The sequence below is a fragment of the Bacillus sp. NPDC094077 genome, from assembly GCF_050279465.1.
Classification (GTDB): domain Bacteria; phylum Bacillota; class Bacilli; order Bacillales; family Bacillaceae_G; genus Bacillus_A.
Genome location: NZ_JBNNUF010000005.1, coordinates 1 through 57,671, shown reverse-complemented (window position 1 = coordinate 57,671; position 57,671 = coordinate 1). Strand labels below are relative to the sequence as shown.

53 protein-coding genes, 15 tRNA genes and 7 pseudogenes (1 of these 75 running past the window's edge) are annotated in these 57,671 nt (G+C 36.2%); 20 read left to right on the top strand and 55 right to left on the bottom strand.

Features of this window, described 5'->3' with window-relative positions; all coding sequences use genetic code 11:
• From ACQKNR_RS14385 to ACQKNR_RS14360, 6 genes are all read right to left on the bottom strand, one after another.
• A protein-coding gene (locus ACQKNR_RS14385; RefSeq protein ID WP_427318488.1) for a sensor histidine kinase crosses the window boundary here: on the bottom strand, window positions 1–841 show its start. Its footprint begins 1,013 nt before the window's first position; the window shows 841 of its 1,854 coding nt (coding positions 1–841); it begins with the start codon at window positions 839–841; its stop codon lies off the left edge, out of view.
• Complete coding sequence (locus ACQKNR_RS14380; protein ID WP_427318487.1) at window positions 838–1,527, bottom strand: response regulator transcription factor; 690 nt, start codon at window positions 1,525–1,527, stop codon at window positions 838–840. Before ACQKNR_RS14380 ends, ACQKNR_RS14385 begins: the two co-directional genes overlap by 4 nt.
• Window positions 1,528–1,717: 190 nt before the next feature.
• The gene (locus ACQKNR_RS14375) at window positions 1,718–2,338 is read right to left on the bottom strand and encodes a class D sortase (protein WP_427318486.1); all 621 of its coding nucleotides are present in this window, start codon (window positions 2,336–2,338) and stop codon (window positions 1,718–1,720) included.
• A gap of 89 nt (window positions 2,339–2,427) precedes the next feature.
• Window positions 2,428–2,919 (bottom strand): LPXTG cell wall anchor domain-containing protein, encoded by a 492-nt coding sequence (locus ACQKNR_RS14370; protein ID WP_427318485.1) that lies wholly within the window; start codon window positions 2,917–2,919, stop codon window positions 2,428–2,430.
• Window positions 2,920–3,095: 176 nt separating this feature from the next.
• A complete protein-coding gene (locus ACQKNR_RS14365) occupies window positions 3,096–3,428 on the bottom strand; it encodes a hypothetical protein (RefSeq protein WP_427318484.1) in 333 nt (110 codons plus the stop codon).
• 184 nt (window positions 3,429–3,612) lie between these two features.
• Entirely contained in the window at window positions 3,613–3,828 is a 216-nt protein-coding gene (locus tag ACQKNR_RS14360; RefSeq protein ID WP_427318483.1) for a hypothetical protein, read from the bottom strand.
• 161 nt (window positions 3,829–3,989) lie between these two features.
• On the opposite strand from ACQKNR_RS14360, the gene hpt reads away from it, so the two are divergent.
• Both hpt and ACQKNR_RS14350 read left to right on the top strand, forming a co-directional pair.
• Window positions 3,990–4,517: a hypoxanthine phosphoribosyltransferase gene (gene hpt, locus ACQKNR_RS14355; protein WP_427318482.1), complete on the top strand. Its 528-nt coding sequence runs from the start codon at window positions 3,990–3,992 to the stop codon at window positions 4,515–4,517.
• An 82-nt stretch (window positions 4,518–4,599) separates the two neighbouring features.
• On the top strand, window positions 4,600–5,502 hold the full coding sequence (locus tag ACQKNR_RS14350) for a diacylglycerol/lipid kinase family protein (protein WP_427318481.1): 903 nt from the start codon (window positions 4,600–4,602) through the stop codon (window positions 5,500–5,502).
• Window positions 5,503–5,543: 41 nt separating this feature from the next.
• On the opposite strand, the pseudogene ACQKNR_RS14345 reads toward ACQKNR_RS14350, so the two are convergent.
• The 7 genes and pseudogenes from ACQKNR_RS14345 to ACQKNR_RS14315 all read right to left on the bottom strand — a co-directional run bounded on the left by ACQKNR_RS14345 (window position 5,544) and on the right by ACQKNR_RS14315 (window position 11,120).
• Window positions 5,544–6,054, bottom strand: a pseudogene (locus ACQKNR_RS14345) (DUF2199 domain-containing protein).
• Window positions 6,055–6,117: 63 nt separating this feature from the next.
• Window positions 6,118–6,336: pseudogene (locus ACQKNR_RS14340) on the bottom strand (DUF4262 domain-containing protein); the annotation flags it as partial.
• A 225-nt stretch (window positions 6,337–6,561) separates the two neighbouring features.
• On the bottom strand, window positions 6,562–6,909 hold the full coding sequence (locus ACQKNR_RS14335) for a YxeA family protein (protein WP_427318480.1): 348 nt from the start codon (window positions 6,907–6,909) through the stop codon (window positions 6,562–6,564).
• 185 nt (window positions 6,910–7,094) lie between these two features.
• Window positions 7,095–7,694: a DedA family protein gene (locus ACQKNR_RS14330; RefSeq protein WP_427318479.1), complete on the bottom strand. Its 600-nt coding sequence runs from the start codon at window positions 7,692–7,694 to the stop codon at window positions 7,095–7,097.
• Complete coding sequence (locus ACQKNR_RS14325; RefSeq protein ID WP_427318478.1) at window positions 7,694–8,272, bottom strand: class I SAM-dependent methyltransferase; 579 nt, start codon at window positions 8,270–8,272, stop codon at window positions 7,694–7,696. The genes ACQKNR_RS14330 and ACQKNR_RS14325 overlap by 1 nt, the downstream gene beginning before the upstream one ends.
• Before the next feature lie 141 nt (window positions 8,273–8,413).
• Entirely contained in the window at window positions 8,414–10,363 is a 1,950-nt protein-coding gene (locus ACQKNR_RS14320; protein ID WP_427318477.1) for an ABC transporter permease, read from the bottom strand.
• Window positions 10,350–11,120: an ABC transporter ATP-binding protein gene (locus ACQKNR_RS14315; protein WP_000859663.1), complete on the bottom strand. Its 771-nt coding sequence runs from the start codon at window positions 11,118–11,120 to the stop codon at window positions 10,350–10,352. Before ACQKNR_RS14315 ends, ACQKNR_RS14320 begins: the two co-directional genes overlap by 14 nt.
• A gap of 306 nt (window positions 11,121–11,426) precedes the next feature.
• On the opposite strand from ACQKNR_RS14315, the gene ACQKNR_RS14310 reads away from it, so the two are divergent.
• Window positions 11,427–12,299 carry an AraC family transcriptional regulator gene (locus ACQKNR_RS14310; protein ID WP_427318476.1) on the top strand — a complete coding sequence of 291 codons (873 nt, stop codon included), beginning with the start codon at window positions 11,427–11,429 and terminating at the stop codon, window positions 12,297–12,299.
• Between the two features lie 44 nt (window positions 12,300–12,343).
• Here ACQKNR_RS14310 and ACQKNR_RS14305 read toward each other — a convergent pair.
• From ACQKNR_RS14305 to ACQKNR_RS14295, 3 genes and pseudogenes are all read right to left on the bottom strand, one after another.
• Window positions 12,344–12,977, bottom strand: a pseudogene (locus ACQKNR_RS14305) (SdpI family protein).
• Window positions 12,978–13,001: 24 nt separating this feature from the next.
• Window positions 13,002–13,637: an SdpI family protein gene (locus ACQKNR_RS14300; protein WP_427318475.1), complete on the bottom strand. Its 636-nt coding sequence runs from the start codon at window positions 13,635–13,637 to the stop codon at window positions 13,002–13,004.
• Window positions 13,634–13,906: an autorepressor SdpR family transcription factor gene (locus ACQKNR_RS14295; RefSeq protein WP_001070526.1), complete on the bottom strand. Its 273-nt coding sequence runs from the start codon at window positions 13,904–13,906 to the stop codon at window positions 13,634–13,636. Before ACQKNR_RS14295 ends, ACQKNR_RS14300 begins: the two co-directional genes overlap by 4 nt.
• A 209-nt stretch (window positions 13,907–14,115) precedes the next feature.
• On the opposite strand from ACQKNR_RS14295, the gene ACQKNR_RS14290 reads away from it, so the two are divergent.
• The 6 genes from ACQKNR_RS14290 (at window position 14,116) to ACQKNR_RS14265 (ending at window position 22,680) form a co-directional block, all read left to right on the top strand.
• On the top strand, window positions 14,116–14,811 hold the full coding sequence (locus ACQKNR_RS14290) for a response regulator transcription factor (protein ID WP_427318474.1): 696 nt from the start codon (window positions 14,116–14,118) through the stop codon (window positions 14,809–14,811).
• 2 nt (window positions 14,812–14,813) lie between these two features.
• Entirely contained in the window at window positions 14,814–15,836 is a 1,023-nt protein-coding gene (locus ACQKNR_RS14285; RefSeq protein ID WP_427318473.1) for a sensor histidine kinase, read from the top strand.
• A gap of 94 nt (window positions 15,837–15,930) precedes the next feature.
• A complete protein-coding gene (locus ACQKNR_RS14280; RefSeq protein WP_427318472.1) occupies window positions 15,931–17,901 on the top strand; it encodes an FtsX-like permease family protein in 1,971 nt (656 codons plus the stop codon).
• 77 nt (window positions 17,902–17,978) lie between these two features.
• Window positions 17,979–19,934, top strand: coding sequence for an FtsX-like permease family protein (locus ACQKNR_RS14275; RefSeq protein ID WP_427318471.1), 1,956 nt, complete (start codon window positions 17,979–17,981; stop codon window positions 19,932–19,934).
• 20 nt (window positions 19,935–19,954) lie between these two features.
• Entirely contained in the window at window positions 19,955–20,707 is a 753-nt protein-coding gene (locus ACQKNR_RS14270) for an ABC transporter ATP-binding protein (RefSeq protein ID WP_427318470.1), read from the top strand.
• On the top strand, window positions 20,704–22,680 hold the full coding sequence (locus ACQKNR_RS14265; RefSeq protein ID WP_427318469.1) for an FtsX-like permease family protein: 1,977 nt from the start codon (window positions 20,704–20,706) through the stop codon (window positions 22,678–22,680). The genes ACQKNR_RS14270 and ACQKNR_RS14265 overlap by 4 nt, the downstream gene beginning before the upstream one ends.
• A 54-nt stretch (window positions 22,681–22,734) precedes the next feature.
• Here ACQKNR_RS14265 and ACQKNR_RS14260 read toward each other — a convergent pair whose 3' ends face one another.
• The 5 genes and pseudogenes from ACQKNR_RS14260 to ACQKNR_RS14240 form a co-directional block, all read right to left on the bottom strand.
• Window positions 22,735–22,929 carry a YjcZ family sporulation protein gene (locus ACQKNR_RS14260; protein ID WP_427318468.1) on the bottom strand — a complete coding sequence of 65 codons (195 nt, stop codon included), beginning with the start codon at window positions 22,927–22,929 and terminating at the stop codon, window positions 22,735–22,737.
• Between the two features lie 205 nt (window positions 22,930–23,134).
• Window positions 23,135–23,224, bottom strand: a pseudogene (locus tag ACQKNR_RS14255) (GntR family transcriptional regulator); the annotation flags it as partial.
• A gap of 37 nt (window positions 23,225–23,261) precedes the next feature.
• Window positions 23,262–24,122 carry a M15 family metallopeptidase gene (locus ACQKNR_RS14250; RefSeq protein ID WP_427318467.1) on the bottom strand — a complete coding sequence of 287 codons (861 nt, stop codon included), beginning with the start codon at window positions 24,120–24,122 and terminating at the stop codon, window positions 23,262–23,264.
• A gap of 82 nt (window positions 24,123–24,204) precedes the next feature.
• Window positions 24,205–25,311 carry a sensor histidine kinase gene (locus tag ACQKNR_RS14245; RefSeq protein WP_427318466.1) on the bottom strand — a complete coding sequence of 369 codons (1,107 nt, stop codon included), beginning with the start codon at window positions 25,309–25,311 and terminating at the stop codon, window positions 24,205–24,207.
• Entirely contained in the window at window positions 25,304–26,002 is a 699-nt protein-coding gene (locus ACQKNR_RS14240; protein ID WP_427318465.1) for a response regulator transcription factor, read from the bottom strand. The genes ACQKNR_RS14245 and ACQKNR_RS14240 overlap by 8 nt, the downstream gene beginning before the upstream one ends.
• Before the next feature lie 468 nt (window positions 26,003–26,470).
• Between ACQKNR_RS14240 and ACQKNR_RS14235 the strand changes: the two genes are divergently transcribed.
• Complete coding sequence (locus ACQKNR_RS14235) at window positions 26,471–27,799, top strand: condensation domain-containing protein (protein ID WP_427318464.1); 1,329 nt, start codon at window positions 26,471–26,473, stop codon at window positions 27,797–27,799.
• A 75-nt stretch (window positions 27,800–27,874) separates the two neighbouring features.
• Here ACQKNR_RS14235 and ACQKNR_RS14230 read toward each other — a convergent pair.
• Window positions 27,875–27,976 (bottom strand): annotated as a pseudogene (locus ACQKNR_RS14230) (MarR family winged helix-turn-helix transcriptional regulator); the annotation flags it as partial.
• Window positions 27,977–28,712: 736 nt separating this feature from the next.
• Between ACQKNR_RS14230 and ACQKNR_RS14225 the strand changes: the two are divergent.
• The 3 genes from ACQKNR_RS14225 to ACQKNR_RS14215 all read left to right on the top strand — a co-directional run bounded on the left by ACQKNR_RS14225 (window position 28,713) and on the right by ACQKNR_RS14215 (window position 29,833).
• Window positions 28,713–29,117: an alpha-ketoglutarate permease gene (locus ACQKNR_RS14225; RefSeq protein WP_427318463.1), complete on the top strand. Its 405-nt coding sequence runs from the start codon at window positions 28,713–28,715 to the stop codon at window positions 29,115–29,117.
• Window positions 29,118–29,365: 248 nt separating this feature from the next.
• Window positions 29,366–29,527 carry a hypothetical protein gene (locus ACQKNR_RS14220; protein ID WP_427318462.1) on the top strand — a complete coding sequence of 54 codons (162 nt, stop codon included), beginning with the start codon at window positions 29,366–29,368 and terminating at the stop codon, window positions 29,525–29,527.
• Between the two features lie 147 nt (window positions 29,528–29,674).
• A complete protein-coding gene (locus ACQKNR_RS14215) occupies window positions 29,675–29,833 on the top strand; it encodes a hypothetical protein (protein WP_427318461.1) in 159 nt (52 codons plus the stop codon).
• A gap of 298 nt (window positions 29,834–30,131) precedes the next feature.
• Here ACQKNR_RS14215 and menC read toward each other — a convergent pair whose 3' ends face one another.
• From menC to ACQKNR_RS14185, 6 genes are all read right to left on the bottom strand, one after another.
• The gene (gene menC, locus ACQKNR_RS14210; protein WP_427318460.1) at window positions 30,132–31,238 is read right to left on the bottom strand and encodes an o-succinylbenzoate synthase; all 1,107 of its coding nucleotides are present in this window, start codon (window positions 31,236–31,238) and stop codon (window positions 30,132–30,134) included.
• Window positions 31,239–32,684: an o-succinylbenzoate--CoA ligase gene (locus ACQKNR_RS14205; protein ID WP_427318459.1), complete on the bottom strand. Its 1,446-nt coding sequence runs from the start codon at window positions 32,682–32,684 to the stop codon at window positions 31,239–31,241.
• A 248-nt stretch (window positions 32,685–32,932) separates the two neighbouring features.
• Window positions 32,933–33,751, bottom strand: a complete 819-nt coding sequence (menB, locus tag ACQKNR_RS14200) for a 1,4-dihydroxy-2-naphthoyl-CoA synthase (protein ID WP_000963873.1) — start codon at window positions 33,749–33,751, stop codon at window positions 32,933–32,935.
• A 68-nt stretch (window positions 33,752–33,819) separates the two neighbouring features.
• Complete coding sequence (gene menH / locus ACQKNR_RS14195; RefSeq protein ID WP_427318458.1) at window positions 33,820–34,632, bottom strand: 2-succinyl-6-hydroxy-2,4-cyclohexadiene-1-carboxylate synthase; 813 nt, start codon at window positions 34,630–34,632, stop codon at window positions 33,820–33,822.
• Complete coding sequence (menD, locus tag ACQKNR_RS14190) at window positions 34,629–36,383, bottom strand: 2-succinyl-5-enolpyruvyl-6-hydroxy-3-cyclohexene-1-carboxylic-acid synthase (protein WP_427318457.1); 1,755 nt, start codon at window positions 36,381–36,383, stop codon at window positions 34,629–34,631. Before menD ends, menH begins: the two co-directional genes overlap by 4 nt.
• Window positions 36,380–37,774: an isochorismate synthase gene (locus ACQKNR_RS14185; protein WP_427318456.1), complete on the bottom strand. Its 1,395-nt coding sequence runs from the start codon at window positions 37,772–37,774 to the stop codon at window positions 36,380–36,382. Before ACQKNR_RS14185 ends, menD begins: the two co-directional genes overlap by 4 nt.
• Before the next feature lie 194 nt (window positions 37,775–37,968).
• Between ACQKNR_RS14185 and ACQKNR_RS14180 the strand changes: the two genes are divergently transcribed.
• A complete protein-coding gene (locus ACQKNR_RS14180; RefSeq protein ID WP_427318455.1) occupies window positions 37,969–38,922 on the top strand; it encodes a 1,4-dihydroxy-2-naphthoate polyprenyltransferase in 954 nt (317 codons plus the stop codon).
• A 271-nt stretch (window positions 38,923–39,193) separates the two neighbouring features.
• Window positions 39,194–39,925 carry a yteA family sporulation protein gene (locus tag ACQKNR_RS14175; protein ID WP_427318454.1) on the top strand — a complete coding sequence of 244 codons (732 nt, stop codon included), beginning with the start codon at window positions 39,194–39,196 and terminating at the stop codon, window positions 39,923–39,925.
• A 43-nt stretch (window positions 39,926–39,968) separates the two neighbouring features.
• Here ACQKNR_RS14175 and cspD read toward each other — a convergent pair whose 3' ends face one another.
• Window positions 39,969–40,169 carry a cold-shock protein CspD gene (cspD, locus tag ACQKNR_RS14170; protein WP_001193054.1) on the bottom strand — a complete coding sequence of 67 codons (201 nt, stop codon included), beginning with the start codon at window positions 40,167–40,169 and terminating at the stop codon, window positions 39,969–39,971.
• Window positions 40,170–40,496: 327 nt separating this feature from the next.
• Here cspD and ACQKNR_RS14165 point away from each other — a divergent pair, with 327 nt between their 5' ends.
• Window positions 40,497–41,279 carry a TIGR00266 family protein gene (locus tag ACQKNR_RS14165; RefSeq protein WP_000643604.1) on the top strand — a complete coding sequence of 261 codons (783 nt, stop codon included), beginning with the start codon at window positions 40,497–40,499 and terminating at the stop codon, window positions 41,277–41,279.
• Between the two features lie 520 nt (window positions 41,280–41,799).
• Here ACQKNR_RS14165 and ACQKNR_RS14160 read toward each other — a convergent pair.
• Window positions 41,800–42,279, bottom strand: a pseudogene (locus tag ACQKNR_RS14160) (Branched-chain amino acid permease); the annotation flags it as partial.
• Between the two features lie 71 nt (window positions 42,280–42,350).
• Here ACQKNR_RS14160 and ACQKNR_RS14155 point away from each other — a divergent pair.
• Both ACQKNR_RS14155 and ACQKNR_RS14150 read left to right on the top strand, forming a co-directional pair.
• The gene (locus ACQKNR_RS14155; protein WP_427318453.1) at window positions 42,351–42,701 is read left to right on the top strand and encodes a hypothetical protein; all 351 of its coding nucleotides are present in this window, start codon (window positions 42,351–42,353) and stop codon (window positions 42,699–42,701) included.
• A gap of 301 nt (window positions 42,702–43,002) precedes the next feature.
• Window positions 43,003–43,152 (top strand): hypothetical protein, encoded by a 150-nt coding sequence (locus ACQKNR_RS14150; RefSeq protein WP_000521653.1) that lies wholly within the window; start codon window positions 43,003–43,005, stop codon window positions 43,150–43,152.
• Between the two features lie 61 nt (window positions 43,153–43,213).
• Here the strand turns inward: ACQKNR_RS14150 and ACQKNR_RS14145 are convergent, their stop codons facing one another.
• The gene (locus ACQKNR_RS14145) at window positions 43,214–43,372 is read right to left on the bottom strand and encodes a hypothetical protein (protein ID WP_427318452.1); all 159 of its coding nucleotides are present in this window, start codon (window positions 43,370–43,372) and stop codon (window positions 43,214–43,216) included.
• A gap of 81 nt (window positions 43,373–43,453) precedes the next feature.
• Between ACQKNR_RS14145 and ACQKNR_RS14140 the strand changes: the two genes are divergently transcribed.
• Both ACQKNR_RS14140 and ACQKNR_RS14135 read left to right on the top strand, forming a co-directional pair.
• Window positions 43,454–44,176, top strand: a complete 723-nt coding sequence (locus ACQKNR_RS14140) for a lipase family protein (RefSeq protein ID WP_427318451.1) — start codon at window positions 43,454–43,456, stop codon at window positions 44,174–44,176.
• A gap of 76 nt (window positions 44,177–44,252) precedes the next feature.
• Window positions 44,253–44,387, top strand: coding sequence for a hypothetical protein (locus tag ACQKNR_RS14135; protein WP_427318450.1), 135 nt, complete (start codon window positions 44,253–44,255; stop codon window positions 44,385–44,387).
• Window positions 44,388–44,561: 174 nt separating this feature from the next.
• Here the strand turns inward: ACQKNR_RS14135 and glgP are convergent, their stop codons facing one another.
• From glgP to ACQKNR_RS14015, 24 genes and pseudogenes are all read right to left on the bottom strand, one after another.
• Window positions 44,562–46,970, bottom strand: coding sequence for a glycogen phosphorylase (gene glgP / locus ACQKNR_RS14130; protein WP_427318449.1), 2,409 nt, complete (start codon window positions 46,968–46,970; stop codon window positions 44,562–44,564).
• Between the two features lie 18 nt (window positions 46,971–46,988).
• Window positions 46,989–48,419 carry a glycogen synthase GlgA gene (gene glgA, locus ACQKNR_RS14125; RefSeq protein ID WP_427318745.1) on the bottom strand — a complete coding sequence of 477 codons (1,431 nt, stop codon included), beginning with the start codon at window positions 48,417–48,419 and terminating at the stop codon, window positions 46,989–46,991.
• 111 nt (window positions 48,420–48,530) lie between these two features.
• Window positions 48,531–49,565, bottom strand: coding sequence for a glucose-1-phosphate adenylyltransferase subunit GlgD (gene glgD, locus ACQKNR_RS14120; RefSeq protein WP_427318448.1), 1,035 nt, complete (start codon window positions 49,563–49,565; stop codon window positions 48,531–48,533).
• Window positions 49,566–49,583: 18 nt separating this feature from the next.
• On the bottom strand, window positions 49,584–50,714 hold the full coding sequence (gene glgC / locus ACQKNR_RS14115) for a glucose-1-phosphate adenylyltransferase (protein WP_427318447.1): 1,131 nt from the start codon (window positions 50,712–50,714) through the stop codon (window positions 49,584–49,586).
• Window positions 50,662–52,599 (bottom strand): 1,4-alpha-glucan branching protein GlgB, encoded by a 1,938-nt coding sequence (gene glgB / locus ACQKNR_RS14110; RefSeq protein ID WP_427318446.1) that lies wholly within the window; start codon window positions 52,597–52,599, stop codon window positions 50,662–50,664. The genes glgC and glgB overlap by 53 nt, the downstream gene beginning before the upstream one ends.
• A gap of 390 nt (window positions 52,600–52,989) precedes the next feature.
• Window positions 52,990–53,192: pseudogene (locus tag ACQKNR_RS14105) on the bottom strand (helix-turn-helix domain-containing protein); the annotation flags it as partial.
• A gap of 475 nt (window positions 53,193–53,667) precedes the next feature.
• On the bottom strand, window positions 53,668–54,612 hold the full coding sequence (locus ACQKNR_RS14100; RefSeq protein ID WP_193410786.1) for an L-lactate dehydrogenase: 945 nt from the start codon (window positions 54,610–54,612) through the stop codon (window positions 53,668–53,670).
• 309 nt (window positions 54,613–54,921) lie between these two features.
• Complete coding sequence (locus ACQKNR_RS14095) at window positions 54,922–55,071, bottom strand: hypothetical protein (RefSeq protein WP_169513042.1); 150 nt, start codon at window positions 55,069–55,071, stop codon at window positions 54,922–54,924.
• Complete coding sequence (locus ACQKNR_RS14090) at window positions 55,071–56,048, bottom strand: tetratricopeptide repeat protein (RefSeq protein ID WP_427318744.1); 978 nt, start codon at window positions 56,046–56,048, stop codon at window positions 55,071–55,073. Before ACQKNR_RS14090 ends, ACQKNR_RS14095 begins: the two co-directional genes overlap by 1 nt.
• 279 nt (window positions 56,049–56,327) lie before the next feature.
• A tRNA-Glu gene (locus ACQKNR_RS14085) sits at window positions 56,328–56,399 on the bottom strand.
• Window positions 56,400–56,405: 6 nt separating this feature from the next.
• Window positions 56,406–56,496 (bottom strand) — tRNA-Ser (locus tag ACQKNR_RS14080).
• A gap of 6 nt (window positions 56,497–56,502) precedes the next feature.
• Window positions 56,503–56,577: transfer RNA gene (locus ACQKNR_RS14075), tRNA-Asn, on the bottom strand.
• 7 nt (window positions 56,578–56,584) lie between these two features.
• Window positions 56,585–56,661 (bottom strand) — tRNA-Ile (locus tag ACQKNR_RS14070).
• Window positions 56,662–56,671: 10 nt separating this feature from the next.
• Window positions 56,672–56,742 (bottom strand) — tRNA-Gly (locus ACQKNR_RS14065).
• Window positions 56,743–56,755: 13 nt separating this feature from the next.
• A tRNA-Lys gene (locus ACQKNR_RS14060) sits at window positions 56,756–56,831 on the bottom strand.
• A 10-nt stretch (window positions 56,832–56,841) separates the two neighbouring features.
• Window positions 56,842–56,917: transfer RNA gene (locus ACQKNR_RS14055), tRNA-Thr, on the bottom strand.
• Between the two features lie 14 nt (window positions 56,918–56,931).
• Window positions 56,932–57,007, bottom strand: a tRNA-Phe gene (locus tag ACQKNR_RS14050).
• Window positions 57,008–57,019: 12 nt separating this feature from the next.
• Window positions 57,020–57,095 (bottom strand) — tRNA-Asp (locus ACQKNR_RS14045).
• A 2-nt stretch (window positions 57,096–57,097) separates the two neighbouring features.
• Window positions 57,098–57,174, bottom strand: a tRNA-Met gene (locus tag ACQKNR_RS14040).
• Window positions 57,175–57,201: 27 nt separating this feature from the next.
• Window positions 57,202–57,294 (bottom strand) — tRNA-Ser (locus ACQKNR_RS14035).
• A gap of 17 nt (window positions 57,295–57,311) precedes the next feature.
• Window positions 57,312–57,388, bottom strand: a tRNA-Ile gene (locus ACQKNR_RS14030).
• 4 nt (window positions 57,389–57,392) lie between these two features.
• A tRNA-Met gene (locus tag ACQKNR_RS14025) sits at window positions 57,393–57,469 on the bottom strand.
• 20 nt (window positions 57,470–57,489) lie between these two features.
• Window positions 57,490–57,562 (bottom strand) — tRNA-Ala (locus tag ACQKNR_RS14020).
• A gap of 15 nt (window positions 57,563–57,577) precedes the next feature.
• Window positions 57,578–57,651: transfer RNA gene (locus tag ACQKNR_RS14015), tRNA-Pro, on the bottom strand.
• Window positions 57,652–57,671 lie beyond the last annotated feature (20 nt).

The following is a 57,671-nucleotide window of genomic DNA, read 5'->3' as shown; positions in this document are numbered from 1 at the left end:
TTATTGGTTTAATTAATAATTTATATTTTATATCATTCTTTTCATAGTCCATTGTCTTGGTTGAATATTCTATTTGATTACTCTCTTTTAGTAATACATCCGTTTGAAATTCTTTTATACTATCCAAAAATAAAGTGTTTTTATAAATTGGATTTACGGGGCCTTTTACATCAGGAAACTGTACTTTCGTAACATACCCTCCTATGTAAATATCTGATTCTTGGGCAGCTTGTTCCTGAACGGCCGGCTTCTTTTCCTTTACAAGTGATTCTTGGGCTGCTTTCTTTTTCTCCTCATCTAATTTACTCTTTTTCTCATTAAATGCTTTTTCTAACGGTTTATTAGATCCGCTTAAGTTTTGCTTAGATAACGTGAAAGAGAATGGAATAAAACTATCTTCTTTTTTCACCCCAGAAAAATAAATGTTTTGGCCTAAAAACTGATCTGATGATTTATTATCAATCTCCTCTATATTGACGAGATTGTATAAGGGCATTTTGAATATTTGTTGTCCAAAGCTCTTTTGTTGCCTACGATCTATCGTTACCTCAAAATAAAAATCATCTGCATGTTTTAAATTCCCATTCTGATCTAATGTCGTGACCCACGTATTATTTTCTCTTAAAAAGTCTTGCTCCAGTTTCTGAATTCCTTCTGTACTTCCTACATAATTTAAATAATTCTTTTCAAAGGAATTTAAATTTACTTTAATATCTTCCACTTTTCGATTTGCATAATATTGTTTAAAAAATATCGTTTGTCCAATAAATATCGTCGCTAAAATTAGCATGCATAATGCTGTTGTAAGAGTAAATAATTTTAGTACAATCCCTTTCCTCATACATTTCCCTCAAACTTATAACCAGTTCGCACTACAGTAGTAATGTACTTTGCTTTCTCCCCTAATTTATTTCGCAAATTACGAATATGGCTATTAACTGTTCGATCATCGCCAGCAAATTCATATCCCCAAATTTTTGAAATTAATTGTTCTCTTGTTAGTACAATTCCTTGGTTTTTCATGAAATACACTAATATTTCAAACTCTGTATGTGTTAAACTAACGTCTGCCCCATCAACAGTAACAGTACGTGACGGAAAATGGACGTGAATGCCATGAATTGATAACGTATCGTCTTCATTCTCTAAAAGCTGCTCTGTCACTTTTCTGCTTTCTAACAATCTTTTCGCTCTGGCTAATAAAATTGGCGGGCTATACGGCTTCGTCACATAGTCATCTGCCCCAAGTTCAAATCCAAGTAACGTATCATCCTCATCTACACGCGCTGTCAACATAATAATAGGTACTTGGGACGTCTTACGAATTCTCCGGCAGACAGACCATCCATCTAGTTCTGGTAACATAATATCGAGTATAACTAAATCAACCTCTTCTTCTTCAAATAAAACTAAAGCTTCTTTCCCATCCCTCGCTTCAAACACTATATACTGTTCACTCAAAAAATAATCTTTTAATATTTCACGCAAAATCTCTTCATCTTCAACAATTAAAATGTTTTTTTGCATAACTTACGTATCCCCCTCTCACTTTTAGAAACTACAATTTTATCCCGCTATTTGCGGTCAGTAAGACCCTCACCTCAAAATTCGGCACATGCGAGGAAATTAGGTGGAAGATTAACTGCCCGGAAAAGCCCGATTGGTGCGGGCTAATAATCAAAAGGGATGGATCCCCTCCTCAGATTAAAGTTTCACTTTATTTTGCATAACTAGCAGTTAATTTCGCCTCAATAATATATCTATCTGGTGCATCCCCTATATAATCAAATGGATAGCAAGTCGTCAGGGTTAAAGTCGGTTCTTCTTTTTTCACAATAACAGTACGATCATCCGCATGAGTAATCCATGTCTTTTGAATTTCATATGTGTACGTTTTATTATCATACTCTAAAATAAGAGTATCCTTTTCTTTTAACTCTCCTAAATCTGTAAATACAGTATCTCGATGCCCACTCAGTACAGTATGTCCCCCTCCAGATGGCGTTGTCGTTAAATCACTAACAAACATACCAACTCCTTTTTTCAAAGTTGCATCATTCGCCTCCCAATAAACAGAAAACTTCTTCTTTATTTTCGGTATACTTAACATCGCTACCTGTTCTCCTTCTTTATGTTGTGTTTGAGAAGAAGGCACTTGAGAAGTTACAGGCGTTTCATGAGAAAGTTGATTATCTTGTATATTTGTAAGGCTCTTTATTTCTTCTTTTGTTAATTCTTGAGCGGAGCTTTTTCCTTTATACCATTCCACCGCATAATATGATCCCATAAATAGCCCTATAGCCATTAATATCATACCGATATAATTGAGTAGCTTCATGTTTCATCCCCCCATGCAAAAAATGGTAGGAGTAACCTACCATTTTTAATATATGAAATTATCCCATTCTTTATAGGCTAATATTTTATTTACGCTTTAACCTTATTGCGACGATTCAATCCAAATAATGTACCTAATCCGACAAGACAGGCGCTTAATGCCATCATTGCTACATTATTTGATGCTGTGTTTGGTAATTTTTCACCTTGTACAACTGGCTTCGCTACTTCTTTTTTTGCTACATCATTTTTTTGCCCGGCTTTTATCGCTTCTTCTTTTTTGGCCATATCACTTTTTAACTGTTCTTGTGCTATTCTCTTTTTCTCTTCTTCACTCTTTTTCTCGGCTTTTATTGCTTCCTCTTTTTTGGCCATATCACTTTTTTCTTGTACTTGCGCCGCTTGCTTTTTCTCTGCATCATTTTTTTGCTGTGCCTGAATTGCTTCTTCCTTTTTAGCTACATCTGACTGCACTTGCGCCGCTTCTTCCTTTGTTAATGTTCCAGTAGAAGCACTCGCTACTGAAGAATAACCTACTGTTAAAAGTGCCATTGCACAAATTGGTAATAATCTCTTTTTCATTTTATTTCTCTCCTCTTATAGGTTTTACATCACTTCGCATCGGATGTATCACTAGAATAAACAACATATGTAAATATAAGATGCAGATGAAATATATTTCATTTAAAGATTTCATTGTAGAAAATAAAAAAACACCGTAATATATACGATGTTTTTTCGGGTGTGTGTCTCAATATTTACATGTTACTTTCGCGTGATTTAGAAGTAGAAAGAGCCGGAGCGATAACTAATTGTCTCGGCTCAGTTTTCTTGAAGTGATTTTTGACGTTACACTTACGGCGTTGAACAACCCATGCTTTAATAGGGTTTGTTAAAATAATTTTTTGCTCTTCGTTAGGGGCCTCTTCTTCCAATCTACAACTTTCGCTCCATTTACACCATTTCATTGTAAATTTAGAAGAAGAATGATCGTCTTCTCGATCAAACAAGTGCAAAAAATCCATTTCTCCAGCTAGCATTACGGTGTTACTAGTCGCTAAAAAAGAAAAGGTTGTCCAACGTTTCTCCATGCCCTCCTACTCCTTCTTCACATATAGAGTGCCTAAAACTTCATTTACCTAAAATATGCTTACCTTTTACCTTACACCTATAGTTTATCCAAAATGCTATGATGCAACTATCGATTTGCCTTACAACTACCTTACATTTTTGTAAGAAAAGAAAAAACCTTCATTGTATATACATGAAGGTTTCTCAATCTTTATCTATATGATCTTTCATATTATCAACTCCAGCTTCTTGCAGCTGCGACATCATGCCATGGGAAATTGCGCCTAATACTAAAGTCATTCCAATTAGTGAAATGCGAATTGCAGGTACATCAATTATGTAAGCCAAACTCCCAAGAACAATTGTTAAAAGTAATGCTTTTATAAATGTTGCACTTGTGTACTGTTTCTTCTTCATCATAATCACCCTTTATGGAAGCGTTTTCTCAATATAATTAGTATATCATATCATCAGATGATTTTGTCGTTGTTTTTGTAAAAAATTACTATCCTCTTTGACTTTTTCTATTCTATCCTTTACAGTCGAAATGTTCACTAGTTTTACACTGTAGGAGGATTACAATGAATATTGAAATAAAAGACACTTTAATTTCTGAAGAACAATTACAAGCAAAAGTAAAAGAATTAGCACTTCAAATCGAGCATGACTTTGAAGGAGAAGAAATCGTAGTGATTGCTGTACTAAAAGGATCTTTCGTATTCGCTGCTGATTTAATTCGTCACATTAAAAACGAGGTAACAATTGACTTTATCTCTGCATCTAGCTACGGAAACCAAACAGAAACAACTGGAAAAGTGAAACTATTAAAAGATATCGACGTAAACATTACTGGAAAAAACGTAATTGTCGTAGAAGACATCATCGATTCTGGTTTAACGCTTCATTTCTTAAAAGACCACTTCTTTATGCATAAACCAAAGGCACTCAAGTTCTGTACGTTACTTGATAAGCCAGAACGCCGTAAAGTGGACTTAACAGCTGAATATGTAGGCTTCCAAATTCCAGACGAATTTATCGTCGGCTACGGTATCGACTGTGCCGAAAAATATCGTAACTTACCATTTATCGCTTCAGTTGTAACGGAATAATATAACAAGATAAACTTTCATCAAATACTGATGAAAGTTTATTTTCTATCACGATTCGTAAAAGACAAAGGGAGAGAATAAAATGACAAAAGTAAAATTTGAGAAAGTACTCCTCATCGTAAATCCGAAAGCCGGTCAAGGCGACTTACATACAAATTTAGCGAAAATCGTACCACCTCTTGCGGCAGCTTTTCCTGACTTACACATCCTTCACACGAAAAAGCAAGGTGATGCAACAAAATATTGTCAGGAGTTTGCTAGTAAAGTAGATTTAATTATCGTCTTTGGCGGTGACGGAACTGTATTTGAATGCACAAATGGCTTAGCCCCTCTTGAAACTAGACCTACACTTGCAATCATTCCAGGCGGAACTTGCAACGACTTCTCTCGTACGCTAGGCGTTCCGCAAAACATCGCAGAAGCAGCAAAGCTTATCACAAAAGGGCATGCAAAACCAGTTGACGTCGCAAAAGCAAACGGGCAACATTTCTTAAACTTCTGGGGCATCGGGCTCGTATCTGAAGTATCAAACAATATTGATGCAGAAGAAAAAGCAAAGCTTGGTAAAATCGGTTACTATTTAAGCACCATTCGAACTGTCAAAAATGCTGAAACATTCCCAGTCAAAATTACTTACGACGGACAAGTATATGAAGACGAGGCTGTCCTTGTTATGGTTGGAAACGGTGAATATCTTGGTGGTATTCCTTCCTTTATTCCGAACGTAAAATGTGATGACGGTACACTCGATATTTTCGTAGTCAAATCAACGGGCATTCAAGCATTTAAAGATTATATCGGAAAGAAATTATTTGAAGATACAAATGAAAATGACATCTTCCACGTAAAAGCGAAATCTATTCATATTGAAACAGAAAAAGAAAAAGAAGTAGATACGGATGGAGAAAGCTCGCTTCATACACCGTGTCATATTGAACTATTACAAGGACACTTTACGATGATTTATAATCCTGCGGTTGTGTAATGAAAAAAACGAGTGATATCACTCGTTTTTTCTCTTCTAATCTAGTTATGTTGTTGGATCATTTCTTGTATTTCTTTAACTCTCTCCAAAGTAATTCCATTTTTTTTGTTCTATCGCTAAAGGATGTTCAGTTGGCTCTAATTCAACATACGGCGCCACTCCAACTTCTCTTATATGTACATTCGTCTTTAAATTTAATGTTTCTGGATAAACTGGTATTTCTACAGATAACCAGCCAAAATAAGGATCACTATTTTCTCGTCCTCTTTCATCCCACTCTTCTAGTACTTTATCATAGCTTTCTTTACTAAGTGATATCCACACAGTCCATATGAAATTTTCGTAGTAATCAATGATAGGAAGCTCTAAACATCCCCTAATAAAGTAATGTTCATCGTCCATTACACAAAAATCTGACGTTAAATGGAAGCGTTCCTCTCTTTCATGAGGCTCTACCTCGTAATCATAATATGGTGCTTCACTTCCGTAACATAAAGGGAGTGTAAAGCGGTTTATTTGTACTTTTTCTCCGGATTTCCTTCTTCTTTTCATCTCGTTCCCCTATCCATGTCATACATATAATTCATCCTAATTTCCCAGTGTTTATTAAAATACTTAATCTTCAATATCATCTAATTGAGTCTTATAATATTCATCACACTCTAATGCAGTCGGAAGAATCCCTCTTTTATCTGGTAATAAAACTCTTAAAACCTCCCGATCTAGCTCTATGAAAGACTTCATACTGACAGGATAACCTTCAATAATATTTGTGTACTCTATTCCTTGTTCAAACTTTTTCCCACTCTTTATTTCTTCTATTATGGAACAAAAAAACATAAGATTTTAAAGAAAAACACCTATTCCGACTCTTTATCGACACTTTTCCATTTTCTATTTCATAATCAATCAAAATAAATTACAATATATTCATACAAAAACACATTTTAAATCAGGTGTAATATATACCTAATTTATTATTATTGAATAATGGATTCACAAGAAAATTAAACAAAAAATCCCGTGTCCAAAACTCAACACGGGATTTTTTTCATTTACTCACAATCCTAGCTTCACCTTCGCGCCTTCAGGAATTGTATCTATCTCTATTTGTACCTTATCGTGTAAAAACTTTCCTTTCGTAATTACTTGCCAGTATGAACCTTTCGGTAAGGTATCTATTCCATTAATTGTTATCTCTTTTTCGTTTCCATCCTTATCATAAGTTTTCATCGTATATTCATGTCTTTTATTTCCATCTAAATTATTTCCATCTTTATCAATCACTGCATAACGATATTCTAAATCAAGAAATGGGTTCATTCGATCAATTGTAGCATTCCCATTTAACAAATATGCCGCCCCCGCTACAATAACCAGTAATGATCCAAAAATAATTCTTTTCATCTATATTCCGCCTTTCATTATATTTTTCTATAAGACCTTTCTAAGTATAGAAAGCATTTCTTAATAAATACTCGTACGATTTCTTAACTTTTTCTTAATGTAACAGGGCTGTGCAGCGGCAATTCGACAAATAAAGCTATATTGAATTACGGAAAACTAATAATAAAAGGAGGCTGCCGCCTCCTTTATTTACTCATCACTGTATTTCTTTTTTGTCTGTATAAATAAAACACACTCACAATCACTGCGATGATTCCGCCTAAATACACGCCATACTCTATCGCAACTGCTACAATCCTTTCAATATGTTGTCCAAATAAAGATCCGAGCACAAAATAAACGAGTGTCCAAACAAAGCCTGTCGTATAGGAATACAAAGCATACGTCTTAAATGACATGTTATTCATTCCAACTAAATACGGCACGATATGTCTTACAACTGGTATGAAATAACTTGTAACTAATGCATAATGACCATATTTCTCTACCATCTCTTGCGATTTAACAACATACTTTGCTTTTTTCTTTTTCATCAACTTGTTTAGTACTCTTACACCAAATATTTTCCCTAGTATATAGCCTAAAGAAAGCCCGGATACAACGCCTAAATACGTTAATAAAAACGCAGGAATAACCCTTAATATGCCTAGTGAAGATACAAAACCACCACTCATCACAATCATTTCATCTGGAATTGGCATACCAATAATACCTAACCATAAACAGAAAAATAATGCCCAATAACCGTACTGCTCAATGTATGATAATAATTCATGTAATTCCATTATGCATATGCTCTCCTTAGCTCTTTTTTACAGCTAAAGACGTAAGCTGGCGGGAGATTTAGCCATACTTTTTTCAATATAATTTCGGGGAAGAAATGCTGTATAAATCCTTTTTTCACAAGTGAATATTGAAAAGTAATAAATTCACCATTCTCATGTATCGCTTCCATTACATTGTTTAAAATACGCTTTGAAACTTCTTCTGGTAAAGAAGTAAAAGGCAATCCTGATAAGACGTAATCAATGCATTCTATATTGAATTCTTCCATATACTTCTTTATATTTTCAGCTGAACCGTGTACAACAATGACGTTCTGCTCATCTTTAAACTTTCTTTTTAACTCTTTGAAAAACACTTCATTAATTTCAATAAGAAGAAATATTGTTTCCTTCTTTTTTCTCTTCATAATTTCTTTCGTAAAAGCTCCTGTACCAGGTCCTAACTCCACGATGCACTTTGCTTTATTAAAATCAATTACATCTACCATTTTTTTTGCTAATATTTTTGAACTCGGCACAATTGCCCCAGTATGTTTCGGATGTTTTATAAATTCATGTAAGAATGTAATGAGTTGCATGTAAACCTCTCCCATTCGTTCAATAGTTTTTAACTTGTGTCTAAGTATAACTATCGTTTCTTAATAAAAATTGAGGAGATTTCTTAAGATTTTATGAAGAATAAAAAAACAGCTACCGCTCAAGCGATAGCTGCTCTCTCATTACTTCGCGCTTACAATCTTATAATAAGAACGAACTGTTAAGAAGTAATATCCGATATAAATGACACCGTATACTCCAATACTAATTAAGAGCGGAATCATAATTTCAAATGGTAATATATTTGATAAACCTTTTAAAGCAAATAGGCTGTGTAAAATACCGATAATTAACGGAATAGCGAAGATAAAGCTCACTTGTTTTGCAATAGCTTTCTTCATCTCTTGCTTCGTTACACCAATTTTATGAAGTACAACATAACGATCACGGTCAGCACTTGCTTCTGTTAATTGCTTGAAGTAAATGATAGATCCTGTTGCTAGTAAGAATACAAGTCCTAAGAACATACCGATGAACATCATTAGTCCAGTTCCCTCAAGCCCCATATGGAAACCGGTATAGAAGTCTCTAAATAGTGGTACCACTTCGGATTCGCCTACTGGCATCACTTTCGCTAACTTTTCTGTTAATACTTTACTGTTTCTTTCATCTTTTACATCAATATTTTTTACAACACGTGTACCAAATGCTTGTTTTGCCTGCTCATACATGTCATCTGAAACGACAACAACTAATTCACCTAAGTTTGTAATTGCAGTATCATTTGTACCTTGGATCGTTAATGTTTTCATGTCGTTTCCAATTTGGAATACCGCTTTATTCCCTTTATATTGCGGACTAAGCTCATATCCTTCCATATAAGAACTATCCAATACAAATGCTTCTCCAGTATCTACATTTACTGTTTCTGCATCAAATTTATTAGCTAGCTTGTTAAATTCTGACTGAGACATAAACTGATATTTCTCTGAAACCCTGTAGTTTATATTAGAAATGAAATCGACTTTATCTCCTTCAAACTTCCCTTTTACAGGAACCGTCTCAATCTCAAATTGATCTTTAACAGGGTGATCCTGCTTCTCTTTCGCAAGAATCGCATTTACTTTCTTATCCAATGCTGCATCTTTTTTCTCATAAGAGTAACTGTACGGTGCAACTACTTTTGATTGCGTAAATGTGTTGTAATACATCGTAACTGACGTACCAACCGCTGTTAATGTTACTGCACTTAAAATAGAAATTGTCGCAAGTGACTTTGCATTTCCTTTAATACGATATAGTAACTGTGATGTTGTTACCATGTTCATACCGTTATAAAACGCTGACTTATTATTTCTTGCACGTTTCAATACAAATACTGTGAAGAACATGAACAATAAATAAGTCCCTGCTACTGTCGCTAGTAAAATGTATAATGCAACGACCATAAAGTCTGCATACATTACTGCTTTCATGTACATTAACGCTAAGAAATAACCTGAACCGATTAAGAAAACTGAAATTAATGCCATAATTACTGATCCTTTTGGCATTGCTTCGCCTTCACGTTCGGCGCGGAAAAGTTCAATTAATTTAAAGCGATAAATTAAACGATATCCTTGAAGTGATGTATATAAAATAATCACAAAGAAAATAATTGCTGTATCAATAATTGCCGCCATCGGCACTTCAAAATGAACATTTAAGTTTAATCCCATCATGCTTACTAATAATTCAAGGAACAATTTTGAAAGGACACTCCCAATCGCAATTCCGATAATTAAAGACATTAATCCCATTAACATATTTTCATAAAAGAGCATTTTACCAATTTGTCTTTTACGAATACCTAGTAAAGAATATAATCCAACTTCTTTTTTACGTTTACGTGTAAAGAATCCGTTCGAATATATAATGAACACCGCTACGAAAATAATAAGCATCACACTGGAAACTTGGAACGCTCCGCTAATTTTCTTCGAAGCTTCTGCTGCTTTTTCCATTTGTGAATTGTATTGCAGTGCTTTAAAGGTAAAGTAAATGACGATACTAAAAATCATAGATGCAAAATATACAAAGTAGTCTTTAAAGTTCCGCTGTATGTTGCGGAGGGCAATGCTAGATAAGGTCATCAGCCATACCTCCAGAAATAGAAGACATTACATCAACGACTTGTTGGAAGAATTGTTTACGTGTTAATTCCCCGCGATGTAATTCTTTATATAACTCACCGTCTTTAATGAAAATAACTCGTTTGCAATAACTTGCCGCAAAGGCATCGTGCGTTACCATTAAAATTGTAGAGTTATCATATTCATTTAACGACTTCATACTTTCTAATAAATCTGTCGCTGATTTAGAATCAAGCGCTCCAGTTGGTTCATCCCCGAAAATCATACTCGGATTCGTAACGATTGCACGTGATGCCGCACAGCGCTGCTTCTGTCCACCAGATACTTGATATGGAAACTGACTTAAAATATGATCAATACCGAATTTCTTCGAGATTTCAAGAACACGGCGATCAATTTCATTCGCTTTCACCTTTGATAACGCAAGAGGTAAAGCGATATTTTCTTTCACCGTTAACGTATCTAATAAGTTATAATCTTGGAAAATGAAACCTAAATGATCGCGTCGGAATAGCGCTAACTTATCATCATTCATCTTCACGATGTCTTTTCCATCAATTAAAATTTCACCGTCCGTCGCATTATCAATTGTAGAAAGAACGTTTAGTAGAGTCGTCTTACCAGAACCAGAAGGTCCCATAATTCCAACGAATTCACCTTCTTTTACTTGTAAGTTAATACCTTTTAACGCTTCAAATTTATTTCCACCCGTGTCATATACTTTTTTAATATTTTTTGCTTCTAACACTGTTTTCATCTCGACATCCCTCATTTCATCTATTCTCTATTTTCACTATATACATTCTCTACTCTTGCCACTATCGATGTTTCTTACACAAACATGACAGTTATGTAAGGCACATAAGTAAAGACATCAAAATTTTAACCTAATGAATCAAAGTACTTTGTTACTATAACATTGGGATATCATGCCATCCATTCATTCTCCTTACAGGAACATTACATTTTTGTAAGGTTAAAAATACACCCTACAAAGTTGTGCATGAAATGTCGGATGGAACCATTTCGTTCCTGCTATTCTATGTACAGAGGAGGTCATAGTATGGATTCACTTAAAAATATGAATGCAGCAATGCAATATATTGAAAGCAACCTGACAAATGAAGTTGATTTTAAAGAAGTTGCGAGGCTAGCTCTCTGCTCTGAATATCACTTTAAAAGGATGTTTTCATTTCTAGCTGGCATATCACTATCTGATTATATTCGTTGTAGACGTCTTACTCTCGCTGCCTTTGAACTAAAAAACAGCAGTGTAAAAGTCATTGATGTCGCTATAAAATATGGATACAACTCACCAGATTCTTTTTCACGTGCATTCCAAAATCTGCACGGAATAACGCCTTCAGAGGCTCGAAGTACTAGCCGTTCTTTGAAAGCTTATTCACCAATGACCTTCCAATTATCGATTAAAGGAGGAAATGAAATGAACTATCGAATGGAAGAAAAAGACTCGTTTCGAATCGTTGGTATACAAAAACGAGTGCCTATTGTTTTTAACGGTGTAAATGAAGAAATTGCTTCTATGTGGAAAAGTTTAGACCACGAATCTATTCGAACATTGAAGTCACTTTCAAATATAAAACCTACAGGACTTATTAGTGCCTCTACTAACTTTTCTGAAGGAAGAATGGAGGAGAAAGGCGAACTCGATCATTATATTGGAGTCGCTACGACGAAGGATTGCCCAGAGCAATTCAAACAACTTGAAGTCGCTGCTTCAACATGGGCTATATTTGAAGCTGTTGGTCCATTTCCTGATGCATTACAAAATGTATGGGGGCGTATTTATTCTGAATGGTTTCCCTCTTCCAACTATGAACTAGCAGAAGGACCAGAAATATTGTGGAATGAACAGAAAGATATAACATCACCAAACTTTAAAAGTGAAATTTGGGTACCGGTTTTGAAGAAGTGATAAAAAATAAAGCTGCTTTTCCATAAAAGGAAAAGCAGCTTTATTTACATTTTTAATTCTTTTTTATAAATGCTATATGACTTTATCGTTGATACGAGAATACATATTAATATGATTCCAACTCCTATAAAGATATTAAATGGATCTGGAAGTAACGCTCCAGCATATATACAAAGTGCACCTATTACAAAGATCTTCGAAGCAAATCTATGTGTTTTTCTCCAAACTACAGGATTTTCTAATGTCCAGTCCATCCGGATTCCTACTAAACCATTTGGCTTCGTTTGTTGCATATAATTGCCGAGTACAAGAAGCAATGTTCCAAGTCCGAAATTAAATGCCATTGAGCCTGAAGTAATATAATTAGACGCTGCTAATAGCGCAAATACATTACAGCCGAACCCTATCAGAAGAATGGTATATTGCAGAAAAGACTTTAGCATGCTGTTTATACTTATCTTTCGTTACATCAATATACCCCATAGCTAGCCATATCAAATACAACACCACCATACTCCCTATCGAAAAAGAACTCACCTCTACTTTAGAAAAGTATCCATCTACCACTCCTGCAGCATTATAATGACGTGGAATTTGTTCTGTTAAATACGGCCATACAATATACCACCCAATTGCAATTGCAATAATTAAACTCCATGGCAATACGTGTCTTTTCATCATCTCTCCCCCATAATTTTTTTATTAAGCCCCTATCTCTTTCTTATAAGCAAAATAGGAATATCCCATCGTTAACCCTAACGCACCGATAATAATTCCAATTACCATGAAAGATTTCCATGTCGCCGGTGCAAAAATACTTAAAATCATAATAACTCCTACTACAACAAACACTTTTCCGCTAAAGCGATGTGTCTTTCTCCACACTTCTTCGTTACTTAAGGTCCAAGGGGTTTTTATACCTACAAAGTAATTTGGTTTGCACTGTGGTAAATAGTTTCCCATGACTATAAATAAAAGACCAACAATAATATACGGTGTACTATTCATCGGAATTTCGTAACCTAATCCTACTCCAATTACAAGCATATTTACTAAAAATAATACTACTAATACGCTATAATTCATTATCGTATAGCTTTTAGAAAATTTATCGTAATTCTTTTTCTTAGGATCAATTTTAGGAGTAACTGTTAATAAAATATAGATAAATATCATAATCCCAAGTGTCATCAACATTGCATTAAATTTGGAAGCAAAGCCATTCACACCTTCAGTCCCCCAATGAATTGCCATTGTGTCAGGCAAATTCGGCCAAGCATATGCCCAAGCTAAACCCGTTATAAGAATCAATATAATTGCAAAAAGATGTTTTTTCATTTCCCCTCTTCCCCCTTATTCGTAAACGTAAACACCCAAGTCAATAAATCTTGAAAGACAGTTGTGTTTAAAGAATACACAACGAATTGCCCTTTCTTTTCATCTTGAATAAGTTCCGCATTTTTAAGTGCGTTTAAGTGGTGTGAAATACTTGGCTTTGTCATATTGAAATGTTCAGCAATTTCCCCAGCGGTTAGATCGCCTTCTTTTAATAAATCTAAAATTTTTCGCCTTGTTGGATCTGCTAATGCTTTGAATGCTTGATTCAATGTCTTTCTTCCTTTCACTAATTAGACATTTAGATATTTATCTAAATGTTAAAATGATTTCAGTTAATTGTCAATTATATACGAGGCCCTTTTTACTTTTTCCACTTTTGACCTATACTGTTTACTAGCTTATCTTTCAACATAATGAAAAGACTTGAAACACATGATACACTATAGCTACAATTGTTTTTTTGAGGAGGAATATACATATGTATAAAATTTTAATCGTTGAAGACGATCCAAATATTTCATCATTACTACAATCTCACATTCAAAAGTACGGTTATGAAGCTGTTGTGGCGGAGAATTTCGATGATATTATGGAATCGTTTAATGCTGTGAAACCACATCTTGTTTTACTTGATGTAAACTTACCGAAGTTCGATGGTTTCTACTGGTGCCGTCAAATTCGTCATGAATCTACTTGTCCAATTATTTTCATTTCAGCGCGTGCTGGTGAGATGGAACAAATTATGGCGATTGAAAGCGGTGCAGATGATTACATTACAAAACCATTCCACTACGACGTTGTAATGGCAAAAATTAAAGGTCAACTACGCCGTATTTATGGTGATTATGCACCAAATATTTCTGAACGTATCGTAGAAGTAGAAGGGCTAAAATTATTCCCTGAACGTCCAGAAATTCATTTTGGATCTGAACAAGTTCTTTTAACAAAGAAAGAAGCTATTTTAGCAGAAATGTTATTATCTAAATTCCCTCGTACAGCAGGCCGCGAAGATTTATTAGCTGCGCTTTGGGATGATGAAAGCTTCGTTGAAGAAAACACATTAAACGTAAATATTACGCGTCTTCGTAAGAAATTTAATGAGCTTGGTATTGAGAACTCTATCGAAACTGTTCGCGGACTTGGATATCGTTTTAACGCAACTTGGAGTGAATAAGCATGAAGCTATTTTTACGTGATCATTTTGCATTTTTTCTACTGTACGTATTAAACTTCGGTATTATTTTCGTTTTATATGATGCGGTAGATGGATTCCAAAATAATAAATTTTATTTCGTTGTTTTAAGCTTATACTTATTTATTTGTTTCCTCGCTTACCGTTACGTTCGTAACCGTAGAATGTATCATAGATTAAGTGAACAACCAGAAAAAATGGAAGACGCGTTTATTGAAAGGGCGACTGCACCAATGCCTCACGGTGTAAATGAACTTGTCCGTACGCAGTACCGTCTCTTCCAAAAAGAACTACAATCGTACGAAGTAAAACAACAAGAACATCAATTGTTTATTAATCACTGGGTACATCAAATGAAAACGCCCGTTTCTGTCATGCAGCTTATGGTACTAGAAATGGAAGATGAACATTTAATTCCGAAGTTTAAAAAAGAATTAGAACGACTCAATCAAGGACTTGATATGGCTTTATATATGGCAAGGCTAAATAACTTCCATGAAGATTTCCATGTCGAGACAATTTCATTAAAAGATACTGTAACAAAAAATATTAATGGATTAAAAGAACTATTCATTCGTAATGGTGTCTTCCCTGTTTTAGAAGTCCATTCTGATTTAAAAGTTACTTCTGATGCGAAATGGCTAAATTTCATTATCTATCAGTTAATGACAAATGCTGTTCGTTACTCTGATGAGCGCGGAAAAAAAGTGTTCTTATCTGCTTATAAAAATGGAAAAGATATTATTTTAGAAATTCGCGATGAAGGCGTTGGTATTCCGCAAGAAGATATTCGAAGAGTATTTGAACCGTTTTACACGGGAAAAAACGGTCGTATATTCGGAGAGTCTACTGGGATGGGACTTTATATTGTAAGTAAAATTTGTGATTATTTAGGTCACTCTGTCAAACTAGATTCTGAAGTTGGTAAAGGAACGACGATTAAAATCATCTTCCACAACGCTGCAAATAATCAAGCAGAAAATACGGAGAAGGTGACCGAAGCATGATCGTAACATATGCTAGCAAAATGTATGAGAACTTACTCTCATACATTTTTTGCAATAAAACTACATATTGCCCTTCTAACGGGAGGCACATATTATGACATTTTGGCAATTCGCATTTAAAAATGTAACACGTAATTCAAGAGCTTACTTCGCTTATTTCGTAAGCAGTTCATTTTCGATTGCTGTTTTCTTTTCGTTCGCTGTTTATTTATTCCATCCGAAATTACAAAATTTCACTATGATCTCTGAAATCGCAGGATTAATGATTTTTTCAGAAGTTGTCATTGTATTGTTCTCTTTCTTCTTTTTACTCTATTCAATCGGATCGTTTTTAAAAGTTCGAAAAAAACAATTTGGGATTTTAACCATTTTAGGTATATCGAAAAAACAATTACATCGTCTCGTTTTTATGGAAAATATGTTAATTGGGATTTTATCTATCTTTTTCGGCATGCAGTTTGGGTTTGTTTTTTCACAATTTTTCTTATTAGTGACAGCGAAAATTACGCACGTACCAGGTATATATTTATATATACCCACGAATGCTTTCATTTTAACAACAATTGTATTTCTAAGTCTCTTTATCGCTGTATCTTCATTCACACCAATGCTGATTCGTACGAAAAAAACGGTACACCTTTTAAAAGCTAATAGCGGGAAACAAAAAGAAAGAAAACCATCCATATTCGTCTCTCTATTTGGTGCGATCTGTTTATTAGGTGGTTATATTTTAGCTGCAAATCCTAAATATTTCTTCTCCATAAGCCCGCAAATAGGCGTTATATATATGGTTTCAAGTATTTTTGTGATCCCAACACTTGTTACAATTGGGACATATTTTTTCTTTTCTCAAATTAGTTTCTTGCTTATTTATATTTTAAAGAAAAGAAGAAAGTTTTATATGAAACGGATTAATATGCTTTGGATTTCTGATTTAGCAAGCCGCATTCGAACGAATATTAATATGCTTTTTATTGTAGCGATGCTATCTACAGTCGCTTTCACAATGATTACGTTCCTATATGGAGCAGGAAAGTTTACAAAGCTAAATGTTACGAGAAGTTCACCTTTTCCATTTTCTTATTTTTCATATGACGCAAATCCTTTTGCTAACGAGCATTTAACTTGGCTTGAACAGCAGTTACAAAAAGAAAATTTCTCTTATAAAAAGATAGAAGCTGATTTATATGAAACACCGCTAAAAGAAGATGAAGGTATAACGGATTATAATGACGTCTATGCAATGAAACAAAGTGACTATAACAAACTTGCAGCTTCTCTGCGAATGAGACAACTATTCATGAACGATAACGAAGCATATGTCATAACAGGTAACGCTTATACCGCCTTATTCAGCGAGTTTGAGCCAAGCTACAATAGAAAATCCATTACACTTTCTAGCACAAATACGACATTACAAGTAAAGGGCTATGAACAAGTAGGGGCCATTCCATCTAACTTTTCATATCAAACTTTAATTTTACCTGACGCTATTGTAAACAACTTACCAAGTACAACAAAACATGTAGAAGCGTACAATTATAACGTTCAAAACTGGGAAAAGACATATAAAATTGCTGATGATTTTATGCGAAAAATACAAAAAGATCGACAAGAATTCCAATACGAAGGGCCCCTTATACGCTCCTATGAATCAGCAGGCTCATTATATAGAATCACATCCGGAAGTGCTGCGTACTTTCTAATCGGAACATTCTTAGGAGTTATTTTCTTTATTGGAGCAGGCAGCGTTCTTTACTTCAGAATGTATACCGATTTAACGAACGAACAAGAAAAATATGTAGCAATTTCAAAAATTGGTGTAACGGATGCGGAAATGAGAAGGTCTGCAACCATCCAACTTAGCATTTTATTTTTTGTTCCGTACGTTATGGCATCCATTCATACAATGTTTGCAACAAAAATGCTTCAAGATGTAATTGCTTTATCGCTATTCAAAGAAATTTCAGCCGTTCTTATAATTTTTGGCGTAGTTGAAATTATCTTTTTCTTATTCATTCGTTCCTTTTACATGCGAAAGTTATCAGAGTATACGAATGGTTAAAATATAAAAAAGTTATTACAGGAAAAGGATATCTCTTCTATCCTTTTCCTCTTCACTCTACTAGGAGGTTTAGGTGAATGACATTTTGGCAGTTTGCATTTAAAAACGTCACACGAAACGCCAGAGCTTATTTCGCCTATTTTGTAAGCAGTGCGTTTTCCATTGCAATTTTTTTCTCATTTGCAGTTTATTTATTTCATCCGAAATTGCACATGACAGATGTAAATTATGCTCTGAACATATTAATGACAATTTCAGAAGTTGTCATTGCGTTCTTTTCATTTTTCTTTTTACTATATTCGATTGGTACGTTTTTAAAAGTTCGAAAAAAGCAGTTCGGAATATTAACCGTACTTGGCATATCCCAAAAACAATTAAAAAGACTCGTTTTTTTAGAAAATATGTTAATTGGTGTTCTTTCTATATTTTTTGGCATTCAACTTGGACTTGTTTTTTCACAGTTCTTTTTATTAGTTACCGCCAAAATTACACATGTACCTGGTTTATATTTATATTGGCCTACAAGTGCGATCGTTTTAACTACGATAATCTTTCTTGGACTCTTTATTCTCGTATCATCTTTTACGCCGATGCTAATCCGTACGAGAAAAGCTGTACGACTTTTAAAAGAAGGTAAACAACATAAAGAAAGAAAAGCATCCGTACTCGTCTCTTTATTTGGTGCGATATGTTTAATATCTGGATATATATTAGCAGCAAATCCGCTATACTTTATGTCTCTTGGAGATATAGTTGGCCTTTTGTATGCCGTCTCTAGTATATTTGTCATTCCATCACTTATTGCAGCTGGGACATATTTTTTCTTTTCACAAATTAGCTTCTTACTCATTCGTATATTAAAGACGCGAAGAAAGTTTTATATGAAACGGATTAATATGCTTTGGATTTCTGATTTAGCAACCCGTATTCGGACAAATATTAATATGCTTTTCATTGTGGCGATGTTATCGACGCTCGCTTTTACAATGATTACTTTCTTATATGGGTTTGGGAAATTCACAAAGTTTGATGAAATAAGGCAAAACCCTTTCCCTTTTACTTATTTATCACATACTGAAAATACGTTAGCTGATGAACATTTAAATTGGTTGGAACAAAAGTTTAACGAAGAACAATTTACTTATAAAAAATTTAAAACGGATATATTTGAAGTGTCTTCGACAGAAGAGAGTCCGCAACCCTATTATGCAATTAAACAAAGTGACTATAATATACTTGCTAAAGCATTAAACTGGGAAACTCTCACCGTGAATAATAATGAATCTTATATCCTTATTAAAGATCTAGATAATCAAGTCATTGGCACTATTCATGAGCAAGAAAAGAAAAATACTCTTACACTTAATCAAAACTCTTTACATCTAGAAGTGAAAGAATATAAAATTTATAACCCTTTCCCAAATAGCCTAATACCCCAATTAATTGTACTATCTGATGAAAATGTAGAAGCCTTATCAACCGTTTCAAAACAGATGAGTGTATATAGCTTCAAAGTCACAGATTGGGAAAAAGCACATAATATTGGTTCAGCATTTATAACTAAAATTAACAACGACAGTGCCGCGATCCAAGCAGAGCACACGCCGTTCCATGCAAGTGAAGCAAGTGACTCTCTATACAAAACAAAACTAAATGCTGCTTCATTTTTCTTAATTGGAACGTTCCTAGGTGTTATTTTCTTTATTGGTGCTGGTAGTGTTCTTTACTTCCGTATGTATACAGATTTAACAAATGAGCAAGAAAAGTATATAACGGTTACGAAAATTGGATTAACAGAGGCCGAGATGAAACGTTCAGCGACAATTCAGCTTGCTATTCTATTCTTTGTCCCTTACATTATGGCATCCGTCCATACGATGTTTGCGACAAAGATGCTACAAGAAATATTACATCTCTCATTATTCGCTGAAATTACAGTTGTACTTGTAATCTTTGGAACGGTTGAAATTCTCTTTTTCCTTTTAATTCGTTCCTTTTATATGCAAAAATTATCACAACATATTAAGTTTTAAGGAATAGAAAGGTGATTATTATGGAAGAAGTATTACACATTAAAAACGTCTCAAAAGTGTATGAGGGGAAAGTCCCTCATACCGCTTTAAAAAATATAAATTTACACGTGGATAAAGGAGAATTCGTTGCAATCATGGGGCCGTCTGGAAGCGGTAAATCAACATTTTTAAACGTTATTTCTACAATTGATTCTCCTACTTCTGGAGAGGTCGTGATTAACGGAAAACAACCTCACACATTCCGTAGAGAAAAGTTAGCGATTTTCCGTCGCCAAGAATTAGGATTCGTTTTCCAAAACTTCAACCTACTAGATACGTTGACAATCGGTGAAAATATCGTACTACCTTTAACATTAGATAATGTTCCTTTAAAAGAAATGGATCAAAAACTCGATAACATCTCAAAAAAGCTAGGAATCGATCACATTTTAAATAAACGTATTTTTGAAGTTTCAGGAGGACAAGCACAGCGTACTGCAGTAGCACGTGCTGTTATTCACCACCCGTCTCTTTTACTAGCTGATGAACCTACAGGAAACTTGGACTCAAAGGCAGCTATTGATGTAATGGAATTATTTACGAAGCTAAACAAAGAAGAGAATGCAACGATTTTAATGGTTACGCACGATCCATTTGCAGCTAGTTATTGTAACCGGGTTATTTTCATTAAAGATGGAGAGCTTTACAATGAACTGCACCGCGGATTATACCGCGAGAAATTTTACCAAGAAATATTAGATGTTCTAGCATTATTAGGAGGAAGACGTGGATGACATTTTGGCAATTTGCATTTAAAAATGTCTCGCGTAATTCTAAAGCATATTTTGCTTATTTTGTAAGCAGTGCGTTTTCTATAATGGTTTTCTTTTCATTTACTGTATACGCGTATCACCCACGCTTACAAAGTGGACAAAACTTTCAAGAACGAGATCCTTTAATGAATTTAGCTAGTACAGCACAGCTTGTTATCGTTATGTTCTCGTTCTTTTTTCTCTTATATTCAATCGGAACGTTTTTAAATGTACGGAAGCAGCAATTCGGGGTACTCACTATTCTTGGTATCTCACGGAAACAGTTAAAACGACTGTTATTTACTGAAAACATGATAATTGGGCTATTAGCTATCTTTATCGGTATTCAAGGTGGCCTTGTGTTTTCTAATTTCTTCTTATTAGTCACTTCGAAATTAACAGGTGCGAAAGGCCTCTTTTTATATTGGCCAACAAAAGCAATCATCGTTACAACCGTAACGTTTATCGTTTTATTTTTAATCGTTTCTACGTTTACACCGATGTTCATCCGTACTCGTAAAACAACGCAGCTCATTAAAGGAATGAAAAAAGCGAAGAAAGAAAAAAAACCATCTATACTCATTTCGATATTTGCTTTAACTTGTTTAGGATTATGTTATTATATCGCCGGTTACCCACAAGGCTACGTAACAGAAAAAAATGTACAAAATGGCTCTGTCTTCTTTATTATGTTATCTATTTTACCGCTCGTAGTAGTTGGGACATATTTATTCTTTTCACAAACATTTCTTCTCTTTATCTACATTTTAAAAAAGCGAAGAAAGTTCTATTTGAAACAAATAAATATGTTATGGATTTCAGATTTAGTTGCTCGTACCCGTAGTAATATTAATGTACTCTTTATCGTTTCTATGCTATCTGCCCTTGCATTTACAATCATTACTGGGTTATTTGCTACAAATAACCATACGAAAGCATCAATATTAGAACGATATCCAATACCCTTCACCTATACATCAGAAGGTGATAATACATTTGAACAAAAGCATATTACTACTATTGAAACTGAACTTACAAATGCTAATTTTCAATATAAAAAATATAAGTTTACCGTTTTAAAAGATACAGCTTTAAAAGAATCAATTGCCCTTATGAAAATGAGTGATTATAACGCATTAGCTAAACAATTAAATAGGCCAGAAATCACTCTCGATTCTACACAAGTTTATAGTATTTCTCACTATTCGCCAGAATTATTAAATCTCGTGTCAAACCCATTTGCGAAGCAGGACACTATTAGGCTTGGCTCTAATAAAAAGGAATTTCATATTAAAGGCTTTATTAATAAAGGAATCGAACCATCTTTTGCATTACCTCATTTAATCGTTATGCAAGATAGTGTGATTGAAAATATGATTCCTCATATTGAAACAATTACAGTTTATAACTACTTCGTGGAAAATTGGGAAAATGCAATTGTCCCAACAAAAAATATATTAAAAATCTTAGATCATGATGCAAACAACTTGTTTGAAGCACATAAGGATGAAGAAGGTTTTATCAAACCGTTTTCTATTCATACAGCTACGGATGAACTCGTTCACAGTAAAGAAAATGCGGTTGCTCAATTCTTTATTTGGGCGTTTCTCGGCTTTATTTTCTTTATTGGTGCAGCTAGTGTTTTATACTTCCGTATGTACAACGATTTAACAACTGAAAGACAAAAGTACATTACGATTACAAAGCTTGGCTTAACAGAATCAGAAATGTTTCGTTCTGCAACGATTCAATTAGGAATTTTATTTTTCGTTCCGTATATCGTCGCTGGTATTCATACAGTATTTGCGATTCGGTTTTTACAAACTATGTTCTCGTTCTCTTTACGAAAAGAGTTATTGATCGTACTCACTTTATTCGGGATGATCGAGATCATTTTCTTCCTCTTAATCCGATCACTTTACATTAATAAATTGTCACAACATGTTAAAATATAAATAAAATAGCCTTGTGCAATACGCACAAGGCTATTTTCAATAGTTTTTAAATAATTAGCAGCAGTACCCACCATAACCGCCGCCATAGCCGTAGCCGCCAAAACCACCATAACCGCCACCGCAACCACCGAAGCAGCTAGCGCCGATAATGATTAATAAAATAAACAATACGATTAGAAGCGCAAAACCGCCTCCGTGGCCACGTCTACGGTCGCAATCATCATGTCTGTGTTCACACTTTTCGCCCATTATTCTATTCCTCCTTTAGTATCATTCATAACAAGTTCACCTTGCTCTAAATGAGGGGATTCCATTTATAGTATGTTTTCAGGGCGAATCGGAAGCTTGGCTTTCTAAAAAACGGGCTTGTTTCGAAAAACGGGCTTCATAAAAAAAGATACCTGTTAAGGTATCTTCTAAAGAAACATAAAAAAGAGGGAAAATCCCCTCGCTTTTATACGTCATAATTAACTACATAATACTGCATTTCCGTATTGTAGTAGCCTTCACTATATGCAATTACTTCGCCAACTTTATCATATGATGAAAGACTGTTCAAAAATGAAACAACCTCTTTCTCTCTATTCATAAACCGTCACAATAACCCCATCCATATTGTTCCCCGAAATATCGTACTGCTTATTTACCGGAACATTCACTTTCATATTCTCTGAAACTTTATAATAAGAAACCGTATATTTCTTCCCTTCCACATCTGTTGAAATTTCCTTTTTCTCTTTTAGAAAGTCTAAATATTCTTCTAGAGTCAAATTCTTCTTTTGCATAATTGCGCTATGAGGCAAGCCTACATAACGGATGTGCCATGGCTCATATTGAATGCCTGTAATGTTACTTTTATTTTTCGGGTAGCGTAATACAAAACCATACTTCCATACATTCTCTTCCACCCATTTTCCTTCAGGAGCTTTTTCCATTTTCTTTTGAGTAGAACCAACGTCCAGTGATAAGCCTAAATTATGCTCACTATATCCTGCTGGAAGTGCATAATCAGATCCCATTTCTTTATATAATTTACTTTGTTCTTTAAAATCTCGATACCCGCTGCTCATTAAAAAATGTTGTACTCCATCTTTTCCAGCCGCATCGACAACGTTCAAAAACTTTTTCACAACATCCCTTGATAAGCTCAGATTTCTATCAAATATCACATAGCCTCTTATTAATTCACTATTGTGATTTACATTTATAATATCAGACCTAATACTATCTTTTTTTACTGGGTAATCTTTATTAACTAATAATAGATTCCCTTTATAAATTTCTTTTTCTGTAATTTCTATCTTTTCCGTATTTGAAGCCTTTACCGCACTATCTTTTCCGCCGATTTTAACATCGATCTCCTTTTGAAATAACGGTGATATATAAAAGCCTACACATACTGTGCACACTATAAAAAGAAAAAGAAATACCCACTTTTTCATTACTAGTTCCTCCTTAACGTAACTTACGTATAGAATAGAAAAAACTGTTAAAATAAAAAGTGGGGTAAAGTTTAAATTTTTATTAAATTGCTTGGCTCTCTTCTTTTGGTAATCTCACTTCAAATATTGTTCTAACTACATTACTTTCAGCAGAGATTGTCCCATTGTGCTGTTCGATAATATTTTTCGCGATAAATAATCCAAGACCTGTTCCGCCCTGTTGCTCCGATCTTGCCTTATCCCCTGTATAAAACATATCAAAAAGATACGGTAAATCTTCTTCTGGAATGCTATCTCCGTAATTAATAATTTGTACAACTACCTCTTCACTCTCAATATATCCGTTCACATCAATAAACTTTCCATCATACCCATAGCGAATCGCATTCGTTAAAAGATTTTCAAATACTCGGGCTAATAATTTCCCGTCACCGTTAATAGGTAAATGAGGATCCATATTCAATCTCGCCTCTAAATCCTTTTTTTCTAATAACGGATACAGTTCTTCCTCTAACTGTATGATCAATTCACTTATATCAATTGGTCTTTTTTCAAGCTGCAACATACCATAATTCATTCTCGTAATTTCAAATAATTCATCAATCAAACTTTCCAGTCTTTCGGATTTCGTAAAAGCAATTGTGGAAAAATGTTTAATTTGTTCCTTCGTCAAATTCTCATCTTTAAGAATTAAATCTAAATAGCCTAAAACAGATGTTAACGGCGTTCTTAAATCATGAGCTAAGTTAACAATTAGCTGGTCTTTACTACTTTCCGCAAAATCTCCCCGTTCAACTGCTTCTTTTAGTTTCTCACTCGCTACATTCATTTCGTGGGCGATATATCCAAACTCATCATTTGATGAAACGCGAACCTGATTTGTAAAATCTCCGTTCGCCAGATGATGAATCCCGTTCGAAATCTCATCAAAATATTTTAAGTATGGTCTAGTAAGGAAAAAGAAAAACATAATAGACAAAGGGATGAAAATAATTAAAAAGAAATTAATATCCCCAATTTGTCTTACCATTGAACGAAATTGAGCTAAAGGATCTTCATAACGAACTACTAATTTATAATAAAGCCGTAATCCTTCATAAATCAAATACGTTACGCCAGCTGCTAATACCATACTTAACGCAAATAGCATAACCATCTTTGAGCGAAAGCTTCTCATCTTTTTAGCCATTGAAAGTATACCCTACTCCCCACACTGTTTTTATTAACTTATTCTTTCGTTTATCTTCCCCAAGTTTTTTCCGTAAAGTACGGATATGCACCATCACTGTATTTCCACCTTCATAATAATCATCTGACCATACTTGCTGAAAAATATTTTCCACACTGTACACTTTCTTCGGATGACTCGCTAATAAATATAAAATGTCAAACTCTTTTGGTGTTAATTCAATTTGCTCACCGTACACATCAACCGTTCTGCGCTCAGGGTCAATCACAACGCCGCCTACCTCTAAAGCAGATTTACTCTCCTCTACTTTCGGCTGATTTAACGTAAGGAACCTACGCAGTTGTGCATTTACACGCGCAACTAATTCAATCGGTGTAAAAGGCTTCGTCATATAATCATCCGCACCTAGTACAAGACCTGTCACCTTATCGAAGTCAGATGTTTTCGCGCTTAAGAAAATGATCGGCATATGATATTTGGCGCGAATTTGACGCGTCACCTCATATCCGTCCATTTTCGGCATCATAATATCTAAAACCACTAAGTCGATTGGCTGAGTTTGAATAACGCGTATCGCCTCTTCTCCATCAGCCACTTTCACAACATGGTAACCTTCTTTTTCTAAATGTATCTCAATTAAATCAGCAATTTCCGCTTCGTCATCGGCTATTAAAATTGAAATGCGCTTCATTTTACTCCCCCTTTTTCTCATTCCATTTTCATACGCTCGATTGTAAACTAGTCTATCCAATTTGTACAATACGAAAAGGCTACTCATGAGCGTCATGCCCATCAACCTAATATTATGAAGTAACTCCTAAACGTATTATATTATTGTTTTTTTATGGACAGACATAAAAATGATTTATTCATTCTATTGATAATTATCAAACTTTATCATAATATGTTTGTATATAAGCAAACGTAATTAATTTTCGTTTGTTTTCTTTAAAAATAAAGGAAGTGTTAAAAACAATAAAATAATGGGTATATCACCTACAAAGAGCTGTAAAAAGAATAGAACTAGTACGGAAATGATGCTTTCGTGAAAAATTTCAAATAATAAGCATTATTAGTTCTTGAAGAAAAATGACCAGAAAAGTTACAACCATATGGAGAATAAGGTTATACAAAAAAGTCCTAAAAGGGGGACAAAATTATGGAACAAAGAAAGTATTCAGTAACACCTCAAGATCGAATGAATTATTTATTAGGTCTTTATTCTGCAGATCAACAAATTAATGCAGTTCTTTATTTTCCTGTAGGTATATCAAAGAAAATACTTGAACAATCAGTAAGGATAACGTTACAATTGCAGCCGATTTTGAACAGCCGGTTTGTAGAAAATGATATTCCTTACTGGGAGGAATATTCATCTGGCACTAACTCACCTATTTGCCTTTTTGTAGAAGGAAATGATCAAGAAATTGAAATAATGGCAATAGATTTTATTAAGGAACCTGGAGATCGTATTCAGGGACCTATGGTTCAAACAAAATTATTACGAGGCACTACAACAGATATGTTAGTTGTGAAATTATCTCATCTATGTTCAGATGGTGCAGGGGTCAAGGAATATATTAATTTGCTGGGAGCAATTTATACTCAACTCTCCTTGGGACAATCTAAGGATCAAATTATAAAGAAATTTGGTGGGGAAAATGAGAGTTTTCGAGATCAATCACCTGTATTCAAATATGCTGGAATATCGGACGTAAAAAGTGCGTATCGTCCTAACCAAGAACAACAGGCATCGTTATGGTCTTTTCCATCTCAACCCAGCAAAAATAAATTTCCCCAAATGTCCGTACGGCGGTTGAACCATGAGCAATCTCTACGTCTAACCCAATGGACAAAAGCACAACAGGCTACCTTGAATGATGTAATCATGACTGCATACTTCCGAGCTTTATCACATTTCACTGTGTATGCAGAACCTCGCACCGCAGAAAAAATGATCGGTTTAACAATTGATTTACGTCGATATCTGCCTAATTATACAACTGGCGCTATTTGCAACTTATCCGGCATAGAAATGCCAGTGATTAAAATGGAAGATGATGAATCATTTAATCAGACTCTCATTCGAATTAAACAATCCATGGATAAAATAAAGTCTCAAAATCCAGGTCTTTCTTCAGCAGCAGGAATGGAGCTACTGGCAGGTATGAAGCTATCTGTGGTGAAGGAAATGTATAATCAGCAATACGAACAGGCATTACAGATGGGGATGGCGTTGCCATTACTGACAAATTTCGGGGTGATCGCTGATGAACCTATTCAGTTTGGTGAAGTTCAAGCTAAGGACGGGTATATGACCTCCCCCATTATGTATGCACCATTCTTTTCAATGGGTGCAAGCTTTTATAATGGCAGACTTACATTTACGATTGGTTATCATGCGCCGGATACATCAAAAGAAAAGGTAGACAAATTTTTAGAAAGTGTTGTTAATCAACTATCACAAATAAAAGAAAAGAGAATATAGCGCAAAAATTTCTAGCGGAATTGTATTTTAGGGGCTCGTCCCATGTACGGCTAGTCTCTTTTATAAACTCTATATTTACCAGACAGGTCTTACTCCCGATAAAAATTTATCTTCGCTTGCTTCATAAACTATTTTTGTTAAATCTTCTCTGATCATTTGCATTCGTTCAGCACCTATCTTTATGTTTTTTATAGCACCGAAGTTCATTTTTATCGTTTTAGGGGCAACCTGTTCTGTTAAGTTGATGGATGTGGGGGTATTTTGTTTTGTTAGCTTAATAGCGATGGGGTCACCATATCAAAAAAAGAAAATTAGACGTTTAGACACAAATAAATCGGTGCCTTGTACGTTAAGAAACCGAATACTTACTTTTTTATATAATTTTTCTCTCATAATGGTCTTAGGTTATTAAAATTTGTTTTTTGGTTTAAACTCCACAAATAATCTAAGAAACCAAAATGATTTTAATTTTTGCATTCATCTGATTGAAAGATGAATGTTTTTTTGTACATATTAAAAAACATAAAGTAAGTTCAAATGAAAAAAAGAATAGAACGATGTGTTTTCAATACCATGCTTATAGTTTTCCTTGTGTTACTTACATTTATTTCATACATGATTTTCACTTTGCTTTTTTTATTGGATAATCATAAAAGCATCCCAGTAGAGTTAACCCACTGGGATGTTTTATCAATTTAAATATTCGGACTAAGGATTGACCCTCACAGCCAAAAATAAAAGCTAATTCAATTATTAAATTCAAATAAAGTTTCAATCTTTTCTAAACACCTATTAGGATATACAACTGATCATCTATTTTTCTTTACATAATCTCCAGATACAGTCCATATCAACTATAGATTCCTGTCTTATGCTAAATACATGTTCAAACAAAACAAGGAGGTAATGAAAAATGATTAAAACATTATTAGCAGGAGCACTTTTAAGTACAGGATTGGTAGCGGGAGGTGCAGTAGGTGCAGATGATGCGAAAATGGACAATTTAAAATCAAATGAAGATAGTTCAAATCAAGTAATCACACAGAGTGCAGATGGAACAACGTCTTTTTCACAAAACCTTGATGCCCCTAAAGATGCAGTGCCAGCAACTTCTAAAGAAGATGTAAAAACTGTTGAAAGAACAGAAGGTACAGGCTCTCAAGAAGGAAAAATGGTACCAACAAAAGAAGGTACAGATTCTCAACCTGGATTTGAAATTGGAGCCCCTGAAAAACCAGAACATGCAAAAACTGTTGAAAGAACAGAAGGTACAGACTCTCAAGAAGGAAAAATGGTACCAACAAAAGAAGGAAATTAAATAATATATAGTTATAACAAAGAGCATCCAAAAAGTGGTGCTCTTTTTATATTTACTCAATATTGAACTGTAGCAGGAATGGAGTCTAGAACATGGGGTTTGGAGCAATAGTTTTGGCTGTAACGTTACAACACAAACATTTTATTAGGGATTTTTTAAATTTACATACACTCTAGATAGACTACATATTAACTTCAGATACTTGTTTTATGATACAAGTAATCAAACAAAAGGAGGGAAATACAAAAATGATTAAAACAGTATTAACAGGACACTCTTTTAAGTACAGGAAATTATTAGCAGGTGGAGCAAATGTTGAAGGTGTACAGATAGATAAACATATTCCATATGAACAAAATGAATTGCAGCAAACTCTAGAAAAGTACGATTCGAAGAAGTTTGAGTTATAAAAAAAATAGATAAGTATAGTGAAAATAGATAAATTGACAAGAGAAAAGTACTTTGCGTATATCACAGGTGCTTTTATTTTCATTTTGATATAGGGTTTGAATTAAATTTTCATACTAAAATATATACGGCAAAAAGGGGGGCGTTCATTGTATAAAATTATTTATGGAATATTAATTTTAATTTATACTTTGTATTCATTTTTTGTAAGCGATGGAAGTGAGATAAGGTTTATTATGGTGTTAACTATAGTACTTATCTTTTCTGTGGTTTTAGAAAAAAGAAAAGCAAACAAAACGACTGATTAAAGGTCTTTTTGTTTGCATTTTTTAATTGGCTATTACAGTCCAGATGTTTTAGGGATAGCACTAAATCGCCAAACAATAAATACGAGCAAAATGCACAAAATTTTCGTTCTGGGGGTAGTAAAAATTCTTAAGTTGATGGGCATGACTCATGAGAGTAACCTTTGTTATTGTACAAAGATAATAGTACATGAAATTATATCGACGGTTCGACACTTAACGGCAAAATTATCCTGTAAGAGCCCGATTGGTGTGAACTAATAATCAGTGGTGGATGGCCCCCACTGATTAAAGTTTCAATTCATCTCTCAAACACAATCCGCTGCTTCGTTATTTCTTCCAATCTCCCTCGGTCTACTTCATAATCACGTTCAATACTTTGCGGTACAATCACTTTCCCGCCCTCTAGCATCACTTCCGGTGAAATAATATCCTTCTCCCAATGTCTACTAGAAGCAGATATATCTCCAGGAATCGTAAAATTAGGTAATGAAGCGAGCGCAACGTTTTGCGCGCGGGAGATTCCCATTTCCACCATACCGCCGCACCAAACTGGTATGTTATGCTCCATGCAATAATTATGGATTTGAACGGATTCTGTTAATCCGCCCACTCGTCCTGGTTTAATGTTAACGATTTGGCAACTACCAAGCGTAATCGCTACGCGTGCATCTTCTAAGCTATGAATGCTTTCATCTAAACAAATCGGCGTTTCAATTTTCTTTTGTAACTGTGCATGATCAAGAAAATCATAATCCGCTAGCGGTTGTTCAATCATCATTAATTGAAATTCATCTAACCGTTTTAACTTCTCTACATCAGCTAATGTGTACGCCGAATTCGCATCAGCCATTAATGGGATATGCGGAAACTCTTTACGAATCTCTTTCAACAACTCGTAGTCATGCTCTGGCTTTATTTTCACTTTAAAACGCTCGTATCCTTCATCCGCGTACTTTTCTATTTGTTTTAACATAGTCGGAATTGTATTGATTCCAATTACAACGCCGACTTCAATTTCAGACTTCGTTCCGCCAAGTAATGTCGCAAGCGAGCTCTTTTGACGTTTTGCATATAGATTCCAAACGGCTCCTTCAATTCCCGCCTTTGCCATCCGGTTTCTTTTTATATGCTGGAACAAAGACGGTATTTCATTCGGATGAGAAATTTCAGCTTTCAATAAATCAGGTAATAAAAAATCCTGAAGTACATGTAGCGTAGTCTTCACCGTTTCTTCCGTATACCACGGTTCAGAAAATGCGACGACTTCACCAAAACCAATGTATCCATCCGTGTCTTCTAATTCAATGACGATACTCTCACGCTTTTCGTAAGTCCCGTAACTTGCCGCAAACGGGGTGACCAGTGGCATTTCCGTTATATAAAGTGTCGCTTTTTTAATTTCCACTTACATCTCCTCCACTAATTGTCTTAACTCTCGTCTTAACAATTTTTTCGAAGCGTTTCGTGGTAATTCCTCTAAGAAACATGCTTTCTTCGGCACTTTATATTTCGCTAATTTCTCCTCGCAAAAACGAAGAATTTCTTCTTCTGTTGCTTCTCCATTTTTCACAACAAAAGCGGCTGGTACTTGTCCCCACTTATCGTCAGCCATGCCGACAACACCCGCTTCCGCTATCGCCGGATGTGAAAGCAACACTTCTTCAATTTGAGCTGGATATATATTTTCTCCGCCAGAAATAATTAAATCACTGCGGCGATCTAATACGTATAAAAATCCTTCTTCATCTAAATAACCAAGGTCACCAGTATGAAGCCATCCATTTTGAATTGTCTCACGTGTCGCATCTTCACGGTTAAAATAGCCACCTGTTACGTTTGGTCCTTTTACTACAATTTCGCCTTCCGCAAACGGCGGTACTACTACGCCGTCTTTTTCAATACGAAGTTGGCATTGGAATAAGGGCTTTCCAGCTGATCCTACTTTCGTTAACATATAATCTGCTGATAACGTACAAATTTGCGACGACGTTTCTGTCATACCGTACGTTTGGTACACAGGAATTCCTTTTTCTACACATGTTTCTAATAACGGTTTCGGCGCTGGCCCTCCGCCAAGTAACATGCATCGTAAAGAAGATGGGTATGTTCCTTCGCCAAGCCTTTCTAATAAATCTGTTAACATTTTTGATACGACAGAAATGATTGTAACGCCCCTCGTTTGAAGTGCTTTATGAATAAAATTAGCATCATATTTTGGAACGAGTAAAATGCGCATACCGTACATAATATTTTTCATTAAAAGGGATAGTCCGCCAACGTGGAACATCGGCATACAAGCTAACCAACAATCATCATCACGAAGCCCTAAATTAAGTGCAGAACCGACTGCGCTCGCCCAATGATTTCCGTACGTTAAAATAACGCCTTTCGGTTTCCCTGTCGTTCCTGACGTATAAATAATTGTCATCGCTTCTTCTAAAGAAAATTCTTCTTGTATAGATGCTTCCGTCTTCGGTCCATTCATCACTTCAGCAAATGAATATACGGGAACATCCTTAGCATCAAAATCTTGATCCGTCACTAAGCAAACAACTTCAGCATCATCCATTTGCCAAAGTAGCTCTTCTCTTGAAAGACGCGTATTTAAAAGCACAGCTACTGCACCTACGTAAGATAGGGCGTGAATAACTGTAATCATCTCCATACCATTTTTCATCAGAACAGCCACCTTTTGCGCCCGCTTCACTCCTACATGTGAAAGGTGTTCACAAACAGATACTACTTTTTCATGCAGCTGCATAAAAGTAACCTTTTCTTCCTCTATTTCAATTGCAGTGCGATCTGGTGTTAAAAATGCACGCTGCATTAACCAATTTGGCATCGTCTCCATCATTCATTCTCCTTTCATGAAAGAAAGAGACTTGATATGAAATCAAGTCTCTTAATTGTTTTGTTTCCAGTTTGATCTTTTGGAAGCGTCTCGTCTCACATTGTGGGCGAGCCGCTTCCGCTTTTGATCGTATCCAGCTGCGCCTCCTAGCCCCTTCCTTCTAAGAACCTTCCACACGAGAAAGTAAAAAACACTTTCTGTGCGAAAGAACCTTAGCCGACAGGGCTAAACAGTCGGCTCCGCTTTCATCACGGGAAACGAGGGAATTGACCGAAGTCCGGACTGCGTTTTTCTTTGAACGCGTCGCGACCTTCTTTTGCTTCGTCAGTTGTGTAGTACAATAACGTTGCATCCCCAGCTAGTTGTTGAATACCAGCTAGACCGTCTGTGTCTGCGTTGAATGCAGCTTTTAAGAAACGAAGTGCCATTGGGCTGTTTGCTAAAATTTCTTGTGCCCATTGTACTGTTTCTGCTTCAAGCTCTTCTAATGGTACAACGGTGTTTACTAAGCCCATATCAAGCGCTTCTTGTGCGTTGTATTGACGGCATAGGTACCAAATTTCGCGAGCTTTCTTATGGCCTACCATACGAGCTAAGTAACCAGCTCCGTATCCGCCGTCAAAGCTTCCTACTTTAGGACCTGTTTGTCCGAATACAGCGTTGTCTGCAGCGATTGTTAAGTCACATACGATATGAAGTACGTGTCCACCACCGATTGCATAACCTGCTACCATTGCGATAACTGGTTTAGGAATTGCGCGAATTAGACGTTGTAAGTCTAATACGTTTAGACGTGGGATTTGGTCGTCACCTACATATCCACCATGACCGCGAACTTTTTGGTCGCCGCCAGAACAGAATGCACGTCCACCTTCACCTGTTAAAATGATAACGCCAACATTTGCATCATCACGAGCATGTGCAAAAGCGTCGATTAACTCCATTACCGTTTTCGGACGGAATGCGTTATGTACTTCAGGGCGGTTAATCGAAATCTTTGCGATACCATTGTATGTTGAATAAATAATATCTTCGTAATTGCCTTCTTTTACCCATTCAATAGCCATTACTACTACCTCCTTGTATATTTCTGATCTCCTCTATAAGTGTGGCTTCCTTCTTGTTGAAAAAAGCATCACTGCATAGTTTTTAGAAATCCCTTTACTATTGTATCAAACTTTTCCGGTTGTTCCACATGAATTGCATGGCCAGCACCATCAATTTTGACAAATTTCGCGTCAGAGACGCATTTTTCGATGTTTTTTAATATGCGAAAGAACTTTTCATCATATTCCCCGTTCATTAAAAGAACAGGCATGTTCAACTCCTCTAGCTTATGCCACCATGAAGGCTGAGCCCCTGTTCCCATGCCGCGTAAGCTATTTGCAAGCCCTTTCGGATTGTTAGCGAGTCTTTCTTTTCGTACCGCTTCTTGTACGTTTTTTACTAAACGTTTTTGCGTTTCAAAAAGCGGAATATTTTCCCACATAGAAACAAAGCTTTCAATGCCTTCTCGCTCAATTTTATCGGCAAGTCGCTCATCTTTTTCACGACGTTCTTTTCTAGTCTCTTCACTTTCAAGCCCAGCTGTACAGTTTTCTAATAAAAGAGAATGTACATACTCTGGATATAAGCATGCCATCGTAATCGCCAGTCTACCACCCATTGAATAGCCAAGTATATGTGCTTTTTCAATATGAAGGTAATCTAGTAGTTCTTTCATTTGTAGCGCCGCATTTCGGATATCATAGTGCGTGACATCTTCAGGGCTCTCGGTCTTCCCGTGCCCAATAAGATCCACTGCAATAACTTGAAACTCTTCACTCCATGAAGGTATGAAAGAACGCCACGTTTCCATGCTTCCCGTAAAACCATGAAGAAGTAGAAGTGGTTCCCCACTTCCGACTATCTCATATTCATACGATACACCTTGGAACGTTACTTTCATTTTGATTCACCTTGTAAAGATGTAGTAATTACGTCCATCGTTTTTGCCCATAATTTACGGTGCAATGTTAAGTTTTCATCACGGTTCGTACAAATTTCTACAACGTGTAAACCTTTTGTTGTCGTTCCTTTTTGCACTTCTTCTCGGAAGTTTTCCCACCCATTTACACGGCTAAATGAGCCATCGTACATTTTGACAACATGTTCATAATTAAGCCCGATTGGTGTTCCAAATAATGATTCGAAATGTTCCTTTTTCTCATATTGCGGTAAGAATGAGAAAATACCGCCGCCGTCATTATTTACAACAACAATTGTTATGTTTAATTTATGCAATTTCGCTGCTAACAGTCCATTTAAATCATGATAAAACGATAAATCACCAATGACCAATACGAGCGGCTCGCAAATAACGCTCGCTCCTAAAGCTGTCGAAATGATTCCATCAATACCATTTACACCGCGGTTCGCCATAACTTGTATGTTTTTATCTGATGTGAAGAAAAATGAATCTGTATCCCGAATTGGCATACTATTACTCGCAAATAACGTTGCCCCTTCTGGTAATACACGAACAATATCCGTAATGACTTTTCCTTCAAATGCAGTTTCATATCCTTCTATTTCAAGGAGTGTTTCCTTCGTTTTTTCGTTTATATGTTGCCACATTCCGAACCAATCATTCTTTTTCACAACCGGCATTTTTTCTATTAATGCCTTGCAAAATTCAATATCATCCGCATGTACAACTTCTGTCGCAACAAGAGCTGGATCTCTCCATTGTCCTGAATCGTCTACTACGATATGAACAGCTTTCGTTTGTTTTTTTATAAACTGCGTTAACGCTTTAGATACAGGCATACCACCAAAACGAATAATAACGTCTGGCTTCCACGTTTCTTTTAACAGTTCGTTTCGTAAAAATGTATCGTAACAATCGATTACCATCGTTTTATCATGATACCCGCTACGAATATTAGAAAGTGGATCCGCTAATATTGGATATCCAGTTTTTTCAGCTAGTTCTGCCGCCGATGCTGCGAGTTCCGAATGACTATCATCTCCACAAATAATAAGCCCCTTTTCCATATGCGAAAGGCGCCCTACAAGAGAATCTACATATTCACTCGGCATCGTCACGTTTCCTTGCTGAACTACTCCTGTATATTCACCACGTCCTTTATCCCATAAGCTTTCTAATGAGAAATCCGGGATAAGCGGCTCGCGAACTGGAAAATTGAGATGAACAGGACCTTGCGGCGCTGAACAAGCATTTGCTATCGTACGCTGCGTCGTCATACGAGCATAATGATACATCGCTTCACTCGCTTCTGGAAGTGCCATCTCTGTAAATTGCTTCACAAAAGTGCCGTATAAATTAAATTGATTCATCGCTTGTGGTGCACCCACATCTCTCAATTCATGCGGTCTATCTGCTGTTAATACGATAAGCGGCACCCGTGAATGAAAAGCTTCACATACAGCTGGATAATAGTTCGCTGCTGCTGTTCCTGACGTACATAATAATGCTACTGGACGCTTCTTCGCTTTCGCGATACCAAGCGCAAAAAATCCTGCTGATCTTTCATCAACATGTAAATATGTTTTCATTCCTTCATGTTGTTCCATTAGTAAAGCAATCGGCGTTGACCGTGAGCCTGGACTAATGACAACATCACATACATCTAGACGCGTCAGTTCATCCACGAACGCGCCTAAATAATATGATAATGCTTCTATATGATTGTTCATTTCATTAATTCCTCCAAAGCACCAAGCATCGGTCTAAACTTCAAACTTGTTTCTTCATATTCAAGTTGTGGTACTGAATCAATTACAATCCCACAACCAGCAAATAAGGATGCTTTCTCGCCATTTAATAATCCACAACGAAGCGCAACCGCAAATTCACCATTTCCTTCATCATCTATAAAGCCGATCGGTGCACCATACAACCCTCTGTCTAACAATTCAACATCACGAATCAGTTTCATCGCTTCCAAACGAGGTGTCCCGCCAAGAGCTGGGGTTGGGTGTAATTCTTCTACCATCGTTAAAAGACTAGCATCGCCTTTTGCTTCTACGGGCGTATATAAATGAATTAAGTTTTTCGTTGTTAATAAGCCCGGGCTTTCCGGAATATTAACAGATTCGCAATGTTCATTCAGTACACCTCGGATCATGTTAACAACATAACCGTGTTCAGCTAAATTCTTTTCATCATGAAGAAGCGCATTACCATTTTGCTCACTTTCTTCTATAGAATGACCTTGACCAATTGAACCAGCAAGACACATCGACGTAAACTTCTCATCTTCTTTGCGAATTAATCGTTCTGGCGTCGCTCCTAAGAAGCATGCTCCTTTATAATCAAAAGAAAATACGTAACAATCCGGTTGCCCAATGCGAAGCGCTTCTAAAACAAGAGCAGAATCAATATGATGATTCATCTCTACTTTTAACTCCCTCGCTAATACAACCTTCTGCACGTTACCCTGTTTCATCTCATCTTGCACTTTTTCAATGGCCTTCATCCAGCCTTTCGGATCCACTTCTACTTTAGAAGTAACTGTTAACTTCGATCCTTCTAGCGCACATTTACTCTCTTGTAAAATTTTCTCTTCCAAAGAAATCATTTCGTTATAAAGAGTTTCCGCACAATCTGTCGCTGAAACAAATGCATTCATCGTTAACCATGCTTTTTCATTTTTTACAGTTAATAAAAATGCGGGTAGTGAAAATGTTGTATCTTTAAATTCTTTCCATAAGTCCGTTTTCTTTTTTTCTGGATCAAATGAAAACCCACCGAATAAAAGAGGACCTGTTCCAAATTCATATTCATCTCTTTGCACAAATGCATTCTCTTTTACTTTCTCCCACTCATCACGAGCAGTTTGAAAGCGCTTATGAGAAGAATTTGCTATAGTAAAAACAGAGCCAATTCCTGCAAATATTACATGCTGAGCTGGGTCTGCAAAATAACATCTATTTTCGAATGACATCCTTTTTCCTGCTGCATAAAACAGAAGTGGATCCATCCAGTCTATTTGTTTTACAAAACTAACTAATGTTTTTTCATTAGTTGCACGCTTAATGGCTGCATTAAGAACTTCTTGCAAACCTTTTTGTTTCGTTTGAATCACAATTGTCTCCCCCCTATGGGCGAAAAATAGTCATAATTACGCTTGATTTTAAGATACACCTCAAACGAAAGGCCTGTCAACGTTTAGCATTTCTGAGAAATTCCCCTTCTCTTCCTAGAAAATAAACGTTGACACTAAATGATGCTTTTTCTACACTTAATTGTGTACAATATGTGACTTAAGGAGGATTCAACATGGAAATGAACGTCAAAACGAATTCCTCTCCTACGGCGCCAAAGCCAAATAAACAAACGGGCTGGCGCATTTGGTGGAGTTTACTACGTCCCCATACATTAACAGCAGCTTTCGTTCCTGTTTTCATCGGAACAGCGTATGCGATGCAGGTTGGAGGTATAAATCAAATACATCTCCCTCTTTTCCTTATGATGCTTCTTGCTTGTCTTCTCATTCAAGCAGCAACGAACATGTTTAATGAATACTTTGATTATAAAAGAGGATTAGATCATGAGGGTTCAGTTGGTATCGGCGGCGCTATCGTTCGCGATGGCATTCAGCCAAAAACAGTACTGAACTTAGCATTTGGATTTTTCGGCATCGCAATACTATTAGGTGTTTATATTTGTATGAATTCTAGCTGGTGGCTTGCTGCAATCGGTCTTGTTTGTATGGCCGTTGCTTATCTTTATACAGGTGGACCAATTCCAATTGCGTATACACCATTTGGAGAGTTAACAGCAGGATTATTTATGGGTGTTATCATTATTGGTATTTCATTCTTTATCCAAACAGGAACAGTAACATCAGAAGTCATTTTATTATCTATTCCAAGTTCCATTTTAATTGGTGCAATTTTACTATCTAACAACATTCGTGACTTAGATGGCGATAAAGAAAATGGCCGTAAAACGTTAGCAATTCTCGTTGGACGCGAAAGAGCAGTAGGTGTGCTCGCTTCTATGTTCATTGTTGCTTACATTTGGACAATCGCTTTAATTATCGTGAACATCGTATCACCATGGATGCTTATCGTATTTTTAAGTGCACCGAAAGCATTTAAAGCGACAAAAGGTTTCATCGGCAAAAGCATTCCAATGGAAATGGTACCTGCGATGATTGCAACAGCAAAGACAAATACAATCTTCGGCTTCCTAATGGGAATCGGATTATTACTTGGATATTTCCTATAAAAAAGAGCTGCATGCGCAGCTCTTTTTTCATATACTGGCTGCTTAGCTGAAATTCACCTCATAATTAACCTCGCCAACGCTCATACTACATAAAGTGAAACTTTAATCAGTGGGAGGTTCATCCCCACTAATTATTAGTTGAACCAATCGGGCTTTTACGGGCAGTTGATCTCCCACCTAACTTCCTTGTCCCCGCTGAATTTTAAGGTGGGAGTCTTACTGCCCGTTAATAGCGGGATAAAGAAACTGAATTGTAGGAAGGTGGACGACTATGTTAACTCCACAACAAATAGATCAATTTAAATCCATTTTAGAAAAGCAAAAACAAGAACTGGAACAAACAATACAAACTCATGAAAATACAGACCGTGCTTCTGAACGTGATTCAGTGGGAGAATTATCTAGCTACGATAATCATCCAGCTGATATGGCGACAGAACTATATGAACGCGAAAAGGACTTCGGACTCATCGAACTTTGGCATAAACAGCTAGAAGATACGAAACACGCCCTGCAAAAAATAGAAGCAGGTACGTATGGAATTTGTGAAGTATCTGGTGAGGAAATTCCGTTTGAAAGATTAGAAGCAATGCCGACTGCTACAACATGCATCCAGCACACGACAAATAAATTAAATATGGATACGCGCCCAGTTGAAGAAGAAGTATTGGCGCCTTCTTTCCACAAACATGATGAGGACCATTCTGTTGAATACGACGCGGAAGATGCGTGGCAAGATGTCGCAAATTACGGAACATCCGAAACACCGTCTGATTTAGAAAGACGAGATTCAAAAAATTATAATGGCATGTACGTAAATAGTGAAGAAAATGTAGGCTACGTAGAGGATTTCGAAAACTTTATCGGTACAGATATGCATGGAAAAAACCTGCAAGTTTTTGCAACAGAAGAACATGAAGAATATGAACAAATGCTCGATGACTTTGAAGAACGTACCTTTAAAGGCGAATTATCTTCAAATGAGTCCAGTTCTAAAGAATAAAAAAAGCATTCCGAAATTCGGAATGCTTTTTATCGCTAGCTAATTAGTTTTTTGTAACGTTAGCAGCTTGTGGTCCACGGTTACCTTCAACGATTTCGAAAGAAACTTCTTGACCTTCTTCTAAAGTTTTGAATCCGTCACCTTGGATAGCTGAGAAGTGAACGAATACATCGTCTCCACCTTCAACTTCGATGAAACCGAAACCTTTTTCGCTGTTGAACCATTTAACTTTACCTGTTTGCATGTCATGTACCTCCTAAATAAAAATGAAACTATGAATCCACATGAAAAGGTGGATATAAAGGACATGAATGCATAACAAGCGTAAAGCCTAATAATTCCACGCGCTTTATTTCCGTACCACATTATGTAGCTCAATAGTGACTTCACTATATCACGCTATATCAAATACGTCAAATGAGAACACTTTCATTTTATCATTTTTTTATGATTTTAATATAATGTTGAATTTCCATCTTCATATTTTATTTGAAAATTAACAAAACTAAAGTATTCTAATGCTATTAAATTCTGTACAATATAAATATATATTACATACGAGGTGAAAAAAATGAAGGCACATGAAATTGAATATAAGTTATACGGCGACGATATGCAGTTCGTTGAAATTGAATTAGACCCAGAAGAAAGCGTGATCGCAGAAGCTGGCGCAATGATGATGATGGAAGACTACATCGAAATGGAGACAATTTTCGGTGACGGTTCTGGACCATCTAACGGTCTATTCGGAAAATTAATGGGGGCTGGTAAACGTCTCGTTACAGGTGAAAGCATGTTTATGACTGTATTTACAAATACAGGTCACGGCAAGCGTCACGTATCATTTGCGGCTCCTTATCCTGGTAAAATTGTTCCTGTAGATTTAACGGAATATCAAGGGAAAATAGTCTGCCAAAAAGATGCATTTCTTTGTGCTGCAAAAGGCGTTTCTATCGGTATTGAATTTACGAAAAAAATAGGAACAGGTTTCTTCGGTGGTGAAGGTTTCATTATGCAGAAGCTTGAAGGTGACGGGCTTGCCTTCATGCATGCAGGCGGAACTGTATATAAGCGTGAATTAAAACCTGGCGAAAAGCTTCGCATTGATACAGGTTGTCTCGTTGCAATGACAAAAGACGTAAACTATGATATTGAATTCGTTGGAAAAGTAAAAACAGCTCTATTCGGCGGCGAAGGTTTATTCTTCGCAACGTTAGAAGGACCTGGAACAGTTTGGATCCAGTCCTTAACACTTAGCCGCTTAGCAGCACGTCTGACAAGCCCAGCAGCTCAAAGCACTGGTGAAGGCAGTGTATTAGGTGGACTTGGTCGCCTTTTAGATGGGAAAGAGTAAAAAGTGTCCTTATTGGGCATAGCCACATTGCCATCAAGTTAAGGTTTTGAAGTACCCCCTAAATGAAAATTTTATTTCTCTATAGTTAGTTATTTTGAGAAAGGAGCTCATTTTTTGTTTTTGGGGTGTTTACTTTTCTTAAGTTGATGGGCATGTGCTGAACCCCTAATAGACATTAAAAACACCCTTTCTTGTAATTCGTCAGAAAGAATGACTTGCATTTTATAAAAAATCCTACTCTATTTTTTAAATAAGAAATAGAGTAGGATTTTTCTTTATACCAATTGCATATTATTTAGTTTTACTTAAAAATTCAAGAACTTTGTTAAAGGTATCTTGACCTGCTGAGTTATTCATTTTAAGAGGAAACGCTCATCTGAGCGTTTTTTATTTTATAATCAGGTGATTAAGTAATGTTGGTTATGGAGAAAAAAGAAAAGCATCCGCTAGAGTGCTTTTGCTACCTCATTACTCTATCCATAACCTATTTATGTGGTATGAATGTGAACTCTATAAATGTTTATTGTTGATTTTTCGCTTTCATCTGTTCTTCATAAACAAACTTAGCTGTCATAAAATCGTTAGGGAAATCTTTTAATGCATTTTTCATAATGTTCAATTCTTCTTGGGATTTTATTTCAATGCCATATAAGAAATCGAACGCTTTAGTTTGCTCATTAGCAACATAGTTTTGAGTCGTGTAATCATCTTTGAAGTCTTGCTTCGCTTTTCCCTTCACCCTGTTTATAGCTTCGGTTTTATTGATATCCTTAACTGGATTCACGAAAGAACCTGTAGATTGTTGTTTAGGTTCATCTTTCTTTTCTGGTTGAGCAGCAGGTTGTTGAGGCTCAGGCTTTACGTCTTCTTTTTTAGGCTGTTCTTGTGGTGCTTGTTGTTCTTTTTTCGCCAACTCTTCCTTTAATTTTTTCACTTCGGCATCTAGAGTTTTGTTTTGAGTTTCTAGTAGTGATATATCACCTTTTAATTTATCGATTTCTTTTGATTTATCATCTGTTTCTTGATAAATGGTATCAGATTTTAGATGTGAAGCGGTCTGTTTCATATGTTATGGGGAGATACATTCAAGTTAAAGGTGTAGACCTTGAAAAAGACTTTATAAACTTACGATTACTTGCGGCCAGCATTGAGCATGAACAATTTGTTCGAACTGCTAACATTGATCCCGAGGGGAAAGCAAAGGAGAAAACAGAATTCGTTGGGCAATGGAAACCTACTAGTAAAAGTATGCGCAAAACATATGAATATATGACCAAGTTGTTAAATGACATAAACGTCGCAATTAATAATGACGGGAAAGGTAAAACGTTTGGTGTATCACACCAATTAGACGGCAAAGCGACAAGTGAGATGGAATCGTTCATTTCATATTATGACGAAGATAGTGAAACGGAAAAGTAAATTAAGAACGTTATAGGAGTTTGTTGGCAAAATACATAAAAAGGCACCTTAAGGTGCCTTACTCCGACTTGAACCATTTTAATTTTAATAATATGTATTGGACGCCAATCCAAATATTATTTTACCACGTTAATTAATAAGGGGAGAGTCAGGAAAATGCGGATTTACAACGATAAGCATTTTGATACAAGTCTTATGAGACATTATGAATGTCTAATTTAAAGGTTTACTTCAGTAAAATAAGGTATATTATATTTGTTGAATAGATTCTCTTTAAAGACAAGAAAAGTAGGTGAACAAAGTGGGAAAATATCAATTGGATTACAAAAGTCAGGTAGCTGTGGCAAAGTTTCATGAAAAACAGACGCCTGCCAAATTTGATAAAAAGCAGCAACTGGAAAAATTGCGTGCGGAGTATTTGAAAAAGAAGCAAAAACAAACAGATAAATAATATGTTACATTTTTCCTGATTTTCTGTATATGATGCAAACAAACACAAGAAAATAGGCGCTTTATGCGTCTGTTTTTTTTTGCGTAATGGTATTTTTATCTCTCTTTTGAAAAAAAGAAAAGACACCCCAAGGTGCCTTCCTCCGACTTGAACCATCTTGATTGTAATAATATGTATTGGACGCCAATCCAAATATCATTTTACCATGTTCAGTCCTCATTTTCAAAATCCTCCAAAAGAATGAATCAAGTCCCTCACTGCATATATTGAACCATACCTTTTCTTAAGGAGGGCTTCCTTGATGCGTACTCCTTTATCCTTTGATAAAGACACCGCCATACTGTTAGCTTCTTGTTGCGAGTTAACGTATGAACAATATAAACAAAATGGGATTTTCGAAATACCCGATGGGTTCCAATATGTACAAGGGTTTCAAGGAAAGGCCATTCAAACGACAGAATGGTTCGGATTCATACTAGAGTCTGAGGATACAATTATTGTAGCGTTTCGGGGTACACAAACAGATACAGACTGGATCATCGATTCACTCGTCAATCAAAGGCCCTATCCGTATACTTTAAATAGCGGGAATGTCCATAACGGCTTTCTTTCTATTTATGAGTCTTGCCGCGATTCTATTATGGATATGCTCGTATCGTTACCAGCTCATAAAAAACTTCTTGCAACAGGTCATAGCTTAGGCGGTGCGCTCGCTACACTGCATATACTTGATGCACGTATAAACACCGCTTTCGCACAATACGGTATTTATACATTTGCCTCTCCAAAAGTTGGAGATATTGCATTTCGCAATTATTATAAACTGCAAGTAGCTAGTAGCTTTCGCTTTGTTAATTTATTTGACGTCGTTCCTCTTCTCCCTCCACGAAATGTTCATTTTAACGAACAAGACTGGGAATACGCACACGTTCATCACAATATGACATTTACAAAAAATACAAAATCCATTATAAATAATCATTCCATTTCAACATACAAAGCATGTCTGACCTCTCATTTTTAACCAGTAAACAATTGGAAATAAGATATTCGCATACTATAATAATATATGAAGTTATTTTTGGATGAGGGGACCTTACATGCTAAAATTTCTCTTTGCACTGTTTCTTATTGTACTTTTTACGTTTACAGGTTTCTTTACATTTTCATACTTTGCGACAGGAGAATATGATGGAACGGGTATACTATATACCGCTATCCCATTTCTTCCTTGAGCAAAATAAATAAAACGAGCTTAATCTCCTTAAGCTCGTTTTACTTATTTTTATCAATTCTTGTCGATAAATCGATACATTTTAAAAATCGCCGATATAATTGGAGCTGCGGTCGATATATTCGAAAAATCGCTGATATATTTTCATGCAGTCTTCCCCAACGTGGCAATTTATTTAATACTGCTTAACCGCATTACCAATACCCCAAATTTCATTACTATACTGTAAAATTGTTCGATCGCTCGCAAAATGACCAGATTGTGCAATATTTAAAATCGCCATTTCTAACCACTTTGTTCGGTTCTCATAAACTCTACCGACAGCTTCTTGCCTTTCCGCATATGGCCCAAAATCTCGTAGAACGAAATATTCATCATTTTGAATAACGAGAGAATCATAAATCGCTTCAAATTCAGCTCCCGACTGTGCAAAGAAACCATTCGTTAACTGATCGACTACTTTTTTAATGTGCATATTGTGGTGATAATAGTCACTTGCGCGATATCCACCATTTTGATAGTAATGAAGAACCTCTTCCGCTGTTAAACCGAAAATGAAGCAGCCATCGTCACCGACACGATCTTTTATTTCAATATTAGCTCCATCTAACGTCCCAAGTGTAATCGCACCATTCATCATAAATTTCATATTACCTGTTCCTGATGCTTCCTTACTCGCAGTTGAAATTTGTTCGCTTACATCTGCCGCCGGGAATATATCTTCCGCTAAAGAAACTCGGTAGTTTTCTAGAAAGATAACTTTCATATATTGACTGACGTACGGGTCATTATTTACTTTTCTTGCAAGTTCATTTATTAATTTAATAATTTTCTTCGCATAATAATAGCCAGGTGATGCTTTTGCACCAAAAATAAAAGTACGCGGATAAAATGAAAAACTAGTATCCTCTTTCAAACGGTTATACAAATATAAAATATGAAGAACATTTAATAATTGTCGTTTGTAAGCATGCAGTCTTTTCACTTGCACATCAAAAATAGAATTTGTATCAATCGTAATCCCCATTTTATTATGAATACGCTCCGCTAAAATCTTCTTACGCTCTTGTTTTACTTCTGCAAGCTTCTCTTGAAAACTAGTATCATATTGAACTGTTTGCAGCGCTTGCAGTTTAATCGGTTCTTTCTTCCACTCTGTTCCAATCGCTTCTGAAATGAGGTTAGTCAGCTGCGGATTCGCCTTCATTAGCCAGCGCCTATGAGCAATTCCATTCGTTTTATTATTAAACTTATCTGGATAAAATTCATAAAACAATCGCATTTCACGCTGCTTTAAAATTTCCGTATGAATTTTTGCTACGCCGTTTACGCTGTGACTTCCGACAATTGCTAAATGAGCCATTTTCACCAGATCATGTGCAATAATCGCCATGTCCTCAATGCGATGCCATTCATAAGGATAACACTCCCAAAGTTCATGGCAGAAACGTTCATTAATCTCTTCAATAATCATATATATTCTCGGTAATAACGGTTTAAAAATATGAATTGGCCACTTCTCAAGCGCTTCTGATAACGTCGTATGATTCGTATAAGAAATCGTCTGCGTCGTTATGTGCCAAGCTTCTTCCCATGCTAGTTTCTCTTCATCTAATAAAATACGCATTAGTTCTGGAATCGCTAAAACTGGATGTGTATCGTTAATATGAATTGCAATTTTTTCATGTAATTGACGAAGGCTACCGTATCTTTCCCTATGCATACGAACGATATTTTGTAAACTTGCTGATACGAGGAAGTACTGTTGTTTTAAACGGAGTATTTTCCCCTCATCATGCGTATCATCTGGATATAAAAACTCCGATACTGCTTCTGTTTCACGCTTATATTTCAAAATATCTTTGCAGTTTTGCGGGAACGGAACTGGTTCAGCATTCCAAAGTCTAAGTGTATTTACAGTACTCGTCTCATAACCTACTACTGGAACGTCATATGGCACTGCCATAATCACTTCTGCATTTGTATGCCTGAACTCCAAACGCCCATCAATCTCTAGCGGTTCAACGTTACCAAAATAGCTGACCTCTACAGCTTGATCATGTCTTCTTACTTCCCATACATTTTCATGAAGAAGCCACTGTTCTGGAAATTCCACTTGATAACCATCCACAATTTTTTGATCAAATAAGCCATGTTTGTAACGAATTCCACAGCCATGTCCTGGTAAGTTTAAAGAAGCGAGTGAATCAAGGAAACAGGCTGCTAAGCGGCCAAGTCCACCATTCCCAAGGCCAGCATCTGCTTCCACTTCTTCTAACTCGTGCAACGAAATCCCCAGTTCAGACAGCCCCCGTTCACATACATCTCGAATACCTAAATTTAATATGTTACTTCCAAGCAAACGCCCAAGTAAAAACTCAATAGATAAGTAATACATTTGCTTTTGCTCTCCAGACCGATAACTTTCATTCGTTGCAATCCATTGACTATTCATATACTCACGTACCATATGCCCAAGCGTATTATATTGATCACGAGTTGTAGAGTCTTTGAAACTTTTCCCGCGCATCGTCTCTAACTTTTCTAAAAAAGCTGATTTGAAACTTTCAACATGAGTAAACATTTTTTCACCACCTACATGTTATTCCATGAGACTTTTATACAATTTCTTATAGGCAAGAGCTGATTTCTCCCAGCTATAATCTTCAGTCATCGCTTGCTTTACAAGCTGCTCCCACACTAGTTTATCGTGATAAAACTCAATTGCACGGCGAACTGTATGCAACATGTCATGTGCATTAAAGTTCGTGAAACTGAAACCATTTCCTTCCCCTGTTTCTTCATCATAAGAATGTACCGTATCATTTAATCCGCCTGTTTCTCTTACAATCGGAATCGTACCGTACGTTAATGCGATAAGTTGTCCAAGTCCACACGGTTCAAATAGTGATGGCATTAAAAATAAATCGCTTCCTGCATACACCTGGTGAGCTAATTCTTCATTAAACCCAATATAAACTTTCACCTTATCTGGATACTCATATGCCATCCACTCAAAGAATTGTTCATATTCAGAATCACCTGACCCTAAAATAATACATTGTACATCTTCTTCCATTATTTCTCGGAATACAGTACGTACTAAATCAAGACCTTTTTGCTTTGTTAATCTCGTTACCATTGAAATAATTGGTGTATCTTCTTTTTCTGGCAAACCAAAATAACGCTGCAAGGCGCGTTTATTTTCATTTTTTTCATATAATGACTCTGCATCATACTGAGCTGTAATATACGGATCCGTTTCTGGATTATATACGCTCGTATCAATTCCATTTACAATGCCGCTAAGCTTATCATTATATTTTCGCAGCAATCCATCTAACTTCTCACCGAAAAATTCATATTGTATTTCTTCTTTATATGTCGGGCTAACCGCCGTAATTTGATCAGAAGCGATAATGCCGCCTTTCATAAAGTTTACGTTTCCATAAAACTCTAGCTGTTCACTATGAAAATATTCATGACCAAGCTCTAATAAATCGTACATCACCTCAGGAGGAAATACTCCTTGGAACTGCAAGTTATGAATCGTATATACCGTTTTAATACGCTCATATAATGGGTTATCTTGATACTTTTCACGAAGTAAGAAATTGACCATAGCCGTATGCCAATCGTGGCTATGAAGAACATCCACTTCAAAATCAAGATGCGGAATACATTCTAACACTGCTTTCGAGAAATAAGAAAAACGCTCCCCGTCATCATAATGACCGTACAGAGAATCTCTCTTAAAATAATATTCATTATCTATTAAGTAATACGTAATCCCGTCTTGCTCACCTTTTAAAATTCCGCAGTATTGATTTCGCCATCCAAGCGGGACGTTAATAACTTTATGTAGCGTACATCCATCTCTTAACTTTTGCGGAATAAGACTATAATTCGGAAGTATAATGCGTACATCCACACCTAATTTTTTTAGCTCTTTTGGGAGCGCACCCGCTACATCAGCTAATCCTCCAGATTTCACAAACGGTACACATTCTGATACTGCAAATAAAATATTCACTTGTTGTCCCACTGCAAGAAAAGCATATATTACTTTTCTTGCAGCTTCCTCCCTTCGCGTTTTCATTTAAATTAAAACTTTAATCAGTGGGAGACTCCCCCCACTGATTCTTTAGGAATAACTATTAATCGTACTGCTTTGAACGCTTCCTTTTTCTACAACATACGGCTCATCGGCGTTTCCTTTTAAAACGACACCGTCACCAATTTTCACGTCTTTATCAATAATAACACCGTCTATTATACAGTTATCTCCAATTTGGCTCTTTTGCATAATAATACTATTACGAACAATTGAACCTTTTCCAATTGTAACAGAGCGGGAAACAACACTATTTTCTACTTCACCTTCAATAATACTGCCGTTTGCAATCATTGTATTTTTCACGACTGCACCCTTCAAGTAACGAGTTGGTGGCTCATCTTTTACTTTCGTAAAGATCGGTGCTTCTTTCTTAAATAATTGCTTCCAAATAGCAGGTTGCAAAATTTCTAGGCTATGTTTATAGTAGCTTTCAATTGAGTCAATAATAGCTACATATCCAGTCTGCTCATACGTAGCAATATGCAGTGATTTGCCGCGCTTTTCTCTCACTACATCAAATAAACTATATTGCTCCATATCTTTATATGTCTCAAATAAATCTAGCAATAATTGTTTCGTTAACACGTATGTTTGAAGCGAAACCCCATTATGGCAAACTTCAGTAATATCAGCTGACGTATGTATATGTCGCTCTAACACCGCTTGAAAATTTAATGCTGTTACGAGATGGCTATTCGTAATAACAACGTACTCTTCTCTACTTCTTAGAAAATAATCAATATGTCTTCTAAAATGTGCAAAAGACCCAAACTCATCTTGGTCACATTGGCAATTTGGCGGGAATAAAAACAGTCCGTCACGTTTTCTATCTAAATCCCACTGTTTTCCTGAACCGACATGGTCCATTAACGAACGGTTTTTATGACTTGTAAAAACCGCGACACTATGAATATTAGAATTCACCATATTTGAAAGCATGAAATCAATGAGTCGATAACGGCCCCCAAACGGTAACGCCGCTAGTGAACGATGCCCTGTTACTTTCTTTAAGGAAGGAAAACTTCCCGTTGCATTAATAATTCCTAACATTTTTTCTCCCATTCATTTCATCCCCCTTTTCTATTTCCCTTCAGCAATAAGTACTACATCGTCAACATTTTTTTCTGGACGAATGATTGTTCCATCTTCAATAACCATTTCCGATCCAACGATCGCTCTTTCGATCACAACATTTTTCCCAATCTTTGCTCCTGGCATAACGACGGAATCAATAACCATACTACCTTCTTCCACCGTCACTCCTTGGAATAACACTGAATGCTTCACGTCTCCTTCAATGACGCATCCTTCGTTAATAAGTGACTCTTCTACTTTTGCCCGTTCTGCAATATATTGAGGCGGCTCATTTGGATTGACAGAACAAATACGCCAATTACGATCGTTTAAGTTCAGTGATGTTTCATCGCGAAGTAAATCCATATTCGCTTCCCATAAACTCTTCACCGTTCCAACATCTTTCCAATACCCTTCAAACGGATACGCCATCAGCTTCTTCCCTTCATCTAATAAAAGCGGAAGTACATCTTTTCCGAAGTCATTACTAGATTCAGGATTTCTTGCATCCATCTCTAAATACTCTTTTAAAATTGCCCAGTTAAAAATATAGATTCCCATTGATGCGAGATTACTTCTTGGAAATTGCGGCTTCTCTTCAAATTCAACAATCTCCATTTCTTCATTTGTATTCATAATACCGAAACGGCTCGCTTCATCCCAAGGCACTTCAATAACAGAAATTGAAACGTCAGCTTCTTTTTCAATATGGTAATCTAGCATTTTACTGTAATCCATTTTATAAATATGGTCGCCTGATAAAATAAGGACATATTCTGGCTCATACTGACTTAAATAGTTTAAATTTTGATAAATGGCACTCGCCGTACCTGTGTACCACTTCACACCTGAAGATTCTGCATAAGGAGGTAATACTGTGACTCCGCCGTTTACGCGATCTAAATCCCATGCGTTTCCGATTCCGATATAATTATGAAGTTCTAACGGTTGATATTGCGTCAAAATCCCAACCGTTTCAATACCAGAATTCGCACAGTTACTTAACGTAAAATCAATAATGCGATATTTACCACCAAATGGAACAGCTGGCTTGGCTAAATTTTTTGTTAATGCACTTAAACGACTACCTTTTCCCCCTGCTAGTAACATTGCTACGCACTTTTGTTTTTGAGCCATCTTGTTTTTTGCTCCCCTTTCTCGTCTTCACTGGTCGTAATATGGATACGCCAAATGGTGGAATTGTAATTTCTACATGTGCCTCTTGATTATGGTACGGTTCTAGAATCGTCTTAAGACGTTTCTTATTCACTTGCCCCGAGCCGCCATATTGTCCAGCATCACTGTTTAAAATCTCGTTATAATACTCGAAATCTGGTACACCTACTTTATAGTTGTCATATGTAGCTTTCGTAAAATTACATACGATAACTAGCGCATCTTCTCTCTTATCCCCTTGGCGGATAAAGGAGAAAATACTTTGCTCATTATTATTAGCATCAATCCACTGAAATCCTTCAGGTGAATGATCAAGCTGCCAAAGTGGTTTTGAGCGCTTATACAATGCTATGAGCTCTTTAAAGTAATCATGCATATAACGATGCATTTCAAAATCATGTAAATTCCAATCTAACTCTTCAAGGTCTTTCCACTCATCAAATTGCCCGAATTCTCCACCCATGAAAAGTAACTTCTTTCCTGGGTGAGTAAAGAAATATCCATATAATAAACGAAGCTGAGCAAACTTATCCCAGTAATCCCCTGGCATTTTATTTAATAACGACTTTTTCCCATGAACGACTTCATCATGAGAAAGCGGTAATATGAAATTTTCAGAGTAAGCATATAGTAAAGAGAATGTCATTTTCTCATGAATATGTTTCCTATACTCAGGTGCACACTCCATATATTTCAGCACATCATTCATCCAGCCCATATTCCATTTGTAGTTGAATCCAAGCCCACCTTCATACGTTGGAGCTGTTACAAGCGGCCAAGCTGTTGAATCTTCTGCTGTCATAAGAAAATCTTCATCTTCTGCAAATACCGCTTCATTTAACTCTCGTAAAAATGAAACAGCATGCTCATTACTTTGCTCTTGTCCTTCTTTATTCCAGTACAACATATTCGCAACTGCATCCACCCTGAAACCATCAATATGGAAATATCTCATCCAAAATAGCGCATTTGAAATTAAGAAATTACGTACTTCCCTTTTTCCTAAATCAAAATTGACAGTTCCCCATACTGGATTTTCTTGTACATCCTTATCTTTATATTCATAAGTCGGTGTCCCATCAAACAAATATAAACCGTGAGCATCTTTACAAAAATGCCCCGGCACCCAATCTAAAATGACACCGATTCCATATTTATGACATTCGTCGACAAAATACATCAAATCATGTGGCGTGCCGAATCTACTCGTTGCGGCATAATATCCCGTTCCTTGATATCCCCAAGAACGATCATATGGATGCTCAACAAGCGGCATAATTTCAATATGTGTAAATTGATGCTCCACCACATACGGAATGAGCTCTTCCGCCATTTCCCTGTAAGAATACAGCGTTCCATCTTCTTTCTTTTTCCAAGAACCAAAATGCAATTCATAAACCGTCATTGCTTCTTTATAAACCGATTTTTTCTTTTTCTTCCGGTTCCAGTTTTTATCATTCCATTCATATCCCTCTATATCAAAAACTGCAGATGCCGTATTTGGTCTTACTTCTGCATATACAGCATACGGGTCTGCCTTTAAAATAACGTCACCAGCCATCGTTTCAATCGCATATTTATATATTTCCCTTTCCTCAATACGCGGTATAAACAAGGACCAAATCCCCTCTTCTGTCACTTGTAGCATCTTATGTTGCTCACAATCCCATTCATTAAAATCCCCAACAACACTCATTGCTTTCGCATGAGGAGCCCATACTGTAAATCGTACACCTCGCATCTCATCTTCCGTCACAATATGCGCCCCAAAGATGTTATAACTCTCATAATACTTTTCTGTATGAAACTCATCTCGTTTCACTTCTTCACAATTTATTACACTCAATATGCTCACCTCACTAAGATGACAGAATTTTTTATACTTTAATCATTTCTGTGAAAAACTGAAATATCCTTGTTAATTTATAAAAAATATACGCTTTTTTCTTGAAAATGTTTATTTTTCTTCACATTTCTATATAAAACATCGAATTTTGACGAATATTCATTGAAAACGCTTTATTTCCATTCTATTATTCTTCCTATTATTTATTTCTCAGCCTTTATTGTATTAGGTCTATCCTGTTTTTCACGATATTTTTCACTTTAAATCGTAGTAAAATAATCTGTCATACAAAAATGTTTCTCACATTTTTCGTCACAATTTTATTGAAATGTAAAATACGTAAGTACACACTCATTCTCAATAAAGAACCTCAGACTTTCGTAAATATAATTCATACTCTGCTTTGTATTTCGCAGGAGTAGGGAATTTTTGTTTCTTCCGTTCTTCTCTTTGTACTTTTCATGTACTTCTTTCCATTCAGCCACCATTTTGTTATACACAAAGCCCACACACCCGAAAGTTTTACGTATCAGATAGGCTTGTTCTTCTGTTGGATACAGACGAAATTTGTACGCTTTACTATGCTTTGTCATATTAGTTCATCTCACTTTACACCTTGATTTCCCATAGACTGCTTTTACTTTATCTATAGCGAACCACCAAAGGTGATAACACAACATGAACACTGCGTTATTATCTCATTTCATTGTTATACCAAACTCTACCTCCTATAAGACTGATTATATTAGAGGCAAAATAAAGTGAAACTTTAATCAGTGAAGGTTATGTTCATCCCTCACTGATTATTAGCCCACACCAATCGGGCTTTTACGGGCAGTTATCTCCCACCTACCGTTGGACTATTTAAAGAAATTAGGATTAGCGCCTAAAAAATAATAATAAAGAGCACTCTATTCAAAATAGAGTGCTCTTTTCTATAAACGACCCTTATCCAGTAAAAGGGGTATATTGGGGATATACAAGGGAAACCGGAAAAGGAATTTATATTAAATTATATAAATTCAGAGGTAAGAAGCAGTTTCCCACCTCTGAATTATTTAGCAATTATTATAGTACTGGTGCCATTGTTTCTTTTAATACTTTTACAGAATGAGCGAATTTCGCTTTTTCTTCTTCATTTAGTTCAAGTTCTACGATTTCACGTACACCTTCGCGATTAATAACAGCTGGAACACCTACGTAAGCATCTTGCTCGCCATATTGACCTTCAAGGTATGCAGATACAGTTAATACGCTGTTCTCGTTGTTTAAGATTGCTTTAGTTACACGAAGTAGTGACATACCGATTCCGTAGTAAGTTGCACCTTTACGCTCGATGATATGGTAAGCTGCGTCACGTACGTTTTCGAAGATTTTATCTAAGTCTTCTTGTTTGTACTGTTCGTTGTTAGCTAAGATTGTTTCTAGTTTTTGTACACCGATAGTAGCGTGGCTCCATACTGGAAGTTCAGTGTCACCATGTTCACCAACGATGTAAGCATGAACGTTACGTGGATCTACATCTAAGTAGTCACCTAACATGTAACGGAAACGAGCAGAGTCTAAAGTTGTACCAGAACCGATTACGCGTTCTTTTGGTAAGCCAGATTCTTTCCAAGTTACGTAAGTTAAGATGTCAACTGGGTTAGTTGCGATTAAGAAGATTCCATCGAATCCGCTATCCATAATACCGCGAACGATTTGTTTAAAGATCTTTGTATTTTTCTCAACTAAGTCTAAACGAGTTTCACCTGGCTTTTGTGGTAATCCAGCAGTGATAACAACTAAATCTGCATCTTTGCAATCTGCATAGCTACCGCTCCAAACTTTTGTTGGTGATGGAGAGAATGGTACCGCATGGCTTAAGTCCATTGCTTCCCCTTCTGCTTTTGCTTCATTAACATCTACAAGTACGAATTCTTCAGCTACACCTTGGTTAATCATTGAGTAAGCGTAACTACAACCTACAGCTCCTGTTCCTACTAATACTACACGATTGATACCTTTTTTCATGATAATTTCCCCTCTCTATTGTTCACATATATTTTTTTATGATTGTTTAAGTAATTAATTAAAATACTAATTTAATGTTGTTTAACTTCTTTACACTCATATTGTAGCACGTATCATTGTGAATTACTTCACAAATTATGACCTATTTGTGAACTTTTTCACATAAAGTGTAAAGTTATTAAATCAAGTGTGAAATCAATCCCAATAAACATAATTTCATTTAATAAAAAAAGAATCCTTATCGATTCTTAAGGATTCTTTCAAAGAACTAAAAAATTCAGCTTTGATTATTAAAGCCTAAAAGTTTTTTCATGTTTCTCCATGAGTATTTGTATACTGTGCTACTTCAGATTTTACAGGGAACAATGTTTCTCCATGTGTATTAGAAGATGATACAGGTGTAAAAAACATAAACCCAGCGAATACTAAACCTACAGTACTAATGATGAATTTCTTCATTACTTCAGAGCACCTCTTTTCTCCATTTCTTGTTTAGCATGATACCCTATATGAAAGTATTCACTAACCTTTAGATGATTACCTTCATAATAATATTTATTCGCCATTTCCTCTGCATATTTTTGAACAAAATGCCAAAGTCCTTCTTCTTCAAAGTACCTAATTCCCGCCCTAACAACACAATCAAATTCTTCAATTTTTCTTTGGCGAACTCTTACATTTAAAATAGATAAGTGATGTACATATTCTTTGTTACCTTGTTCTCTGCATAATTCTAATCCTTTTTCTATATATGTTAGCGCTGTATTTTCCTTATCTAATTGTGCATACTCTTTAGCAAGTAAAAACATAGTTTTACAGCTACTCTCCAAAGATTTAGATAAATGATTAATTGCAAGTTCTGGAATATTTTGATCCGAATATAGTAACCCTAAATTATGACGAATCTTCAATGCAAGTGTAACGTAATTTTGTTTGGTCGCAATATCCAATGCAGTAATAAAGTGTTCTTCTGCTAACTCATATTGCTTTAAAGATGTACTTGCCAGTCCCATAATATTTTCACATAACGCAATACATCCCTCATATCCCTCTTCGGCTAAATATAAGTTCTTAGCCTTCACCACATAGTTCATAGCGTTTAAAGGTTCATATGTATAATAATTAAATATAGCAAATTGATAAGTAAATTCCGCTACTTCAATTTCATCTGGAGAATTTACAATTAACTCTTCTGCTAAATTGAAATTTTTTTTAGCATCGCTATAACGTCCGATTTTTGTAAAATAAATTGCCGTAAAAAAATGGTAATAATATTTCAATACTTTATCACCTGAGGCCTCTTCTAATTCCAATATACCCCTATCTAATTTAGGCATATTATTTTCCATCAAATCGTATCTAAACTCAAGTAGTTTATAATAAATAGAAAGTGTATCATCTTTTTCTATATCTTTCATTAATCCTTCAACATCAATTTTAAAATTTTATGCTGATAGTAATGATTGTGATCTTATTGCAATATACCACTGATTCATTAATTTAGTAATCTTCTCATTACCTTTTATAAGAATCACATATACTCCCCCTTCATAAAAACATACAATTATTCATTTATACTATCAGGAAGAATAGCACACTAACAGGGGTATAAGACATTTAAAAATTTTTCTCAAGATTATTCAGATAATTAAAGCCGTACATTCATTTTTTACACAACAAAAAAGAGATAGCAGATTATGCTATCTCTTTTAGTATGACCCGTACGGGATTCGAACCCGTGTTACCGCCGTGAAAGGGCGGTGTCTTAACCACTTGACCAACGGGCCAGTTACTGGCAGAGAAGAAGGGATTCGAACCCTCGCACCGCGTTCGCGATCTACTCCCTTAGCAGGGGAGCCCCTTGAGCCACTTGGGTACTTCTCTATAATATGGCTCCGCAGGTAGGACTCGAACCTACGACCGATCGGTTAACAGCCGATAGCTCTACCACTGAGCTACTGCGGAACAATTATGGTGGGCCTAAATGGACTCGAACCATCGACCTCACGCTTATCAGGCGTGCGCTCTAACCAGCTGAGCTATAGGCCCATAATTGAAAAGCGGGTGAAGAGAATCGAACTCTCGACCAGAGCTTGGAAGGCTCTTGTTTTACCACTAAACTACACCCGCATTAAATTGTAAATGGTGAGCCATGAAGGACTCGAACCTTCGACCCTCTGATTAAAAGTCAGATGCTCTACCAACTGAGCTAATGGCTCATTTTGAAAGTGGTGCCGGCTAGAGGACTTGAACCCCCAACCTACTGATTACAAGTCAGTTGCTCTACCAATTGAGCTAAGCCGGCTTGCGATTTCAAAATGGTGGCTCGGGACGGAATCGAACCGCCGACACGAGGATTTTCAGTCCTCTGCTCTACCGACTGAGCTACCGAGCCTTTATGTAAAAATGGCGGTCCCGACCGGGGTCGAACCGGCGATCTCCTGCGTGACAGGCAGGCATGTTAACCACTACACCACGGGACCATTGGTTGCGGGGACAGGATTTGAACCTGCGACCTTCGGGTTATGAGCCCGACGAGCTACCAGACTGCTCCACCCCGCGACGATATAATATTTAATTTAGAAAAAATGGAGGAGGTAGAGGGATTCGAACCCCCGCGCGACTCTCGCCGCCTGTCGGTTTTCAAGACCGATCCCTTCAGCCGAACTTGGGTATACCTCCGAGATATAAACTTCTAATGGTGGACCTTGTAGGACTCGAACCTACGACCGGACGGTTATGAGCCGTCTGCTCTAACCAGCTGAGCTAAAGGTCCTTTATGGTAGCGGCGGAGGGGATCGAACCCCCGACCTCACGGGTATGAACCGTACGCTCTAGCCAGCTGAGCTACACCGCCATAAATGATATTAAGATAAGTGGAGCCTAGCGGGATCGAACCGCTGACCTCCTGCGTGCAAGGCAGGCGCTCTCCCAGCTGAGCTAAGGCCCCATGTTTTTGGGAATATCGGGAAGACAGGATTTGAACCTGCGACCCCCTGGTCCCAAACCAGGTGCTCTACCAAGCTGAGCCACTTCCCGTTAATAAAAGCGCGCCCGAG

Bases quoted from the DNA above. Each gene is read 5' to 3' on its own strand.
- ACQKNR_RS14380 (WP_427318487.1), bottom strand. From the start codon at position 1,527: ATGCAAAAAAACATTTTAATTGTTGAAGATGAAGAGATTTTGCGTGAA.
- ACQKNR_RS14375 (WP_427318486.1), bottom strand. From the start codon at position 2,338: ATGAAGCTACTCAATTATATCGGTATGATATTAATGGCTATAGGGCTA.
- ACQKNR_RS14370 (WP_427318485.1), bottom strand. From the start codon at position 2,919: ATGAAAAAGAGATTATTACCAATTTGTGCAATGGCACTTTTAACAGTA.
- ACQKNR_RS14365 (WP_427318484.1), bottom strand. From the start codon at position 3,428: ATGGAGAAACGTTGGACAACCTTTTCTTTTTTAGCGACTAGTAACACC.
- ACQKNR_RS14360 (WP_427318483.1), bottom strand. From the start codon at position 3,828: ATGATGAAGAAGAAACAGTACACAAGTGCAACATTTATAAAAGCATTA.
- hpt (WP_427318482.1), top strand. From the start codon at position 3,990: ATGAATATTGAAATAAAAGACACTTTAATTTCTGAAGAACAATTACAA.
- ACQKNR_RS14350 (WP_427318481.1), top strand. From the start codon at position 4,600: ATGACAAAAGTAAAATTTGAGAAAGTACTCCTCATCGTAAATCCGAAA.
- ACQKNR_RS14335 (WP_427318480.1), bottom strand. From the start codon at position 6,909: ATGAAAAGAATTATTTTTGGATCATTACTGGTTATTGTAGCGGGGGCG.
- ACQKNR_RS14330 (WP_427318479.1), bottom strand. From the start codon at position 7,694: ATGGAATTACATGAATTATTATCATACATTGAGCAGTACGGTTATTGG.
- ACQKNR_RS14325 (WP_427318478.1), bottom strand. From the start codon at position 8,272: ATGCAACTCATTACATTCTTACATGAATTTATAAAACATCCGAAACAT.
- ACQKNR_RS14320 (WP_427318477.1), bottom strand. From the start codon at position 10,363: ATGACCTTATCTAGCATTGCCCTCCGCAACATACAGCGGAACTTTAAA.
- ACQKNR_RS14315 (WP_000859663.1), bottom strand. From the start codon at position 11,120: ATGAAAACAGTGTTAGAAGCAAAAAATATTAAAAAAGTATATGACACG.
- ACQKNR_RS14310 (WP_427318476.1), top strand. From the start codon at position 11,427: ATGGATTCACTTAAAAATATGAATGCAGCAATGCAATATATTGAAAGC.
- ACQKNR_RS14300 (WP_427318475.1), bottom strand. From the start codon at position 13,637: ATGAAAAAACATCTTTTTGCAATTATATTGATTCTTATAACGGGTTTA.
- ACQKNR_RS14290 (WP_427318474.1), top strand. From the start codon at position 14,116: ATGTATAAAATTTTAATCGTTGAAGACGATCCAAATATTTCATCATTA.
- ACQKNR_RS14285 (WP_427318473.1), top strand. From the start codon at position 14,814: ATGAAGCTATTTTTACGTGATCATTTTGCATTTTTTCTACTGTACGTA.
- ACQKNR_RS14280 (WP_427318472.1), top strand. From the start codon at position 15,931: ATGACATTTTGGCAATTCGCATTTAAAAATGTAACACGTAATTCAAGA.
- ACQKNR_RS14275 (WP_427318471.1), top strand. From the start codon at position 17,979: ATGACATTTTGGCAGTTTGCATTTAAAAACGTCACACGAAACGCCAGA.
- ACQKNR_RS14270 (WP_427318470.1), top strand. From the start codon at position 19,955: ATGGAAGAAGTATTACACATTAAAAACGTCTCAAAAGTGTATGAGGGG.
- ACQKNR_RS14265 (WP_427318469.1), top strand. From the start codon at position 20,704: ATGACATTTTGGCAATTTGCATTTAAAAATGTCTCGCGTAATTCTAAA.
- ACQKNR_RS14260 (WP_427318468.1), bottom strand. From the start codon at position 22,929: ATGGGCGAAAAGTGTGAACACAGACATGATGATTGCGACCGTAGACGT.
- ACQKNR_RS14250 (WP_427318467.1), bottom strand. From the start codon at position 24,122: ATGAAAAAGTGGGTATTTCTTTTTCTTTTTATAGTGTGCACAGTATGT.
- ACQKNR_RS14245 (WP_427318466.1), bottom strand. From the start codon at position 25,311: ATGGCTAAAAAGATGAGAAGCTTTCGCTCAAAGATGGTTATGCTATTT.
- ACQKNR_RS14240 (WP_427318465.1), bottom strand. From the start codon at position 26,002: ATGAAGCGCATTTCAATTTTAATAGCCGATGACGAAGCGGAAATTGCT.
- ACQKNR_RS14235 (WP_427318464.1), top strand. From the start codon at position 26,471: ATGGAACAAAGAAAGTATTCAGTAACACCTCAAGATCGAATGAATTAT.
- ACQKNR_RS14225 (WP_427318463.1), top strand. From the start codon at position 28,713: ATGATTAAAACATTATTAGCAGGAGCACTTTTAAGTACAGGATTGGTA.
- ACQKNR_RS14220 (WP_427318462.1), top strand. From the start codon at position 29,366: ATGATTAAAACAGTATTAACAGGACACTCTTTTAAGTACAGGAAATTA.
- ACQKNR_RS14205 (WP_427318459.1), bottom strand. From the start codon at position 32,684: ATGGAGACGATGCCAAATTGGTTAATGCAGCGTGCATTTTTAACACCA.
- menB (WP_000963873.1), bottom strand. From the start codon at position 33,751: ATGGCTATTGAATGGGTAAAAGAAGGCAATTACGAAGATATTATTTAT.
- menH (WP_427318458.1), bottom strand. From the start codon at position 34,632: ATGAAAGTAACGTTCCAAGGTGTATCGTATGAATATGAGATAGTCGGA.
- menD (WP_427318457.1), bottom strand. From the start codon at position 36,383: ATGAACAATCATATAGAAGCATTATCATATTATTTAGGCGCGTTCGTG.
- ACQKNR_RS14180 (WP_427318455.1), top strand. From the start codon at position 37,969: ATGGAAATGAACGTCAAAACGAATTCCTCTCCTACGGCGCCAAAGCCA.
- ACQKNR_RS14175 (WP_427318454.1), top strand. From the start codon at position 39,194: ATGTTAACTCCACAACAAATAGATCAATTTAAATCCATTTTAGAAAAG.
- cspD (WP_001193054.1), bottom strand. From the start codon at position 40,169: ATGCAAACAGGTAAAGTTAAATGGTTCAACAGCGAAAAAGGTTTCGGT.
- ACQKNR_RS14165 (WP_000643604.1), top strand. From the start codon at position 40,497: ATGAAGGCACATGAAATTGAATATAAGTTATACGGCGACGATATGCAG.
- ACQKNR_RS14155 (WP_427318453.1), top strand. From the start codon at position 42,351: ATGGGGAGATACATTCAAGTTAAAGGTGTAGACCTTGAAAAAGACTTT.
- ACQKNR_RS14145 (WP_427318452.1), bottom strand. From the start codon at position 43,372: ATGAGGACTGAACATGGTAAAATGATATTTGGATTGGCGTCCAATACA.
- ACQKNR_RS14140 (WP_427318451.1), top strand. From the start codon at position 43,454: ATGCGTACTCCTTTATCCTTTGATAAAGACACCGCCATACTGTTAGCT.
- ACQKNR_RS14135 (WP_427318450.1), top strand. From the start codon at position 44,253: ATGCTAAAATTTCTCTTTGCACTGTTTCTTATTGTACTTTTTACGTTT.
- glgP (WP_427318449.1), bottom strand. From the start codon at position 46,970: ATGTTTACTCATGTTGAAAGTTTCAAATCAGCTTTTTTAGAAAAGTTA.
- glgD (WP_427318448.1), bottom strand. From the start codon at position 49,565: ATGGGAGAAAAAATGTTAGGAATTATTAATGCAACGGGAAGTTTTCCT.
- glgC (WP_427318447.1), bottom strand. From the start codon at position 50,714: ATGGCTCAAAAACAAAAGTGCGTAGCAATGTTACTAGCAGGGGGAAAA.
- ACQKNR_RS14100 (WP_193410786.1), bottom strand. From the start codon at position 54,612: ATGAAAAAAGGTATCAATCGTGTAGTATTAGTAGGAACAGGAGCTGTA.
- ACQKNR_RS14095 (WP_169513042.1), bottom strand. From the start codon at position 55,071: ATGAAGAAATTCATCATTAGTACTGTAGGTTTAGTATTCGCTGGGTTT.